Origin of the sequence: Shewanella sp. ECSMB14102 (assembly GCF_000813075.1) — a bacterium.
GTDB lineage: Bacteria > Pseudomonadota > Gammaproteobacteria > Enterobacterales > Shewanellaceae > Shewanella > Shewanella indica.
The window spans coordinates 1-55,469 of record NZ_JWGX01000026.1 but is presented as its reverse complement, the minus strand read 5'-3'; the positions used below and the strand labels follow the sequence as shown (position 1 = coordinate 55,469).

59 protein-coding genes (1 of these 59 running past the window's edge) are annotated in these 55,469 nt (G+C 52.8%); 21 read left to right on the top strand and 38 right to left on the bottom strand.

Annotated features, from left to right (window positions below; genetic code table 11):
- A protein-coding gene (locus RC73_RS09845; RefSeq protein WP_039034472.1) for a DUF481 domain-containing protein crosses the window boundary here: on the top strand, positions 1-639 show its 3' portion. The gene continues 105 nt to the left of window position 1, outside the view; the window shows 639 of its 744 coding nt (coding positions 106-744); its start codon lies off the left edge, out of view; the stop codon is at positions 637-639.
- Positions 640-665: 26 nt separating this feature from the next.
- Here RC73_RS09845 and RC73_RS20745 read toward each other — a convergent pair whose 3' ends face one another.
- The 9 genes from RC73_RS20745 to zapE all read right to left on the bottom strand — a co-directional run bounded on the left by RC73_RS20745 (position 666) and on the right by zapE (position 9,063).
- The gene (locus RC73_RS20745; RefSeq protein WP_052248118.1) at positions 666-1,232 is read right to left on the bottom strand and encodes a hypothetical protein; all 567 of its coding nucleotides are present in this window, start codon (positions 1,230-1,232) and stop codon (positions 666-668) included.
- A 9-nt stretch (positions 1,233-1,241) separates the two neighbouring features.
- Positions 1,242-1,979: a 23S rRNA (guanosine(2251)-2'-O)-methyltransferase RlmB gene (gene rlmB / locus RC73_RS09835; RefSeq protein ID WP_039034471.1), complete on the bottom strand. Its 738-nt coding sequence runs from the start codon at positions 1,977-1,979 to the stop codon at positions 1,242-1,244.
- On the bottom strand, positions 1,980-4,394 hold the full coding sequence (rnr, locus tag RC73_RS09830) for a ribonuclease R (RefSeq protein WP_039034470.1): 2,415 nt from the start codon (positions 4,392-4,394) through the stop codon (positions 1,980-1,982). It abuts the gene before it with no gap.
- A gap of 45 nt (positions 4,395-4,439) precedes the next feature.
- On the bottom strand, positions 4,440-5,060 hold the full coding sequence (locus tag RC73_RS09825) for a tetratricopeptide repeat protein (protein ID WP_039034469.1): 621 nt from the start codon (positions 5,058-5,060) through the stop codon (positions 4,440-4,442).
- A gap of 113 nt (positions 5,061-5,173) precedes the next feature.
- The gene (locus RC73_RS09820; RefSeq protein WP_039034468.1) at positions 5,174-6,469 is read right to left on the bottom strand and encodes an adenylosuccinate synthase; all 1,296 of its coding nucleotides are present in this window, start codon (positions 6,467-6,469) and stop codon (positions 5,174-5,176) included.
- A 65-nt stretch (positions 6,470-6,534) separates the two neighbouring features.
- Positions 6,535-6,723: a DUF2065 domain-containing protein gene (locus RC73_RS09815; protein ID WP_039034467.1), complete on the bottom strand. Its 189-nt coding sequence runs from the start codon at positions 6,721-6,723 to the stop codon at positions 6,535-6,537.
- 112 nt (positions 6,724-6,835) lie between these two features.
- Entirely contained in the window at positions 6,836-7,228 is a 393-nt protein-coding gene (gene rpsI, locus RC73_RS09810; protein WP_025009335.1) for a 30S ribosomal protein S9, read from the bottom strand.
- A 14-nt stretch (positions 7,229-7,242) separates the two neighbouring features.
- Positions 7,243-7,671 carry a 50S ribosomal protein L13 gene (gene rplM, locus RC73_RS09805; RefSeq protein ID WP_025009334.1) on the bottom strand — a complete coding sequence of 143 codons (429 nt, stop codon included), beginning with the start codon at positions 7,669-7,671 and terminating at the stop codon, positions 7,243-7,245.
- 297 nt (positions 7,672-7,968) lie between these two features.
- Complete coding sequence (zapE, locus tag RC73_RS09800) at positions 7,969-9,063, bottom strand: cell division protein ZapE (RefSeq protein WP_039034466.1); 1,095 nt, start codon at positions 9,061-9,063, stop codon at positions 7,969-7,971.
- A 215-nt stretch (positions 9,064-9,278) separates the two neighbouring features.
- Here zapE and RC73_RS09795 point away from each other — a divergent pair, with 215 nt between their 5' ends.
- From RC73_RS09795 to degS, 3 genes are all read left to right on the top strand, one after another.
- Positions 9,279-9,632 carry a ZapG family protein gene (locus tag RC73_RS09795; RefSeq protein WP_052248117.1) on the top strand — a complete coding sequence of 118 codons (354 nt, stop codon included), beginning with the start codon at positions 9,279-9,281 and terminating at the stop codon, positions 9,630-9,632.
- A gap of 144 nt (positions 9,633-9,776) precedes the next feature.
- Positions 9,777-11,132: a Do family serine endopeptidase DegQ gene (gene degQ / locus RC73_RS09790; protein WP_039034465.1), complete on the top strand. Its 1,356-nt coding sequence runs from the start codon at positions 9,777-9,779 to the stop codon at positions 11,130-11,132.
- A 149-nt stretch (positions 11,133-11,281) separates the two neighbouring features.
- Positions 11,282-12,364, top strand: a complete 1,083-nt coding sequence (gene degS / locus RC73_RS09785) for an outer membrane-stress sensor serine endopeptidase DegS (protein ID WP_039034464.1) — start codon at positions 11,282-11,284, stop codon at positions 12,362-12,364.
- A 76-nt stretch (positions 12,365-12,440) separates the two neighbouring features.
- On the opposite strand, the gene rraB is transcribed toward degS, so the two are convergent.
- From rraB to RC73_RS20090, 6 genes are all read right to left on the bottom strand, one after another.
- Positions 12,441-12,830 (bottom strand): ribonuclease E inhibitor RraB, encoded by a 390-nt coding sequence (gene rraB / locus RC73_RS09780; protein ID WP_025009331.1) that lies wholly within the window; start codon positions 12,828-12,830, stop codon positions 12,441-12,443.
- A 31-nt stretch (positions 12,831-12,861) separates the two neighbouring features.
- The gene (locus tag RC73_RS09775) at positions 12,862-13,605 is read right to left on the bottom strand and encodes a 1-acylglycerol-3-phosphate O-acyltransferase (RefSeq protein WP_039034463.1); all 744 of its coding nucleotides are present in this window, start codon (positions 13,603-13,605) and stop codon (positions 12,862-12,864) included.
- A 149-nt stretch (positions 13,606-13,754) separates the two neighbouring features.
- Positions 13,755-14,516 (bottom strand): metal ABC transporter permease, encoded by a 762-nt coding sequence (locus RC73_RS09770; RefSeq protein ID WP_152608431.1) that lies wholly within the window; start codon positions 14,514-14,516, stop codon positions 13,755-13,757.
- Positions 14,517-14,518: 2 nt separating this feature from the next.
- On the bottom strand, positions 14,519-15,427 hold the full coding sequence (locus tag RC73_RS09765) for a metal ABC transporter solute-binding protein, Zn/Mn family (RefSeq protein WP_039034462.1): 909 nt from the start codon (positions 15,425-15,427) through the stop codon (positions 14,519-14,521).
- A complete protein-coding gene (locus RC73_RS09760; RefSeq protein ID WP_039034461.1) occupies positions 15,411-16,610 on the bottom strand; it encodes a hypothetical protein in 1,200 nt (399 codons plus the stop codon). Before RC73_RS09760 ends, RC73_RS09765 begins: the two co-directional genes overlap by 17 nt.
- An 81-nt stretch (positions 16,611-16,691) precedes the next feature.
- Positions 16,692-16,991: a hypothetical protein gene (locus RC73_RS20090; RefSeq protein ID WP_082014291.1), complete on the bottom strand. Its 300-nt coding sequence runs from the start codon at positions 16,989-16,991 to the stop codon at positions 16,692-16,694.
- Positions 16,992-17,227: 236 nt separating this feature from the next.
- On the opposite strand from RC73_RS20090, the gene RC73_RS21375 reads away from it, so the two are divergent.
- Positions 17,228-17,353 (top strand): hypothetical protein, encoded by a 126-nt coding sequence (locus tag RC73_RS21375; RefSeq protein ID WP_039034459.1) that lies wholly within the window; start codon positions 17,228-17,230, stop codon positions 17,351-17,353.
- Between the two features lie 4 nt (positions 17,354-17,357).
- Here RC73_RS21375 and RC73_RS09745 read toward each other — a convergent pair whose 3' ends face one another.
- Positions 17,358-17,693: a hypothetical protein gene (locus RC73_RS09745; protein ID WP_039034458.1), complete on the bottom strand. Its 336-nt coding sequence runs from the start codon at positions 17,691-17,693 to the stop codon at positions 17,358-17,360.
- 181 nt (positions 17,694-17,874) lie between these two features.
- On the opposite strand from RC73_RS09745, the gene RC73_RS09740 reads away from it, so the two are divergent.
- Positions 17,875-19,494, top strand: coding sequence for a mechanosensitive ion channel family protein (locus RC73_RS09740; protein ID WP_039034457.1), 1,620 nt, complete (start codon positions 17,875-17,877; stop codon positions 19,492-19,494).
- Between the two features lie 57 nt (positions 19,495-19,551).
- Here RC73_RS09740 and RC73_RS09735 read toward each other — a convergent pair whose 3' ends face one another.
- Together RC73_RS09735 and RC73_RS09730 are read right to left on the bottom strand one after the other, a co-directional pair.
- Positions 19,552-21,258, bottom strand: a complete 1,707-nt coding sequence (locus tag RC73_RS09735; RefSeq protein ID WP_039034456.1) for a formate--tetrahydrofolate ligase — start codon at positions 21,256-21,258, stop codon at positions 19,552-19,554.
- A gap of 233 nt (positions 21,259-21,491) precedes the next feature.
- A complete protein-coding gene (locus RC73_RS09730) occupies positions 21,492-22,325 on the bottom strand; it encodes a MaoC/PaaZ C-terminal domain-containing protein (protein WP_039034504.1) in 834 nt (277 codons plus the stop codon).
- Between the two features lie 198 nt (positions 22,326-22,523).
- Between RC73_RS09730 and RC73_RS09725 the strand changes: the two genes are divergently transcribed.
- Positions 22,524-23,318: a methyltransferase domain-containing protein gene (locus tag RC73_RS09725; protein ID WP_039034503.1), complete on the top strand. Its 795-nt coding sequence runs from the start codon at positions 22,524-22,526 to the stop codon at positions 23,316-23,318.
- On the opposite strand, the gene RC73_RS09720 is transcribed toward RC73_RS09725, so the two are convergent.
- Positions 23,279-23,914: a chemotaxis protein CheD gene (locus RC73_RS09720; protein WP_039034455.1), complete on the bottom strand. Its 636-nt coding sequence runs from the start codon at positions 23,912-23,914 to the stop codon at positions 23,279-23,281. The two genes, RC73_RS09725 and RC73_RS09720, sit on opposite strands and share 40 nt — an antisense overlap.
- 45 nt (positions 23,915-23,959) lie before the next feature.
- Positions 23,960-24,847, bottom strand: coding sequence for a TraB/GumN family protein (locus RC73_RS09715; protein WP_039034454.1), 888 nt, complete (start codon positions 24,845-24,847; stop codon positions 23,960-23,962).
- 47 nt (positions 24,848-24,894) lie between these two features.
- Between RC73_RS09715 and RC73_RS09710 the strand changes: the two genes are divergently transcribed.
- The gene (locus RC73_RS09710) at positions 24,895-25,206 is read left to right on the top strand and encodes a hypothetical protein (RefSeq protein ID WP_039034453.1); all 312 of its coding nucleotides are present in this window, start codon (positions 24,895-24,897) and stop codon (positions 25,204-25,206) included.
- A gap of 118 nt (positions 25,207-25,324) precedes the next feature.
- Entirely contained in the window at positions 25,325-27,058 is a 1,734-nt protein-coding gene (locus RC73_RS09705) for a GGDEF domain-containing protein (RefSeq protein ID WP_039034452.1), read from the top strand.
- Here RC73_RS09705 and RC73_RS09700 read toward each other — a convergent pair.
- The gene (locus RC73_RS09700) at positions 27,055-27,579 is read right to left on the bottom strand and encodes a DUF3016 domain-containing protein (protein WP_039034451.1); all 525 of its coding nucleotides are present in this window, start codon (positions 27,577-27,579) and stop codon (positions 27,055-27,057) included. The two genes, RC73_RS09705 and RC73_RS09700, sit on opposite strands and share 4 nt — an antisense overlap.
- A 278-nt stretch (positions 27,580-27,857) precedes the next feature.
- Between RC73_RS09700 and RC73_RS09695 the strand changes: the two genes are divergently transcribed.
- Positions 27,858-28,163 (top strand): hypothetical protein, encoded by a 306-nt coding sequence (locus RC73_RS09695; protein WP_039034450.1) that lies wholly within the window; start codon positions 27,858-27,860, stop codon positions 28,161-28,163.
- A 6-nt stretch (positions 28,164-28,169) separates the two neighbouring features.
- Here RC73_RS09695 and RC73_RS09690 read toward each other — a convergent pair whose 3' ends face one another.
- Positions 28,170-28,679: a DUF4240 domain-containing protein gene (locus RC73_RS09690; protein ID WP_039034449.1), complete on the bottom strand. Its 510-nt coding sequence runs from the start codon at positions 28,677-28,679 to the stop codon at positions 28,170-28,172.
- Positions 28,680-28,798: 119 nt separating this feature from the next.
- Between RC73_RS09690 and RC73_RS09685 the strand changes: the two genes are divergently transcribed.
- The 3 genes from RC73_RS09685 (at position 28,799) to RC73_RS09675 (ending at position 30,599) form a co-directional block, all read left to right on the top strand.
- On the top strand, positions 28,799-29,194 hold the full coding sequence (locus tag RC73_RS09685; protein ID WP_039034448.1) for a hypothetical protein: 396 nt from the start codon (positions 28,799-28,801) through the stop codon (positions 29,192-29,194).
- Between the two features lie 173 nt (positions 29,195-29,367).
- The gene (locus RC73_RS09680; RefSeq protein ID WP_039034447.1) at positions 29,368-29,640 is read left to right on the top strand and encodes an HU family DNA-binding protein; all 273 of its coding nucleotides are present in this window, start codon (positions 29,368-29,370) and stop codon (positions 29,638-29,640) included.
- Positions 29,641-29,906: 266 nt separating this feature from the next.
- The gene (locus RC73_RS09675; RefSeq protein ID WP_039034446.1) at positions 29,907-30,599 is read left to right on the top strand and encodes a TorF family putative porin; all 693 of its coding nucleotides are present in this window, start codon (positions 29,907-29,909) and stop codon (positions 30,597-30,599) included.
- 41 nt (positions 30,600-30,640) lie between these two features.
- On the opposite strand, the gene rimK is transcribed toward RC73_RS09675, so the two are convergent.
- The 4 genes from rimK to RC73_RS09655 all read right to left on the bottom strand — a co-directional run bounded on the left by rimK (position 30,641) and on the right by RC73_RS09655 (position 35,931).
- Positions 30,641-31,546: a 30S ribosomal protein S6--L-glutamate ligase gene (rimK, locus tag RC73_RS09670; RefSeq protein WP_039034445.1), complete on the bottom strand. Its 906-nt coding sequence runs from the start codon at positions 31,544-31,546 to the stop codon at positions 30,641-30,643.
- Between the two features lie 84 nt (positions 31,547-31,630).
- Positions 31,631-33,358, bottom strand: coding sequence for a putative bifunctional diguanylate cyclase/phosphodiesterase (locus RC73_RS09665; protein ID WP_039034502.1), 1,728 nt, complete (start codon positions 33,356-33,358; stop codon positions 31,631-31,633).
- Positions 33,359-33,370: 12 nt separating this feature from the next.
- Positions 33,371-33,802, bottom strand: a complete 432-nt coding sequence (locus RC73_RS09660) for a response regulator (protein WP_039034444.1) — start codon at positions 33,800-33,802, stop codon at positions 33,371-33,373.
- Complete coding sequence (locus RC73_RS09655; RefSeq protein WP_039034501.1) at positions 33,799-35,931, bottom strand: CHASE domain-containing protein; 2,133 nt, start codon at positions 35,929-35,931, stop codon at positions 33,799-33,801. The genes RC73_RS09660 and RC73_RS09655 overlap by 4 nt, the downstream gene beginning before the upstream one ends.
- 304 nt (positions 35,932-36,235) lie before the next feature.
- Between RC73_RS09655 and RC73_RS09650 the strand changes: the two genes are divergently transcribed.
- Complete coding sequence (locus RC73_RS09650) at positions 36,236-36,418, top strand: PA3496 family putative envelope integrity protein (protein WP_039034443.1); 183 nt, start codon at positions 36,236-36,238, stop codon at positions 36,416-36,418.
- 35 nt (positions 36,419-36,453) lie between these two features.
- Here the strand turns inward: RC73_RS09650 and RC73_RS09645 are convergent, their stop codons facing one another.
- Positions 36,454-37,419, bottom strand: a complete 966-nt coding sequence (locus RC73_RS09645) for a PDC sensor domain-containing protein (RefSeq protein WP_039034442.1) — start codon at positions 37,417-37,419, stop codon at positions 36,454-36,456.
- A 222-nt stretch (positions 37,420-37,641) separates the two neighbouring features.
- On the opposite strand from RC73_RS09645, the gene RC73_RS09640 reads away from it, so the two are divergent.
- Positions 37,642-38,994 (top strand): flavohemoglobin expression-modulating QEGLA motif protein, encoded by a 1,353-nt coding sequence (locus tag RC73_RS09640; RefSeq protein WP_039034441.1) that lies wholly within the window; start codon positions 37,642-37,644, stop codon positions 38,992-38,994.
- 56 nt (positions 38,995-39,050) lie between these two features.
- On the opposite strand, the gene RC73_RS09635 is transcribed toward RC73_RS09640, so the two are convergent.
- Together RC73_RS09635 and RC73_RS09630 are read right to left on the bottom strand one after the other, a co-directional pair.
- Complete coding sequence (locus RC73_RS09635; protein WP_039034440.1) at positions 39,051-40,418, bottom strand: alanine/glycine:cation symporter family protein; 1,368 nt, start codon at positions 40,416-40,418, stop codon at positions 39,051-39,053.
- A 114-nt stretch (positions 40,419-40,532) separates the two neighbouring features.
- Positions 40,533-41,495: a LysR family transcriptional regulator gene (locus tag RC73_RS09630; RefSeq protein ID WP_039034439.1), complete on the bottom strand. Its 963-nt coding sequence runs from the start codon at positions 41,493-41,495 to the stop codon at positions 40,533-40,535.
- A gap of 92 nt (positions 41,496-41,587) precedes the next feature.
- On the opposite strand from RC73_RS09630, the gene RC73_RS09625 reads away from it, so the two are divergent.
- Positions 41,588-42,529 carry a sodium-dependent bicarbonate transport family permease gene (locus RC73_RS09625; RefSeq protein ID WP_039034438.1) on the top strand — a complete coding sequence of 314 codons (942 nt, stop codon included), beginning with the start codon at positions 41,588-41,590 and terminating at the stop codon, positions 42,527-42,529.
- Here the strand turns inward: RC73_RS09625 and RC73_RS09620 are convergent.
- Positions 42,517-42,891 carry an SRPBCC family protein gene (locus RC73_RS09620; protein ID WP_235369995.1) on the bottom strand — a complete coding sequence of 125 codons (375 nt, stop codon included), beginning with the start codon at positions 42,889-42,891 and terminating at the stop codon, positions 42,517-42,519. The two genes, RC73_RS09625 and RC73_RS09620, sit on opposite strands and share 13 nt — an antisense overlap.
- 36 nt (positions 42,892-42,927) lie before the next feature.
- Positions 42,928-43,089, bottom strand: a complete 162-nt coding sequence (locus RC73_RS21145; RefSeq protein ID WP_235369993.1) for a hypothetical protein — start codon at positions 43,087-43,089, stop codon at positions 42,928-42,930.
- A 239-nt stretch (positions 43,090-43,328) separates the two neighbouring features.
- Between RC73_RS21145 and RC73_RS09615 the strand changes: the two genes are divergently transcribed.
- Positions 43,329-43,730 (top strand): hypothetical protein, encoded by a 402-nt coding sequence (locus RC73_RS09615; protein ID WP_039034437.1) that lies wholly within the window; start codon positions 43,329-43,331, stop codon positions 43,728-43,730.
- Positions 43,731-43,792: 62 nt separating this feature from the next.
- The gene (locus RC73_RS09610) at positions 43,793-44,032 is read left to right on the top strand and encodes a hypothetical protein (RefSeq protein ID WP_039034436.1); all 240 of its coding nucleotides are present in this window, start codon (positions 43,793-43,795) and stop codon (positions 44,030-44,032) included.
- A 69-nt stretch (positions 44,033-44,101) separates the two neighbouring features.
- On the opposite strand, the gene RC73_RS09605 is transcribed toward RC73_RS09610, so the two are convergent.
- The 6 genes from RC73_RS09605 to RC73_RS09580 form a co-directional block, all read right to left on the bottom strand.
- Positions 44,102-44,587: a hypothetical protein gene (locus RC73_RS09605; protein ID WP_039034435.1), complete on the bottom strand. Its 486-nt coding sequence runs from the start codon at positions 44,585-44,587 to the stop codon at positions 44,102-44,104.
- A gap of 113 nt (positions 44,588-44,700) precedes the next feature.
- A complete protein-coding gene (locus tag RC73_RS09600; protein WP_039034434.1) occupies positions 44,701-46,155 on the bottom strand; it encodes an MBL fold metallo-hydrolase RNA specificity domain-containing protein in 1,455 nt (484 codons plus the stop codon).
- A gap of 426 nt (positions 46,156-46,581) precedes the next feature.
- Positions 46,582-47,823 carry an organoarsenical effux MFS transporter ArsJ gene (gene arsJ / locus RC73_RS09595; RefSeq protein WP_039034433.1) on the bottom strand — a complete coding sequence of 414 codons (1,242 nt, stop codon included), beginning with the start codon at positions 47,821-47,823 and terminating at the stop codon, positions 46,582-46,584.
- Positions 47,824-47,834: 11 nt separating this feature from the next.
- Positions 47,835-48,848 (bottom strand): ArsJ-associated glyceraldehyde-3-phosphate dehydrogenase, encoded by a 1,014-nt coding sequence (locus RC73_RS09590; RefSeq protein ID WP_039034432.1) that lies wholly within the window; start codon positions 48,846-48,848, stop codon positions 47,835-47,837.
- Between the two features lie 13 nt (positions 48,849-48,861).
- Complete coding sequence (gene arsB, locus RC73_RS09585) at positions 48,862-49,884, bottom strand: ACR3 family arsenite efflux transporter (protein WP_039034431.1); 1,023 nt, start codon at positions 49,882-49,884, stop codon at positions 48,862-48,864.
- A gap of 65 nt (positions 49,885-49,949) precedes the next feature.
- On the bottom strand, positions 49,950-50,285 hold the full coding sequence (locus RC73_RS09580) for an ArsR/SmtB family transcription factor (protein ID WP_039034430.1): 336 nt from the start codon (positions 50,283-50,285) through the stop codon (positions 49,950-49,952).
- A gap of 778 nt (positions 50,286-51,063) precedes the next feature.
- Here RC73_RS09580 and putP point away from each other — a divergent pair.
- The 3 genes from putP (at position 51,064) to RC73_RS09560 (ending at position 55,102) form a co-directional block, all read left to right on the top strand.
- The gene (gene putP / locus RC73_RS09570; RefSeq protein ID WP_039034428.1) at positions 51,064-52,560 is read left to right on the top strand and encodes a sodium/proline symporter PutP; all 1,497 of its coding nucleotides are present in this window, start codon (positions 51,064-51,066) and stop codon (positions 52,558-52,560) included.
- Between the two features lie 105 nt (positions 52,561-52,665).
- Entirely contained in the window at positions 52,666-53,808 is a 1,143-nt protein-coding gene (gene proB, locus RC73_RS09565) for a glutamate 5-kinase (RefSeq protein WP_039034427.1), read from the top strand.
- Between the two features lie 46 nt (positions 53,809-53,854).
- Entirely contained in the window at positions 53,855-55,102 is a 1,248-nt protein-coding gene (locus RC73_RS09560) for a glutamate-5-semialdehyde dehydrogenase (protein ID WP_039034426.1), read from the top strand.
- 171 nt (positions 55,103-55,273) lie between these two features.
- On the opposite strand, the gene RC73_RS21140 is transcribed toward RC73_RS09560, so the two are convergent.
- The coding region (locus RC73_RS21140) for a hypothetical protein (protein ID WP_039034425.1) at positions 55,274-55,469 on the bottom strand (196 nt) is incomplete at its 5' end.

The following is a 55,469-nucleotide window of genomic DNA, read 5'->3' as shown; positions in this document are numbered from 1 at the left end:
ATTGAGGCCGGCTTTCAGCTCAACACTGGTAACACAGACTCAAGCAGTTTCAATGGTCGCACCAAGTTGGTTTACGACACGGAAAACGCCAAACAGGAAGGAACCCTCAAGGCCTATTTCGCCTCTGACTCTGAAAAAACCACTGCCGAGAAGTACAATCTGCAACTGCAGTCCAACTACAAACTCAACGGCGGCTATATCTTCGGCCGCGGCGAATTTATCTGGGACAAGTTCGGTTCTTACACAGAAATTTATACCGCGTCCAGTGGTTATGGTTTCGATGCCATCAGTACCCGTCGTACCAAGTTGAGCTTCGAAGTCGGCCCGGGTTACCGATACAACATGCCCAAGGAAACCGATGCCGCTCCGGACCCTGTGGCCGAAAAGGATGTGATCCTGCGAACCGCGGCCAAGTTCGAGCAGAAAATCCACGAATACACCAGTTTCACTGCCGACCTGACCGCCGAGGTGGGCGAAAACAACAACACCCTGGCGCTGGACATGGGCTATAAAAATACCCTGTTTCAGGACTGGGCCTTCAAAATAGGCTTTAACGTCAAATATACAGAAGTGGTGCCGGAAGGCAGTAGACAGACAGATACCATCACCACCTTCAACCTGCTCTATACCTTTCAGTAACTCCCTCGCTTGAAGAGCTCTTTCAACTAAAGAGCTCCAAGAAAACACTCCAGGATTAACGCTGAACGCTTGTCACCGCGCTCAAGCGCCTGCAGATAGCGATAGATGGCGGTTTCATGCCGCTCCAATAGACGAAAGGCAGCGCCGTACTCAGAGTTGATCTCGGCATCATCCGCCCACTTGGCATATTTTTGCTGGTAAGGTTCAACCCAGAGGCTTAGCGCCGCAAGCAGCTCATGCCAGGGAAGCTTAAGCCAACTGTCCACTTCTTTCTGCGCTTGCATGCGCACTTGCTCCAACAATGCCTCGTCCAGACTCGTCAGTTCAGGCAGCAGTTTCAGCAAAGCCTTGGCAGTATATTGCTCCACCTTGAACAGTAGAGAAAACACGGCTTGGCTTTCAGTTAAGTGGATTTCTGTTAACTGACTTGCTGTTAACTGGCTCTCGGTTACCTGAGAATGATAATCCTGGCCGAGGCGCTCGAAGAACGCCATGCCATAGATTTCACCCAGATAGCCTTGTTGCAGTTGTCTGGGATACGGGCCGGTACAGCCGTGCAGCTCACCGCCCGTATCCCAAAGAGAGCTAGTCACGCTCGGCAGTTAGAGGCGCTGACGCACGGCTTCGAACAGACAGATGCCGGTCGCCACCGACACGTTCAGACTGGAAACACTGCCCGCCATAGGAATAGAGATCAGGGTGTCGCAGCTTTCACGGCTCAGGCGTCTCAGTCCCTTGCCTTCGGCGCCCATAGCAATGGCCAGAGCTCCCTTGAGGTCTGCCTGAAACAGGGTGCTGTCGGCCTCGCCTGCAGTGCCGGCAATCCACACACCCCGTTCCTGCAAACGCTTCATGGTACGCGCCAGGTTGGTCACTTGAAACAGCGGCACTGTCTCGGCCGCGCCGCAAGCCACCTTGCTGACGGTCGGCGTCAGTCCCACGGAGTTGTCTTTAGGCACTATGACGCCGTGAACCCCAGCCGCATCGGCATTTCGCAGACAGGCCCCCAGATTGTGGGGATCTGTGACGCCATCCAGGATCAGTAAAAATGGCGAGTCTGTGTTGTCCAGCAGGGCTTCCAGATCGTTTTCGGTCAAGACCTTGGCCGGACGTACCCGGATGATGATCCCTTGATGCTGAGAGCTTTCGGCCTTGTCATCCAGTGTTTTGCGGGATGCCTGCTGGGGGCGAATGCCCCACTGAGCCGCCATCTCCAACAAGGGCTTGATCCTGTCATCCTGACGACCACTGAGCAGCCACATTTCCAATACCCGCTCCGGAGCGTGTTTCAGCAAAGACTCGACCGCGTGAATGCCAAACACCAGTTCCTGTTTTTTCATTTACTTCTTTCTCTTGACTCGTTTGGCTGCCTTGGGCTTTTTCGCCCCGGCGTTGCCGGCAGCCTTGGTTGATTTGCTCTTGGCGGATGCGCCTGTGGACTTAGACTTGGCGCTCCCTTTACCTGCCGGTTTCTGTGCCTTGGCCGAGCGGCGGGCTCCTTCAATATTGACCCTTTCCCGAGCGGTCAGCGGCTTACTCTTGCTGCGGCCTTTGCGGCGCTGGCTGCGGCCCTCTTCGTCCACCATCAGCAAGTCTATCTGTCTGTCGTCCAGATTGACCGAGGCGACTTTAACTGTCACAGGATCGCCAATCTGGTAGATCTGCCCTGAGTGCTCACCTATCAGGCGCTGGCGCATGGGATCATACTGGAAGTAGTCGCTGCCCAGGGTAGAGATATGCACCAAGCCGTCGATAAACAGCGCATTGAGGCGCACAAATAGCCCGAAGCTGGTGACGGAAGCCACCACCGCATCGAAGGTGTCACCCACATGGTCCTGCATAAACTCACACTTGAGCCAGTCGGAGACGTCACGGGTGGCTTCATCGGCGCGGCGCTCAGTGTTGGAACACTCTTCGCCAAGCTGATCCAGCTCATCGAGCTGATAGTGATAGCCACCGTCCGGGGTCCACTTGTCGCTCGCTTCGCCACGCTCTTTGGCGAGCAGGTAACGGATCACCCTGTGCAACACCAAGTCAGGATAACGGCGAATGGGCGAAGTAAAGTGAGCATACTCCTCCAACGCCAGACCAAAGTGGCCTTCATTGTCCGGTGTGTAAGTCGCCTGGCGCATGGAGCGCAGCAACATCACCTGAATAAGTTCGGCATCGGCGCGACCCTGTACTTTTTCCATCAGCGCCTGGTAGTCACTGGGTTCGGGTTCGAGACCGCCGCCCATGGAGAGCCCCCGCTCAGCCAGAAACTCCTTGAACTGAGTCAGCTTCTGCTCGGATGGCGCTTCATGCACCCGATAAAGGACTTCACCCTTGTGCTTTTTAACAAACTTGGCCGCCGCCACGTTGGCGAGGATCATACACTCTTCAATGATCTTGTGCGCCTGGTTACGGGCTCTGGGCACTATCTTGTCTATCTTGCGCTGCTCATTGAAGATGAACTGGGTTTCCAGCGTCTCAAAGGCGATGGCGCCACGGTTGGCCCGCTGGCTATCGAGCGCCAGATACAATTCCTGCAACACCTTGAGATGCGGCAGTAAAGGCTTATGCTCTTCCAGGCCTTCTTCGCCTTCCAGCATGGCCGCCACCTGGGTATAGGTGAAGCGGGCGTGGGAATGCATCACCGCCGGATAGAACTTGTAGCCGGATAACTTACCCGCCGCCGATACTGTCATCTCGGCCACCATACAGAGGCGGTCGACTCCCGGATTCAGGGAGCACAGGCCGTTGGAGAGCTTTTCCGGCAACATGGGGATCACCTGTGACGGGAAGTACACAGAGTTGCCTCGGGCACGGGCTTCTTGATCCAGTGCCGATTGAGTACGTACATAATAGCTGACATCGGCAATGGCCACCCACAGGCGCCAACCGCCGCCGCGCTTGCACTCGGCATAGACGGCATCGTCAAAGTCGCGGGCATCTTCACCGTCTATGGTGACCAAGGGCAGTTGTCGCAGGTCAACCCGACCTAACTTATCTTGTTCCTGCACTTCATCGGGGATCTTGTTCAGTTTCTTCTCGATGGCGGCAGACCAGGTATGGGGCAGATCATAGTTGCGCAGGGCAATCTCTATCTCCATTCCCGGAGCCATCTCTTTACCCAGCACCTCGACCACCTTACCGGCGGCTTTGACATAGCGCCCCGGCCTGCGAGTAAGCTCTACCACCACCACATCACCCTGACGGGCACCGTTGCGATCGGCGTTGTCTATCAATATTTCCTGGGTAATACGCTTATCATTGGCGATAACAAAGGCCATGCCGCAATCGACATGGAAACGCCCCACCAAGGCGGCGGTTCGCTCGGCGACCAGGCGCACTATGCGGGCTTCGCGGCGTCCCTTGCGATCAACCCCGGCCTTCTGCGCCAACACCTTGTCGCCATGGAAGTACCTGAGCATATCGCCATGGTTGATAAACAGGTCATCGCCGCCTTCGTCGGGACGGAAGAAGCCATAGCCATCTCTGTGGCCCAGCACTGTGCCCTGGATCAAGTCCATCCGCTCCGGCAGGCCATAACACTGGCCGCGGGTAAATACCAGCTGACCATCGCGCTCCATGGCACGCAGCCGACGCCGCAGCGCCTCGAGTTGTTCTTCGTCAGAGATGTTGAGGGCCGTGGCGATCCGCTCACGATTCAGGGGAGAGGTCTGCGAGCGCAGATATTCCAATATAAATTCCCGGCTGGGAATGGGGTTGTCGTACTTATCTTGTTCTCGCTCAAAATGAGGATCTTTTATCATTCAATTTCCAATTTCTTCGTTGTCGCATCCAATGCGACAAGCTAATTAACGGCTTTGCAGATGTTCATTTTTGGCCTTCTCCACCTGACTGGCGGGCATTTTAGCCGCTAACAGCTGCAATAATCTTTTGGCGTCTTGCTGGGTCTGTTCATCGCTGAACACCTGGTTGTAGAGCCAGTGATACCCCAAGACATAATCCCTTGGGCTGCCATACCCCTTGGCAAACAGCTCGACCAGCATCATCCTGGCCGGCAAGTCACCGTTGGCGGCAGCGGGTAACAGGTACTGTACCGAACGTTCTTTGTCCTGAAGTACAAACTTGCCATCTTTATAATACTCGGCAATGCGCACCATGGCTTCGGCACTGCCCTGCTCGGCGGCATCCCTGAGCAGCGATATTCCTCTGGGTGGATTGGCCTTAACGCAGATGCCGAAATTAAGCATTTCACCCCAGAGGTACTGGTACAACGGCTGCTTGAGCACTTCGGCGCGCGCCTCAATATCCTGCACCAGCTGACAGTCATCGGCTTTGACCCGGGTCAGGTATTGCTTGCTGCGAATAAGCTCCAGCAGTTCTTCCTGGCTGTAGATATCCACGGCCTTGGTTTCTACGGCCAACACATTGGCACTGGTTACTAACAAGAGTAATAGGGCTATACGCAACATAAGCTGTCCTGATGACAAATAGACTGTCTTTTCATCGGCAGTATAACCCAATTCTTAAGGGCAAACAGTGTAAGCCCCATAAACGAAAAAGGCCGCTTAGGCGGCCTTTTTACTTAACTGAATGGATTCACCAGAATCATGGTCTCATTCCGGTCTGGCCCGGTTGAGATGATATCGACAGGTGTTTCCAGCAGTTCTTCAATCCGCTTGATATAATTGATTGCTGCCTGTGGCAGTTGCTCCAGTGAAGTGGCACCAAAGGTGTTTTCACTCCAGCCTGGCATGGTTTCATACACAGGAGTAACGTGCTCATAGCCTTCTGCTGCCAGCGGAGTCACATTGGACACAGTACCGTCTGGATGCTGATAGCCTACGCAGAGCTTCACTTCTTTCAAGCCGTCCAAAACGTCGAGCTTGGTCAGGCAGAAACCACTGATGCTGTTGATCTGAACCGCGCGGCGCATAGCCACTATGTCCAACCAACCCGGACGACGCTTACGACCGGTTGTCGCACCAAATTCCTGGCCCTTGGTTCCCAAGTGATCGCCGATTTCACATTCCAGTTCAGTCGGGAATGGGCCGGCACCCACACGGGTGGTATAAGCCTTGATGATGCCGCAGACATAGTCCAGATGACGAGGGCCGAATCCAGAACCAGTTGCCACACCACCCGCGGTAGTGTTGGAAGAGGTTACAAATGGATAAGTACCGTGGTCGATATCCAGCAATGTGCCCTGAGCGCCTTCAAACAGTATGTTGTCGCCATTCTTGCGGGCTTGATCCAGCAATTCGGTGACATCCACACACAGACCTTTCAAATAGTCTGCCAGAGCCAACGCTTCATCCAGAGTCTGCTGGTAATCAACGGCTTCGCACTTATAGTACTCTGTCAGCATAAAGTTGTGATAGGCCATCACTTCTTTCAGCTTCTCGGCAAATAGCTGCGGATTGAAGAGATCCCCTACGCGCAGACCGCGACGGGAAATTTTATCTTCATAAGCCGGGCCTATGCCGCGTCCTGTAGTACCGATAGCCTTATTACCACGCGCTTTTTCGCGAGCGATATCCAGCGCACAGTGGAAAGGAAGGATCAGAGGACAAGCTTCAGAGATAAGTAGGCGTTCCTCTACCGGAATACCTTTATCTTTCAGCATGCCGATCTCTTTCATCAGAGCATCGGGCGCCAAAACCACGCCGTTGCCGATAATGCACTTGACGTTATCGCGCAGAATGCCTGAGGGGATCAGATGAAGAACGGTTTTTTCACCATCGATAACCAGAGTATGACCAGCGTTGTGGCCACCTTGGTAACGGACTACGAATTTTGCCTGTTCGGTCAGAAGGTCGACAATCTTACCTTTTCCCTCGTCACCCCATTGAGTGCCGAGAACAACTACATTTTTGCCCATTGTTTGCTGCAAGGTTGCGGTTAAAGCAGGATTCTAACAGATATTGGCATGGAAGGGGCAAGTATTTATGAAAAAATAATCAATATGACGATTCCTGCAACAACCAGGACGCCGCCCAGGCGTTGCATGATGGCGGTCGGTTGGGAAGCCACTTCCAGCAGATAACGACGCCAGCGGTTGGGGAACAATAAGGGCCCAAGGCCTTCAAGTATCAATACCAAACCCAAGGCTATCAACAACAATTGCCAACTCATGATTTTCTCCCTTTATGCCGCAAGTGCCCAAAGTATACAGGGCTGTCAGAGATAAATCTCAACCATAAAAAAACCCAGCATACGCTGGGTTTTTGGTATCTCGAAAGCGATATTAACGCTTGGAGAACTGTGGCTTACGACGTGCTTTACGCAGACCCACTTTCTTACGTTCAACCTTACGAGCATCGCGGGTTACATAACCAGCAGAACGTAAAGTAGGACGCAGAGCTTCGTCCAGCTCCATCAGAGCACGGGTGATACCGTGACGGATAGCGCCAGCTTGGCCAGTGATACCACCGCCCTTAACAGTTACATAGATGTCCAGTTTTTCAGTCATTTCAACCAGCTCAAGCGGTTGACGAACAACCATACGAGCGGTTTCACGACCAAAGTAAACATCCAGAGGACGTTGGTTAACAACGATGTTGCCACTACCTGCTTTAGCGAATACGCGAGCAGTTGAAGTTTTGCGACGGCCAGTGCCGTAGTACTGAGTTGCAGCCATTTGCTTAATCCCGTTTAGATATCAAGAACTTGAGGTTGTTGTGCAGCGTGGTTGTGCTCTGCGCCAGCGTAAACTTTCAGCTTACGGAACATGGCGCGACCCAGGGGGCCTTTTGGCAACATACCCTTGACTGCTTTCTCGATGATCATTTCTGGCTTGTGAGCTTGCAGCTTCTCGAAGCTGATTTGCTTGATGCCACCTGGGAAGCCTGAGTGCGAGTAGTACGTCTTGCCTGCAGCCTTGTTACCGGTCACAGTTACTTTCTCGGCGTTGATCACGATGATGTAATCACCGGTATCTACGTGAGGAGTGTACTCAGCCTTGTGCTTGCCACGCAGACGCAGAGCGATTTCAGTGGCGATACGACCCAGGGTCTTACCTTCGGCATCAACAACGTACCAGTCACGAGCTACAGTTTCTGGCTTAGCAGTAAAAGTCTTCATTATTACAAAAACCCAAAGTTAAATTCTGTCACATGCTACCTGCGGATGCAGATAACACAAAAATGCCTTTCTCTGCCCCTTCGAGCAAAGAAACTGGCTTTAAATCCGCCCAATCGGCGGAGTAACGTGGGCAGGTGGCGGATTATAGTCAAAGCTGAACTAAAAATCACCTGCTTTTTAATATCTCGCCTTAAAAGACGATCTTTTTCAAGCTGTTAGCACTTTGCCGCCATCCAAGGCTTATTGAGTATGGCTATTTGATTGAATTTCCCGCATCTAAGCGGATTTTCCCTTTAGCTATGGCAGATGTTCCAGCGCCAGGTAATCCCGGGACTGCATCTCAATCAGGCGGGAGCGGCAACGGCGAAATTCAAAACTCAGTTGCCCATCAGTGTAAATCTGCTCGAGCGGCACCTCGGCTGAGATGATAAGTTTCACATGCCGCTCGTAGAACTCATCCACCAGCGCCAGGAACCGGCGGGCGATATCATCCCCTGTCTGCTGGGCGCCCATCTGTTCCAGGCCGCTGAGCAGCACAGTGTGAAACAGTTGCGCCAGTTCCATATAGTCCCGCTGACTGCGCGGTCCATCACACAGGGCTCTAAAGTCGGCCAGCAAAACACCTTGGGCTTGTTTGCGGATCACTATGCTGCGTCCATCTATTTCCAGCGGCGATTCAGAGACTTCCGACTCGGGCGCCAGTTGGGTGAAATAACGTTGCAGGTTGGATTCGGCCGTTTCATCGAGTGGATGATGGTAGATCTCAGCCTGCTCCAGAGTTCGCAGTCTGTAGTCGATTCCTGAATCGACATTCAGCACCTGGCAGTTGGCCTTGATCTCGGCGATAGCCGGTAAAAATCTGGCCCGCTGCAAACCGTTTTTATAAAGATCATCCGGTACTATGTTGGAGGTGGCCACCAAGACCACGCCCTCCTTGAACAGGGCTTCGAACAGAGTGCCCAGTAACATGGCATCCGTGATGTCCGAAACAAAGAACTCATCGAAACAGATCACTCTATATTTCGCTGCCATCTGTTTGGCTATCACCAATAGAGGATCCCTGGTTCCCTTGAGCGCGTCCAGCTCCTGATGAATTCTGTGCATAAAGCGATGAAAATGCGCCCTTAGTTTCTGCTCACCCGGCAGGGCATCAAAAAAGGTGTCCATGAGGTAGGTCTTGCCGCGCCCAACACCGCCCCAGAGGTAAAGCCCCTGAACCTTGCTGTTTTTTTCCCGGCTGAACCAATTGCGCCATCCGGACTTTTGCGGCCTTTGCAGCTCATCATAAACACGCTGCAATGCCTTTACCGCTTGCTCCTGCGCCGGGTCATGGCTGAAATCTTCACGGGTGAGATCTTGTTGGTAATGCTGCCAAGGGGTTAACTGCGACACTTGAATTCTTCTCTTTTAACCTTATTTGATGGGTACTAGGGAAGATGCGAACAAGTCCCACAAGGACTGGTTCGCATCTTCCCTAGCCCAACTCAAGCAACAGAGTCGGGGCGGCAAATGGTATCATGAGACCCACTCTCGGGGTATATTTTGCCTTTTATCCCTATGGGATCGGGCAAAAACTTAAGACACAAAGACAAACTTAAGGAGTCGATATGGAATGGCCACTGGTGTTTGCGGCTTTCATTCTGGGGTTAATACTGGGTTATATCGGCAAGACCTTGGTCAGCCGCGGACTCAGCAAGAGTAGTAAAAGTGTGGCTATTGAACGCAGCAAGATGGAGTTGAGCCAACACAAACAGGAAGTCAGTGATCATCTGGCTGAACAAAGAGCACTGCTGGGACAACTGACAGAGCAAATCAATCGCCTTAATCAGCACTGGAATCAGGGCAGCCAAAGATTAGCCAAAGAGGAGCAGCTGGCCCCTTTGCCATTTATGCAAACCAGTATCAGTGACCTTGATGACAAGAGTGACGCCGTACTCTCGCCGGAAAGCATTAAAAATTAATCTTTATTAATGAAGGATGAACTTTTTAAACAAGATTAAAGTCGGATTAATTACCGAACGCTCGTAAAAGAGCCTTTAAGATTCAGCCACCTTGGTGGCAAACAGTACATGGTTATTTGATCCCGTATTAGGAGCAATGCATAGATGAAGACCAAGTTATCTCTTGTTTCCGCCGCCCTGCTTGGAGCCACACTGACACTGGCTCCTGTGGTTTCCCAGGCCGCTCTACCTCAAGCTGTTGCCGGCCAAACCATGCCGAGCCTGGCCCCCATGTTGGAGCAAACTACTCCAGCAGTTGTCTCTGTCGCCGTTTCCGGCACTCAGGTTTCCCGCCAACGGGTACCGGATATCTTCCGCTACTTCTTTGGCCCCAATGCCCCTCAGGAGCAAGTACAGGAGCGCCCCTTCCGCGGCCTGGGCTCCGGTGTCATCATAGATGCCGATAAGGGCTACATAGTCACCAACAACCATGTGATTGATGGCGCCGATGATATTCAAATAGGTCTACACGACGGCCGTGAAATAAAGGCCAAGTTGATAGGTAAAGATAAAGACGCCGATATCGCTCTGCTGCAGATTGAAGCCGACAACCTCACGGCAATCAAGTCCGCCGACTCGGATGACTTAAGAGTCGGTGACTTTGCCGTAGCCATAGGTAACCCCTTCGGTCTTGGGCAAACCGTCACCTCAGGTATCGTCAGTGCTCTGGGGCGCACCGGCCTTGGCATAGAGATGCTGGAAAACTTTATTCAAACCGATGCCGCCATCAACAGCGGTAACTCAGGCGGCGCCTTGGTTAACCTGCGCGGCGAGCTTATCGGTATCAATACCGCTATTGTGGCTCCCGGCGGCGGTAACGTAGGTATCGGTTTCGCGATACCGGCCAACATGGTTCACAGCCTGGTGGATCAGATAATCGAACACGGCGAAGTGCGCCGCGGCGTGCTGGGGGTTATGGGTCGTGATCTGGATAATGAACTGGCTCAAGGCTTCGGTCTCGAGACCCAGCACGGTGGCTTTGTCAGCGAAGTAATGGAAGGCAGCGCCGCCGACAAGGCAGGCATCAAGGCCGGTGATATTATCGTCAGCATCAATGGGCGCAAGATCAAGAGCTTCCAAGAACTGCGGGCCAAGATTGGCACCATGGGTGCCGGTAGTAAAATAGAGCTTGGCCTGATACGTGATGGTGATGACAAGACAGTCAAAGTTACCCTGGGCGAAGCCAGCCAAGTGAAAGAAACTGCGGCGGGTGCTGTTCATCCGATGTTGGCCGGTGCCACACTGGAGAACAGCAAGAAAGGTATCGAAATCACCGATATCGCCCAGAACTCTCCAGCGGCCATGAGTGGCTTACAAAAAGGTGACCTGATTATTGGGGTTAACCGCACCAAGACCACCACCCTAAAAGCGCTGAAAGAGGAGCTTAAAGAGCAGCAAGGCGCGGTGGCGCTGAAGATAGTCAGGGGCAATAGCAACCTGTATCTGATCCTCAGAGGTTAACAACCATCCTGAAAAAGCGGGGTGCTCCCCGCTTTTTTTATTTCCGGCGCCCAATTCAGGGCAAAATTAACTTCCCGAGCCTTGACTATTGTTCGCAATAGCAAGAAACATGCTAATCTAACGAGCCTTTTTTAATATTCAGCAATGTCATCACAATGAAAGAAACCCTGATCTATATCTGCAAAGCAGTGGTCTTTGGCCTGGTAATGGCGGCAGTCTTTCTGCTGGTCAGCCGTTTTATGGGCGAAGGCAATCTTGGTGGCAACCTGTTGCAGTTCAGGGGAAACAGTGGTGCAGAGCTGTCCTTTGCCAAAGCGGTACGCCGCGCCGCGCCTGCAGTGGTGAACATCTACAGCCTGAGCATCAACCAAAGCCGCCCCCTTAACGGCGGTTCGCTGCAGGGCTTGGGCTCAGGCGTTATCATGCGCAAAGAAGGCTACATTCTCACCAACTATCATGTAGTCAAGAAGGCCGATGAGATTGTAGTGGCATTACAGGACGGCCGAAAATTCGGTGCCGAAGTGGTCGGTCAGGATCCGGAAACCGACCTGGCCGTGCTGGAGATCCAAGGCGAAAATCTGCCCGTGGTGCCGCTTAACCTCAACAGTCCTCCTCAGGTGGGCGATGTGGTGCTGGCCATAGGTAACCCCTATAACCTGGGACAAACCATCACTCAGGGGATCATCAGTGCCACCGGCCGTAATGGCCTGAGTACAGGCTACCTGGACTTTCTGCAAACCGACGCCGCCATCAACGCCGGTAACTCGGGCGGCGCCTTGATTGATACCCATGGGGGACTCATAGGCATTAATACTGCCGCCTTCCAGATAGGTGGTGAAGGGGGGGGCCATGGCATCAACTTCGCCATTCCCATCAAGCTGGCCTACGCCGTCATGGGCAAACTGATCAAGGATGGCCGGGTTATTCGCGGTGCCTTGGGGATCTCGGGTGAAGACGTCAGCCCGGTTGTGGCACAAATACTCAACTTGCCGGATCTTCGCGGCGTAGTTGTGACCGGCATAGAACCTAATGGCCCGGCAGCGCTGGCTGGCTTGAGACCCAGAGATGTAATCACTCAGTATCAGGGTGAAGACGTTACCCGCATCTATATGCTGATGGACAGGATTGCCGAGACCCCCCCCGGTACCAAGGTCACCCTGCAGGTGATCCGCGCCGGTAAACAGATAGAACTTCCGGTTGTCATTGGCGAAAAGCCGGTAGACTACAACTGAAAATCAATCTGCCGGTAAAGGTGGCAGAAACAAAAACACCGGGTCAAGAACCCGGTGTTTTTATTGGTAACAGGACTTAGTCCTGCTCTTCGTCGTCTTCATCTTCCAGCTCGTCACCTATGTAATAGGTGCCCCAGCCGTCATAGTCGACCTTGTGCTTGACCGCAAGCTGCAGCAATTGCTCACAGGCCTTATCCAGAAGCTCGGCTTCCAGTTGATGATAGGCTATAGCGTCAAAGCAGAAAATCAGACTACCGTCATCCAGTTCCACCTCTTCAGCATCGTTAACCTCAAAGCCCAATTTAAAGGCATCGACTGCGGCTTTTTCCAGACGGTCAAAGTTAGTGGACGAAAAATGGTGCTCTATGGTGTATTCAGCATCGGCCTCAGAACCGTCATCCAGCAAGGACTGAATAATGTCACGGTTTTCCTGCTTCTGTGCCTGCAACAGACGTTCAATGGACATGCTTGTCTCCGAAAAAATAGGTCAGAGGGTATTATACGATATCCGCGGGCACAGTTTTACCCATAAGTGCTGCCGCCTCGGCATTCAGTTGTTTGAGCTTACTGGCCATGGTGGCATGGATCTTATCGGACAACTCTTTGACATTAGCCTTACTCAAGCCTTGGGTTGCCACCGGCTCCATCATCTCAATAATCACCACACCATTGTTCCAGCGGTTGAGCTTAATATGGCATTGATTGGAAGCCAGCACAGGCACCATAGGCACCCCGGCGGCTATAGCGGTATGAAATGCTCCAGCCTTAAAGGGCAACAGGCCGCGACCGCGACTACGGGTACCCTCAGGAAAGATCCACACAGAAAGGCATTTCTCTTTGATCTTGCGCGCCGTTTCGGCCATGGTTTCAAAGGCGCGGGCACGGTTCTTGCGATCGATGAGAATATTACCCGAAAGCCAATAAAGCTGACCAAATAGCGGCATCCACAACAGACTTTTCTTCCCCAGGCTGACAGTGCCCTTGGGAACCGCAGCAGTATGGGTAAACATATCGAAATTATTTTGGTGATTCGCCAGGAAGATACAGGGCTCACCCGGTTTGGTTTTGCCTGCTCGCACTATAACTTTAACACCCAATATGGGCGCTACCGCCGAAAAAAGTCGGGCAAACAGGTGTACATTATCTCTGTGTCTCGGGCGTAAAATGCAAAAAATGCCACCAAAAACAAAGGCCAGCAACAAGAGCACTGCCAGCAGCAGAGAACGGACTATCAACAGCATAAATTTACTCCGCTTATGCAACGGCGGACAGTATAGCTACAGGCCTGCTGCGGCTCAATCTTTTGTTTACATCTGTGCGCTGATTTTTAACAGCAAAAAAAATGCGGCCGCCGGGCCGCATTTTGAGGCTTGTTCTCAGTTTCCTGAACTCAGTGACGATCGCTGAAACTTAACAGTATACGAAACAGCAGAGCGCTCAGTGCCAGAGTTGCCACTATAGCGGCCCCACTAGGCAGGTCATAACTCGCCGAGGCCCACAGACCGGCGACATAACCCAATACTCCGACCAGATAGGCCCAGCCAAGTGCGAAACGGCCGCTGTATTTATTCAACGCCAGTGCCGGCAGAATCAAGGTGCTGAACACCAGATAGACACCCACCAGCTCCACAGACAGGGTTATCACCAGGGCAAACAGGGGATAAAACACGGCGCCATTGAGCAAAGACGGGCGCCACAGCAATAGCCCCAACACCAGAGCATAAACCAGAGCCGGCAAGATCAGTTGTGGCCAGTTGACCCAAAGGATCTGCCCCGACATCAGTTGCTTGAGCAGCTCGGCACCATGGGGGTCGTTGGAGAGCAACAACATGGCAGCCACTGCAGCCAACACATAGAAGCAGCCGATCATGGCCTCCAGTTCAGAGGCCATTTTACGTGACAACCAGGCTATGATTCCGGCCCCGGCCAGGGCAAACAATGCCGGCATCCATACATGAGAATAAGGGATCTCCTCCAAATCATGATTAAGATGCGCCACTATCGCCCCCAGTGCCGCGACTTGGGCAATCGCCAGATCGATAAAGATGATCCCGCGCTTCAACACCTGGCGCCCCAATACCACATGGGTTGAGAGCACCAGCAGGCCGGCCGCAAAGGCCGGCAGAAGTATGCTGAACAGTCCGCTGTCCATAATCAATTCACACTCTTGAGCAGCGAGATGGCGCTGTCATACAGACTGAAAAGATCCTGGCTCTGGGCGTTACCACCGACCGACATGGGCAATACCAATACCGGCAGCTTGGCTCTTTCACCCAACCAGTTGGCGCCACGTTCATCCTGATAGGATGCCACTACCACGGCACTGACATCCCCTTGCCCTGCCCGTTCAAGCAGCGAAGCCAAATGTGAACTACTGGGAGGCAACCCGGGCTTGGGCTCAAGATCCGCGACCTGAGAAACTCCCAACCAGTTGAACAGATAGCGGAAACTGGTGTGATAGGCGATAACCTTCTTGCCCTTGAGTGATGCCGCTTCGGCTTCCCAGTTGGGAATAGCCTGCTGCCAACGCTCGCTGAATGCCTTGAGCGCAGCCTCATAGTCGGCTTTTCCTTGAGGATCCAGGGCCACCAGCTTGGCGCTCAGCGCCTTGGCGATATCCAGCATCCGATAAGGGTCAAAGTGCAGATGCGGATTCCCCTTGGCGTGCACATCCCCCATACTGCGGTCGACCGAATCCAGCTTATCCAGGGTCTCAACCTGATCGGCTGCAAAAAACAGCCCCTGATCCGTAGAGCGCACCTTGGCGTTGGAAGATTTCATCTGCAGCATAGGCAACCAACCGATTTCCAGATCCGCACCGGCGCAGACCGCCAGATCAGCCTGGCGCATCTTGGCGATTAAACTGGGCCGCGCCTGCACCTGGTGAGGATCCTGCAAGGCGGTTGTGGCCGAATAGATGTCCGCATCCGGCGCCAAGCTCTTGGCCAACGCGGCATATTCAGGTTCACAGGCAAAAATATTCAGGCTGGCCTGAGCCTGCCAACTGGCCACCAGAGTCAAAGCGGCCGTGGCCAGGCCGACAAATTTAGAATTGATGCGCACCGTGGGCCCCCAGAGTCATAACGTATTGCAGAGTGATAACATTGTCGTCTTCGATACCGTCGAAACTAGTGCCACGCTGATTGGTGTACTGCAGTCTTACGGTAGAGAAGTGGCTGTGATGCCAAGCCAAGCTGACCTCGGTTTCTTTCAGCTTCTGACCGTGGAAATGATCGTCATGGGCGTGCTGGGTATCCAGCTCACCGTAACGGATCCCGGTAGACCAGCTGGGGCTCCATTGGTAGACACCGCTCAGATACCAGCCCTGATGGTAATCTTTCGGCTCCGCATGAACGTGTTCATCCTCATGATGCTCATGCTCGGCCTCGGCAACGAAATCCGCCACCCGGAAATACTCACCACTCACAGTCAGATGCTGATACTTGTAGTTGCCGTTGGGCGCCCACTTGTAAACAAAGTCGGCAATATAGGTATTTTCCCCCGTATAAGCAGCACCATGACTGTGACCTTCGTGGTCGTGATCATGCACCTCTTCCTCACCCGCGTGCTCTTCAAAAGGGGTCAGGCGGCCATTTTCATTGCGCAGATATGACAACCCCAGCTGCCATGAGCTGTCTGCCCCTATATCACCGCCTATCTTGGTGTAAGCGGTGTAGACACCCACATCCTCGAACTCGCGTTCACCGTGTTCATCCTCGGCACGCATCTTGTCACCTTTGAAGGCCTCCAGCCCCATGACCCAGTAAAGATCAGTCGGCGCCACATAGTTCAAGCGGATACCATCATCGAAGTAGTGATTGCCCAAGAATGCACGGTAAGCCGCCGGTCGGTCGGTAAAGGCGTCTGTGTGGGGATGCTGGTTATTGAGATAGCCCACGTCAGACAGGAAACGACCGGCACGCACCGCAAACCCTGCCGGCATCGCCAAAGTTTGAATAAAAGCCTCTTCCAGCTCCACTTCGGTATCACCATCATGGTTTTCTATGATGGTGGTGACTTTTCCATAGAACATATCGTCAATATTGGCGCTGAGCGCCAGTTCGGTTTCCCCCAGACCAAAACCTTCCTGACGCTCGGCCAAGGGACGATCCGCCGTTTGATAATAGCCATCCAAAACCGCACTGATCGCCGGATTGGTCAGCGTAGGGTCCTGGGCCATTGCACAGGTGGAAGCCAAGCCACAGGCCAAGGCCAGAGGCGAAATACGAGTTGAAAAAACAGTCATTTTAGCTCCTGAAATACAGCAGTCATCGCACCGCAATTCCATGCGGTCGATAGCAAAATTTAAATAGAGGTTTCTTTAAATTCAGGCTGTGACAGGGGGAGCACGACTGTTGAACAGGCGAACGTGGGGCGCCTGCCAGGAAGGAGCCGTAAGATTGACTCTGATATAGGATTGTTTGACAGCATCCAGATGCAGCCCAGTGCCGGGCATGACCTTATTCAGCTGATGCTGATGAAAACAGAGAGTACAGTGGGTCTTATGACCCTCTTGGAGATGGGAGATGCTGTGGGCCGAAGCAGCCACAGACAAGAGCACCAATATGGCAGCAAGCCATATGGCAATAGTGCTTCTTGTGCGAACAGCGATATCCAAACCTAACATCCCCCAGATAGATCCGGCGCTAGTGTAAGCCAGCCTGCCCCGAGGTTGCAACAAGGTTAACAGGGCGAAGCTGAAACTAAAAGTTACAAGATATGTAACGGCGCAGAGGTTTCGGCGCAAATCACAGGCCGGGCGGAGATTAAGTTCTGCTTAAGCTCTGCCGGTTAAGGTTTACCCTATACTCTTTGTGCTCGCACGGACCCGTCCATGAGAGCAGCCTAACCAAAGGAAAAGCTATGTTGGCATTTCTCAAAAATAACCTGGGGATTATCCTGTTTGCCATTCTGTTTTGCGGCGCTATTTTGGGCGGCATCTATTACGTAGAAACCTCCCTGGCCAATCAGGTACAGGTGATAGAATAAGCCGTTAGCGGTACTTCTGCCGCTGCGCCGAATCATCCTCTTCAACTTTAACCGGCGCTTCAACCGTGTGCAGATGATCCATCAGGTGGCTGATCAGCAAGACGATCAGCCCAAGGATTGCGACAGGTATCCCGAAGTGTCTGGTCTCTGGTACCAACCAGGCACAAATAGCCGCAGCCCCCCCCAGATAAAAACCCGCCAGTTTCAATTTCAATAACCAAGGCGTCTTTCCAAGCCAGGCCTCGCAATGAGGACACTGGATCTGCGCAGAAAAGCCGCTGCCCCGCTGCTGGGCTATCTGAGAAACATTAAAGGTTTTATTGCAATTGGAGCATAACACTCGGGCGTTCTCCGGCGAGTTCAACAAAGGGGCGCTATTCTAGCAAAGCTGGCGTCCGCCTTATATCTCCCATGTGCGAAAAACCACAAATCCATGCGCTTTTTAGGCACCATGGAAATTTTCGTGTCATATTTATTAACTCCAACACCTCAGAAAAACAGATAAAAATCGGACTAAAAACATGGTTAGATCTCTCTTGCTCCTGTTGTGTTTAACTCTTTCCTGGCAATCCTTTGCATCTGAACCTGAACGGCTCGCCACCGAGCAGTTCACTTTGATACAGCAAACTATAAGACAAAATATCCAACAGCTTCGCACTGCCAAGGGCGAACTCAAGGCAGTGACTGAGTTTAGGATCAAGGCACTGACTCTGGCACAGCGAAATAAACTCAAAGAGAGCATAGATGCCATTGGCGACAAGAATGCAGCCCCTCAGGCCCTGATGAACGTTCTGCCGCACCTGCAAACGCAGCGGCAACTCCTGCAGCAGATGGTGCAATATCTCGACAAGGAGATAGTGTCGCTGCAGGGCAAGCTCGGCAAAGGGGAAGATCAACAGCTGATGCTTGAGATCTCCCGCCGCAGCCTGGAAAAGGATGAAATTCAAAAAGGCTTGCTGGAACTGCTCAATTGGTCAGAACAACTGGGGCAGGATGTCAGCCAGGCGAAAGAATCACTCAAGCAACGTCTTATCGTCAGAGCCGGGTTGCTGGAGAGCCTGGTGAGCTATAACCAGCAGCAATTGGCCGTGCAAATGGCCGAAAATGCGCTGGCGGGCAAAGATGTCAGCAGCGAGCAGAGCAAGACCTTGACCCTGCTGAAAGAGCGACTGGAAAACAACAGCAGCAGCCTGAGCGCAGTGATAAGCATGCTGGATAAGTTGGATGTGGATACCAGCGATCTGAAAAAGACCCTGTTTGCCATCTCGGGGGATATCACCCAGGATGTACTCAATATCGATGTTGTCTCCAGCCTGGCGGGACAATGGTTTGAAATCGCCAAGGCGCAGTTGGTTGAAGGCGGGCCGGATATACTGTTCAAGATATTTATCTTTTTGTTTATCTTGCTACTTACCGTCTTGCTGGCCAAACTGACCAAGCGAATCGTTGCCAAGGCGGTCAGTAACTCCAAGCTCAAGTTCAGCAAGCTGCTGCAAGACTTCTTCACCTCGCTTTCGGGCAAGGTCATCTTCACTTTGGGCTTGTTGATCGCCTTGTCACAGCTGGGATTCGAACTCGGGCCTCTACTGGCTGGTTTCGGTATTGCCGGGGTGATTATCGGTTTTGCGCTGCAAGATACCCTATCCAACTTCGCCTCAGGAATGATGATCCTCATCTATCGCCCCTTCGATGTGGGAGATCTGATCCATGCCGCCGGAGTCACAGGCCGAGTCAGCCATATGAGCCTGGTTTCAACGACCATCAAGACCCTGGACAACCAACGACTGATTGTTCCCAACAACAAAATTTGGGGCGATACCATTAACAATATCACCGCCGAGCATCACAGACGGGTAGATATGACCTTCGGCATCAGTTACAGCGACAATATCGAACAGGCCGAAGCCGTGCTGGAGCAACTGGTACAAGAGCATCCCAAGGTACTGAAACACCCTGAGCCCACGGTTAAACTGCACCTATTGGGTGAATCCTCGGTGGACTTTGTGGTGCGCCCCTGGGTCAGGCCGGAAGATTATTGGGAGGTTTACTGGGACATTACCCGGGCAGTGAAGATGCGCTTCGACGAGGAAGGGATCAGCATTCCATTCCCGCAGCGGGACGTACACTTCTATCGCGGTTAAATCGGCGCGGCAGTCTCCAATACAACAAAGGGCGCATCTGCGCCCTTTGTTGTCGAATTAAAGCCCTATCACTTCACCCTGCTCATTAATATCGATATGCAGATAGCCGGGGTTCAAACCCAGCCCAGGCATTGTCATCACCTTGCCCACCAAAGCGGTGACAAAACCGGCTCCGGCATTGAGCCTAAGCTCAGTAATAGGCAAAGTAAAACCGCTGGGCGCCCCCTTGAGTTTGGGATCGTGGCTGATAGACATAGGCGTCTTAGCCATACACACAGGCAACTTGTCTGCGCCAAGGCGCTGGATCTCGGCCAGTTGCTCACGGGCCTTGGCCGACAACTCAACCCCGGCAGCGCCATAACCAAGCTCGGCCAGAGTTGCCAGACTGGCCTCGAGTCCAAGCGAAGGGTCATAGAGAGGCTTGAAGCCATCGCCCTTGCCTATGGCTGCCAATACCGACTCGGCCAGGGCCTTGGCGCCATCGGCACCGAGGGCAAAAGCCTCACTGAGTTCACAAGCATCGGCACCCTCGGCGAGGCAGGCCTGCCTCAACCACTCAAGCTCCTGCTCGGTATCTTCGGGAAAACGGTTGATAGCCACCACCACAGGTGTGCCGTAACGGCGCACATTGGCCAGGTGCCAGGCCAGATTGACAAAGCCCTGCTCCAGAGCCTGCTGGTTAGGCCGGCTTACTGCCTCGCCCTTGAGTCCTGCGTTACTCTTAAGTGCTCTCAAGGTCGCCACCAAGACGGTGCAATCAGGCTGACGTCCGGAAACAGGTGCCTTAATATTACAAAACTTTTCAAAGCCCATATCCGAGCCAAAGCCGCCTTCAGTGACCACATAATCGCTGAGTTTCAGCGCCATCTCATCGGCAATAATAGAGGAGTTGCCGTGGGCGATATTGGCAAAGGGTCCGGTGTGGATAAGACAAGGGGCACCGTTGAGAGTCTGCATCAGTGTCGGCTCCAACGCCTGACGCAAAATAGCGCACATGGCACCGGCAACCCCGAGCCGCTCGGCGGTAATCGCCTGTCCAGCAGTGTCGAGCGCCAGCAACACCTGACCAACACGGCGGCGCATATCGGCAAGATCGCGACTCAGGGCCAAAATCGCCATCAGCTCCGAGGCGGCGGTGATATCAAAGCCAGACTCATGCTCCGGGCCATTGTTATTTCCCAGCCCTATCTGAATCTGCCGTAAGCTACGATCATTGTGATCCATCACCCTGTGCCAAAAGAGCTTTTCCGGATCGATATTGAGCGCATCCAAGCCACTGCGACGGCTAAATTCTGCTGCCCCGAGGCGCTGCTCATGATGCAACCTGGCATCCAGCGCAGCGGCGGCCAGGTTATGGGCGCTGGTAATGGCGTGAATGTCCCCGGTAAGATGCAGATTCAGTTCTTCCATCGGCACTATCTGGGCATAACCACCGCCGGCAGCCCCCCCTTTGACGCCAAAGACCGGCCCCATACTGGGCTGGCGCAAACAGGCGCAGACCTTGTGCTCGAGCGCATGCAGGGCCTGGGTCAAACCTATGCTGGTCACCGTCTTGCCTTCACCGTGTGACGTAGGCGTTATCGCAGTCACCAGAATCAGCTTACCGGGCAGATAGTCATAGACTCGTTCGAGCAAGGACAGCGGGATTTTTGCCTTGTGGTCGCCGTAACAGCTGAACTCACCGGGACGCAACCCCAGCTCAGTAGCGATATGCTCAATGGGACGCCTCGGCGTCATTCTAGAGATCTCTATGTCCTTCAACATTCAGTAAAACTCCCACAAGGGCCAAAGCAAATAGATCAAAGGACCCGCATACTAGGCCATTCCGGCTTCAAGCTAAAGTCGAAGCGCTCTTTATTCAGCAATACCTTAATCTGAGTCAAGAAATCTCTGGCCGGAATTGGCCGAAAAACAGTTTCCGAACGGAAGGAAAATAGCGAGCGCAGGAATAATAGAGCCAAACAGAGGCCAAGGTCGGAAACCTAGGCCCCGACAGCTCAGAGCAGGGAGAGCTCACCACAAAGGTGTGGCCTACGCCCCTTTTGATCCCTGAGTTCAAACTTATAGCCCTGCTCCATGGGCTCGGCGCAGAAGCAGACACTGGCCGGCATAAACAGCGGCAACTTGAACGCCACGTCAATGACACAGGGTTTATTGCCCAGCTCAGGCATCAACTGAGCCACGCAGCGGGCCTTGGACCACATGCCGTGAGCCAGCACCCGGTCGAAACCAAAACGCTTGGAAAGCAGGGGATGCAGATGGATCAGGTTATAGTCACCCGAGGCTCTGGCATAACGCCGCCCCAAATCGTCACCCAACTCCCAGACACTGGGGTTTTCCCACAGAATATCCCCGGCTTTGGGTGGCCTTGCCCTGCGCCCCGGCTTATCTATGCGATACAGATAAGTCGATAGGGATTCCCACACCAGCTCTCCGGCCACAGTCACCCTGGAGATAAGGTCAAACTCCAGCCCGGAATCTGTCTCTCGGCTATCAGTGAGGCGACAGTCGATATCGAAACGCTCATCCACAGTAACACTGCGAAACTGACTGATACGATTACGCAGGTGGATCATTCCCAGCAGAGGAAAAGTGATAGCGTCATGGGTAAAGATCACCGCATGCAACCTGAAGGCCATCACGTACAGATAGGTAGGCGGCAGAGTTTTGCCATCAAACTCGAAGCCACACACCTGAGCGTAGTCGGCCACCTTGCCGGGCTCCAAAGCCACGCCGGGAGTATTAACGCTGATACGAGGTAAAGGCTGGTTGTCCCAGCCAGGCTTTCGCCCGAAAAAAATCTTGCGATACAGCGAAAACAACGAAGGCATTGTTCGCAGTTCGACACTGAATTCCATAACCAAAAAGCCCACCTTGAGTATTCCAAGCCGAGCATTATCCCTCATCCCTGCCGTTTTCGGAGCTATCTATGATTTTGCGATCTGTCCGCCATAAGCGCTTGGCTCTGATGCCAAGGGCTGCGGCTTGTGAGACACTATATGCCTTCAAGTCATTCAGAACCCTCCAAAGTGCAAGATCAGAACTTTGACAAGCTGGCGCAAAAGTTCGCCAACAATATTTATGGAACCCCTAAAGGACAGATCAGAGCCGCGGTGCTCTGGCGCGATCTGCAGGAACAGTTACCCTACTTTGCCGGCCGTAAACTCAGAGTACTGGATGCCGGTGGCGGTTTCGGTTTTTTCAGTCAGAAACTGGCGGCTATGGGGCATGAGGTGGTGCTGTGCGATATCTCATCGGCCATGCTGGAACAAGCCCGGGAACAGATAGCCGCCTCGGCCGCCCCCTTGGATATTCAACTGCTGCACTGCGCTATTCAGGAGCTGAACGTAACGGAACTGGGCCAGTTCGACCTTATTCTCTGCCATGCGGTTGCCGAATGGTTGCATGATGCCAAAAGTACGCTGGCGGGCTTGCTGTCACTTTTGAAAGATGACGGCCTGTTTTCACTGATGTTTTTCAATAAGGAAGCGATGCGCTTTCACGCCCTGGTGTCAGGTAATCTCGACTATGTGGCTGCCGATCTGCAAACCCGCAAAAGAGTCCGCCTCAGCCCGAAACATCCGCTGCAAATAGCTGACGTACAAGCTTGGTTTAAGGAGTGGCAACTGGAGTTGAGGTGTGAATCCGGGGTCAGAGTCATCCATGACTATCTTAAAAAGAGCTTGCCGGATAATTTCGACTTCCAGCAACTACTTGAGATGGAGCTGAAATACTCACGCCAGCAACCCTATCTGTCTCTGGGCCGTTACGTGCATTTCATTGCTCACAAGGCATCCGGGCCGAATAACTCGATCGAGGGTTGATCTTTGCTATCCACTATCTGATCCAGATAACGGTTCTCTTCCGGCACCAGCTGCGCCAGACGTTCGGGATCCATGTGCTTGAGCAAGACCTTGCCGCTGTTGGGGTGAAACATCACCTTGCGCGGCCAAGGGCCGCCCAAATCCTCCGCCTGCACAGGGATCTGCTCAAGTTTGAGATAACGCAGTACAAAATCTATGTTGGACCGGCCGACATTCAGCACACTGTTTTGGCCCATTCTGGCACCGCCAAAAATCTTGGCCTGTAATCTATGTCGCTGACCGCCGACACAGAGTATGGCGTTGACCAACTGCTCCATGGCCCAGTTGCCGTAACGACAGCTGTAACTGGTCAGTTGCTGCCAATCTTCGTGAAGTTTACGCTCGGGTAACAGAAAGTGATTCAAGCCACCTATGCCGAGTACGGGATCCCAGATACAAGCCGCCACACAGGAACCCAAACGGGTAAAAATGTACTCATCGGCACCTGTAATATAAAAACCGCCGGGGTCGACCCTGGCAACCACCTTGCCAAAACGTTGATCCCACTGGCGAACTGTTCCTTCAAACCCCTTGTACGCATCGCTAATGCCTTGCATCTCAACTCCCTGTGTTCAAGCACAGCAAGTATAGACCTCAGCGCCTCAGTTTGCCTCGCCGGGCGGTATATCACAGCTTTGCTGCCAGCAGTTACGACTGTCGACTCCGGCTTTATGCAGATACTCGAGTAGGCTCCTTTTGCCGGCCAGATGCCCGGCACCGACGGCCACAAATAGTGGCGCCTGATTGGAACCCATCAGACTCAACAGACGCTCGGCCATGCCTTGGTTACGCTGCCACAGCAGTTTTTCCAGCAATACGTTTTCTCCTTCGGTGGACAGCTGATGCAGCATCAATTCGGCCAAAGCTTTTTCATTCCCGCTGCGCCAGGCCGTGATCAGCGCCTGGATCTCCCTATCTTCACCGCGAATGCTCTCCCTAACCATATTCCACTGGTACTCCAGCGCCAGCGAGTCCAGCAGTGCCAACTGCATTTCTGTACTTTCCAGCTCTAACACAGGTTTGCCACCTACCCCATCCAACAGATACTGCTCAACACCCAGGCTGGGTTGATAACCCAGCTCCACGAAGCGTTGCATACTGATCTGTACCGACTGCAACCAGGGGGACATCATAGCCAATTGCCGACATAAAGGTTTACCGCCACAGTATCCCTGCAGCAGCGTCTGAGTTTCCTCATCCGGTGTTGCAGCCTTCAAGCCATACTGCTGCAGCAATTGCTGCGCCGCAGGATCGCGAATATCAGCTTCCAGTACCAGAGCACCGGCATTGTGATAGGCCTGCTCTATCTGGTTTGGCAGTGGATAAAAATCAGCCTTGCCGACATGCACTGAGCCCATGAGAAAAGCCGTCTTACCGGCAAACTCCAACTGGTAGAAGGGTGGTGTATCACCATCTTTTGCTTGGGCCCAACCACTTAAAAGTAAGCCACATCCGAAGAAGAACCACAGCAGTCGACTTGTTGCGCGCATCCCTGTTCCTTATAATTTCAGCCAAAGTTCATCAGTTAGAGGCTGTTATGCCATACACCAAGGTCATTGAGCAACTGAAAGCCAATCTGCAGACCGCTTACCGCCAGGCTGTCGATGCCGATAATCGTCTGGATCAGCTGCAACAAGCCGGTCATGGAAAGTTTTCTGCCGTATTCACTCAAGAGCAAGGCTTTACCACATGCAGTAACCGCTTCCTCCCCTATGTACAGGAGTTGGCACAGGCGGTAGCGGATCTTGAAGCCGAAACGGCACCCACCCCGGAACAGCTGGAAGCCCTACTGCCGAAACTGGCAGTCTTGTTGCAAACGCTGCAACAATTTAAACAGCAGAGTAAATAGCAAGAGTTCAATCAGTTGAATCAATAATATGAGCCGGGCCAAGCCCGGCCTTGTCATCTTAGTGTCACTTGCAACACCTAGACTCTATCCGATTTGGGGCCTTGTAAGGTATTGCAGTTTGATGGCCATAGACAGAATAGCTGAACTCGGAAGTGTGTTGGATAACGAGGATGTCACCGCACTGTTTCAGCCGATTATCAACATAGACAGCAACAGTATTCATGGTTTTGAAGCCTTAAGCCGCGGCCCCATAGGCAGCAGCGTTCACTCTCCATTTCATCTGTTCAGTGCTGCCGAACGCCTGGGGCGCCTCTCCGAGCTGGAAACCTTGTGTCGCCGGGTATCCATAGCCCAATTTCAGCAAAAACAACTGCCTGGCAAGCTTTTTATCAATATCTCACCCAAGGCGCTGCTGGATCCAACCCATCCCAAGGGGCAAACACTCAAGCTCTTGCAACAGTTCGGCATAGCGCCATCCAATGTGGTCATAGAGCTGTCGGAACAATACCCTGCCGATGACATAGATCAGCTCAAAGCCTGCCTTAATCACTATCGCAATCAGGGGTTTTTGACCGCTCTCGACGACTTGGGTGCCGGTTATTCTGGCCTGCGTCTCTGGTCAGAACTGTCCCCCGACTATGTCAAAATTGATCGCCACTTTATTCACCAAATAGACAAGTTTCCGGTAAAACAGGAGTTTGTCCGCTCCATCATAGAGCTTTGCCAAAGCCTGACCTGTAAAGTCATCGCCGAGGGTATAGAGACTGAAGCCGAGCTGACGATACTGCGCCAGCTCGGGATCACTTATTGTCAGGGCTTCTTACTCGGCAGACCCGAGGCGCAGCCGGATAGACAACTGCAAACCCGCTATCTCACCATTCGTCAGCAGGAGCAACCTAGATACAACGAGGCGGCGGAGAGCCTGTGCCATCAGGCACAAACCTGCCCCTCCGAGACTGAGCTCAAGCAGTTGAGCGAACGCTTTCTCTCCCAGCCGGAGCTTCAGTGCATTGTGGTGCTGGAGCAGAAACACCCCTTGGGACTGGTCTATCGCCATCGGCTGATGGAGCTATTTTCCCGTCCCTATGGCCGCGCCTTGCATGAACACCAGGCGGTGACTGAACTCATGGACAGAGACGTGCTTCTGGTCGATGCGGCCACACCTCTGTCATTGGTAAGCCAAAAACTTACCGCCAAGCCTGGCTCCGAAATAGCGCAGGAATTCATTATCCTGCGTCAAGGTGAGTTTATCGGTCTTGGTCACACCCGCGAGCTGCTGCAGCGCATTACTGAACATAGAATACAGATGGCGCGCCACGCCAACCCGTTAACTGAATTGCCCGGGAATGTACCCATTCAGGAAGAGCTGCAACGGCTACGGAAACTACGACAGCATTTCTATCTGGCCTATTTTGATCTATGCCATTTCAAGCCTTATAACGACATCTATGGCTTCAGTCGTGGTGATGAAGTGATAAGGGCCGTAGCCGACCTGCTCAGACAATATGGTAAAGCGCAGTTTATCGGCCACGTGGGTGGCGATGATTTTGTGATGATAGGCACAGAGCCAAAACTACTCGGGGTTTGCCAGCAGATATTGGCCGAGTTTGAGCAGAGTAAAAGGCAATTCTTCAGTGATGAACATTGGCAAAGACAGCGCTTATTTGCCAAGGACAGACAAGAGCAGGAATGCTTTCAACCGCTATTGCGCCTCAGCGTCGGAATACTGCCACCGCCATTGAGTCTGGATGCCAACGAACATGAATTATCCCGCCTGTGTGCGCTGGCGAAAAAGCAGGCCAAGCACACCCCCCAAGGGCTGTGCTTGCTGGATATGCCGAAAACGGCTTAGAGTTTTGGCTTGAGTGTTTTCTGGAACCAGTCTTTCAGCATTCTTTCTTCATAGCGGAAGCTGTCGCTGTTGATTCTGTCCACATGGTCGAGAAACTGCATATCGGTCAGCTTTTCATCGCCGGCAATGACTACCTGATCGCCTTCCAACAAGCGATAACTGAAGCTTATTTTTGGTGGATAAACGTTCTTGACTACACGTATATCGTTGGCAGTAGCACCAAAGGTAGGCCGCACATCACCGGCCAAATCCACGTCTGTGACCGTCAGCTCCAGCTTTTGGTTGTCTTTTAGAGAAGATGAAACGTCTTTATCCAGAGTCTTGGTCAAGGTATCGAACAGACGTTTTTCATAACGGGATTGCAGCTCGCTGGCAGACTTGATATCCCGAAAATCCTTAGGTGACTGCCACTCAATTTTGACCTTACCCGACTCGGTAACCGGGTTTTCATCGACCTTGTCGGCCGCCAGCACCGAGCCAGAGGCCAGGGCACTTACAAGTAACAGATGTCTGATTTTCATCTCAGCCTCCTTTGGGAGCGATTGTCAGTATGCTTTTGCTTCAAACTCAGAGTATAAAATTTAACCTGAATCCGGGCTTAACGCAAAACTAATATGCGAATAGTGTCGTGCTATAAGTAGCTATTTTAATGTGATATTTTTCGTAATACATCATCCAGGAAGATTAACTTGAGTATCAATTTGTAGCCGCAGCAACAAACTTTCAAACAATGCGGCTTGAGTCAGCCCCGCTGAAGTAATCTAATAGACCGAAAAACCGAGCCATTACAGGAGCACCAGTGAAACTCTCACCGCCTTTGCTAATTACCTTGGGACTCTTTACCGCTCTGGGAATTGTTCTCATTGCCATCAATCAGGATGCTAAACCCAAGGGGCCGGAAACCTGGAGTGCCTTCATTTATACCCATGGTTTCGATTCGGGGCGTTATCTCAAAGAGGACGATTTTGGCGACTATGCCAGCTGTAAAGCGTTCGCCATCGAGAAGTCCCAGGCCGCAGAAGGGGCTCCTTGGGAGTGCGGCAGCTACTGCCGCTTTGACTCCCGCCGCCAGGGCTTTCAGTGCGAGCAGATGCGTAACGACTAAGTCTGCTTAGAAGGGGAAACGGGCGCTGAGCTTGGGGTACTGTTTACGCAGTGCCTTGGGCTGGTCGTTGAAACGCTTGCCCTTGGGCTGACTCAGCCCCGAAGGCACAAACGGTAACTCTTTGCCGGTACGGGTCTCGTATAGCTGGCCGGCCAGCAGATCTATCTCCTCAACAAAAGGATAGGCGTAACCATTCAATTGCGGCCAAACTTCCAGCTCTCCCAGCGAATCCGCTGCATTGCAGGCCGCCTGATAACGCTCCTTTCCCAGAGTCACCAGGAAGTTCCGGAACTCGGCGAAACCATAATCTGAATCAACTCCGGCAATGATGTAAGCTGCGCCCCAAAGATCCCAGCTGTAACTCAACCTGAGCAGCCTGGCAAAGTGCTTATCAAACTCTGCCAGCTCATCATCGCCCAGGCTTTGCAGTTTTTCGGTCAAACGCGCCTGGAGTTCCTGTTGTTCCTGATCGGGATAGTCGCGGCTGACCAGCTCCCAGAACTGCTCTTCTGTCATTGAGTGTTATCCTGCCAAAAATGTCGGCGCTCATTTTACCGGAAAATGCGATTAAAATCCGGCTGGACTCACCCCAGGGCTTTCCATAGACTTAGGCCCATTTCTCACAGGAGTCATTTATGTCCATTTCAAGACCAATACCATTGGTACTGCTTTGCATCCTCTATCTGGTACTGGCCGGGGTAGCACTGTGGCGCACCATCAGCACAGGTGCAGTAGATCTGTTTACCTTGGGAGTCATCCCAGTATTGGTAGGCATAATGTTACGTACAAGTTGGTCGCTGTGGGCACTGCGTATCTATCTCTTTATCCAGACTCTGGGACTACTGGCATTGGCCGCTACTGCATTGATGGCACTGCAGATAACGCCTGAAGATGTCAAACTTGAGCTGGCTGGACGCAATATCCCCTTGCTGCCGCTGGCGGCTGTGTTGTTGGCCTTGCTGGCATTCCAGTATTGGGTAGCTTTTTCCACCAACACAAAACGCTTCTTGCAACAGGAAAAATCTGACTAGATCGCACTGAATTTAAGGAAATCAGCGACCGGCTCACAATTTTGTATAATTTTGGTTAAAAAATAGCGAATAAAGCCCAAGAAGCCCGCTGAAAGGCCTTTTCAAGCCAAAAACCTTATGGCATGTTAGATGGGCAATAATAATTCAATCGACGGAAAGAAGAGACGCTCCAGATGAACAAAACTGAACTAATCGCAAAAATGGCAGAACATGCAAACCTGTCCAAGGCAGAAGCTGCCCGCGCCCTCAAGTCGTTCGAAGTAGCAGTGACTGATGCCATGAAAGAAGGATCTAAAATCTCCATCGTAGGCTTTGGTTCTTTCGAAACCTCAACCCGCGCGGCCCGCACAGGTCGTAATCCGCAAACCGGCAAAGAGATCCAGATCCCTGCAGCCACTATTCCCAAGTTTAAAGCCGGTAAGGCACTGCGTGACAGCGTCAACTAAACTGCTTTTCACGGATGAAAGCGCCTCATATTGAGGCGTTTTTTTATTGTCTGTAGTTCCCAACATTCCACTGCACAAAAAAAGGGCAAAACGCCCTAACTAAAGGCAACAATCTGTTAACTGAGTTTCAGAATAAAAGCTAACTTTCTGTATTTCATATTCATTTAAACTTGGCACAAGATTCGCTCATCCCACAAAGACAATAACGAGTGTCTGCGCCGGTCAAGCTTGCCCGGTTCCGGAACCCAACCATCGAGGGGATGAGAATGAAACACACCAAGTTTTCAATGTCAGTTATTGCAGGTCTGTTGTTGCTGGCCGGCGAAGTCCAGGCGACTGTATCAGGGAATATCGGCGTCGCCTCCAACTATCTGTGGCGCGGGGTTACCCAAACAAATGACTCTGTCGCCGTTCAAGGCGGTATAGACTACAGCCACGACTCTGGCTTTTACCTGGGCACCTGGGCCTCTAATGTCGACTTTGGTGATGACACCAGTTACGAGCTCGATTTTTACGGCGGTTACTCCGGCAGCATAGGCGAAGACTTTGGCTATGACATCGGCTATCTCTACTATGGTTATCCTGATGCCAAGGGTGATATCGACTTTGGCGAACTGGCGTTGACCCTCAGTTGGAAGTGGTTTGAGCTGGGTTATGCCAAGGTGGTCAATGCCGGTGATGATGTAGCCAAAGCGCCGCTGGATAACAAGGATTTGAGCTATATCCACGCGGGTTTCAGCTATCCCATCACGGAAACCGTGACGCTGACGGCACACTATGGTTATTCAGACGGCGATGTGGTGCAGAGCTGGTTCCAGGTTTCCGACTACGCCGACTACCATTTGGCCATCAGCAAGGACACAGGCATAGGCTCTGTCTCCTTTATGGTAGCCGATACGGATCTGCCGGACGACGATGCCAAGATAGTGCTCAGCTATGTCTATGAGTTCGAATTCTAAGGAAGGTGCGAACTCCTATATGGGGAAAGCCCGAGGCGCAATCAGGCGATGACAGTTCGATTGTGTTTACGGGCAGCAACCATTTTTTCGATATGCTCCACTATCGGCTCTGCCACCTTGATGCCTGTAGTCAGTTCTATGCCTTCAATACCCGGAGCCGAATTGACTTCAAGCACCAAAGCGCCGCGCTCAGAGCGAAGAATATCCACCCCGGCCACAGCCAGCCCCATCGCCTTGACTGCATCTATGGCGCTCTTGCGCTCCTGGGGGGTAATCTTGATTTTCTCGGCGCTGCCACCCAAATGCAGATTGGAGCGAAAATCTCCTTCCGGCCCCTGGCGTTTCATGGCCGCAACCACCTTGTCGCCCACCACGAAGCAGCGGATATCACTGCCGTTGGCTTCTTTGATATATTCCTGTACCAGAATGTTGGCCTTAAGCCCCAGAAAGGCTTCAATAACGCTCTCGGCGGCCTTCTTGGTTTCGGCCAGCACCACGCCTATTCCTTGGGTGCCTTCCAAAAGTTTAATCACCAGCGGCGCACCACCCACCATGGCGATAAGATCCGGAATATCGTCCGGCTTGCTGGCAAAGCCGGTGACCGGCATACCTACCCCTTTGCGAGAGAGCAACTGCAGTGCCCGCAGCTTATCCCTTGAGCGGGCAATGGAGATAGAATCATTGGCGGCGTACACCCCCATCATCTCGAACTGGCGCACCAGGGCACAGCCATAAAAAGTCACACTGGCATGGATCCTCGGGATAATGGCATCAAAACCGCTGAGTTCTTCACCTTCAAGATGAATACTGGGTTGCACCGAGTTGATGTTCATATAACAGTTGAGTGGATTGATCACCAAGGCCTGATGACCGCGTCCCTCACAGGCTTCCACCAGCCTGCGGGTAGAATAAAGCTCGGGAAATTGAGAGAGGATACCGATTTTCATGTTTGGAAGACCCGGTAAAGAGAGTTATGGCCCAGCAAAAAGAGCAGGCATCTTTGACCATACTTTGCCAATAGGCAAGCAAAATCAAACATTCCCCTCGGCCAGCAAAGGTAAAATATGCTGCACTTCAAAATCCGTGGGCCGAATCGGCCGACAGTAAAGATATCCCTGCAGCAGATTGCAGCCTCGTTCACGACAAAACTGCGCCTGCGCCTCTGTCTCTATACCCTCAGCCACAGACACCACGTTAAAACCGTTGGCAAAATTAATCAAGGCAGACAACAGACGTTTACCACGTTCATCCTGCTCGACCGAAGCCACAAAACTCTTGTCGATTTTAAGTACATTGATAGGAAAATATTTGATGTGCTCGAGAGATGAAAAGCCGGTGCCAAAGTCATCCAAAGACAACACTACCCCCAAGGCAGCAATCCGCTCCAACACCTTGGCCAGCTCCAGCGGTTCTTCAATCAGGGCATTTTCGGTGAGTTCCAGCTCCAGTTGCGACGCCGGCAACCCGGTTTGCTGCAATACCCTGACTATGGTCTGATACAGGGTTTCGCGAATAATCTGCGACGGTGACAGGTTTACCGCCACTGATAACCGCTTGCCTACAGGAGCCAACATCGTCAGCCACTCAACGGTTTGCGCGCATGCCTGTACCAACACCCACTCACCTATCTCATCCACCAGGCCTATCTCTTCTGCTATAGGCAGAAAACTGTCAGGCGACAGCAGACCATCCTCAGGATGTTGCCAGCGCAGCAGCGCCTCCACTCCCAAAAGCTCGCCGGAAATTGCATCGAATTTCCCCTGATAAAAGACCCTGAATTCATCCCGCTCCAGCGCAGTTCTCAGCCCCATTTCGATACGGTTACGAAACCTCACCTCCCTGGCCAACTCTTCAGAATAAAACTGGATCTGATTGCGGCCAATTTTTTTGGCGCGATACATGGCTATATCGGCACACTTGAGCAGCTCAGAACTATCACAGACAGAATCACTGTACACTGCAATGCCAATGCTGGCGCCGATCAGCACCTCATGCTCTCCAAGCGGGAAAGGCTCTTCAAAGGCCTGCTGTAGCCTATTGGCCACCGCCATCGGAAAGTAACGATTCTCGGACTCTGTCACCAACACCACAAATTCATCGCCGCCTAGACGGGCAATCAGATCTCCTTCCCTGAGCGCCGCGCTTAGACGGTTGGCCACTTCCACCAATAGGATATCCCCCACCTGGTGCCCTAAGGTGTCGTTGATACCTTTGAAATCATCCAGATCCAAGAGGATCACCGCCAGCATGTCCTGATGGCGCTTGACCTGACTCAAGGTACGATTGAGGCAGAGTTCAAAACCGTAGCGATTGACCAGCTTGGTCAGGGAATCATGTTCAGCCAGCTCTTTGAGCTTCTCGTGGCTTTGGCGCAGTGCCAACGCCATCGAGGCCCGCTGTTTGGCATTGCGGATTGCACGGGTCAAGCGGCTGGTATTCACTTCATCCTTGAGCAGAAAATCCTGCGCCCCAAGTTCGATACAGCGCTGTGCCAGCTTATCGTCTTCATAACGGGAAATCATCACTACCGCGGTCTGCTCTCCGGCAGATTCATTGAGACGGCTCAATACTTCCAGACCATTAGCATCGGGCAACATATAGTCGAGCAGTATGCCATCGAAATGTTGTTGGCAGGCGAACTCCAAGCCACTCTGGGCACAGTTGGCCTCCATCACCTTGAACGCCAGTGACGATTGTTCCAGGGCGCGGATGATAGCGGCTCTGTCTATCTCATCATCATCGATCAACAGCAGATTCATGCTTTCCATCCCTCAGGCTTCCGGCAATTCGACAATACGCCAATAACTTTCCAGCATATTGAAAATATTATAAAAACCATCACTTATTTCATGCTTGACCATATAACCTGCCACATGATGCTTATAAGCCTCGACCTTGTCTTCATCGGCACTTGAAGTAGTCAGCACAAAAACCACAGAGAGAGACAGCACAGGGTCGTTGCGGATATGGCCGAGAAACTCCAAGCCATTCATCCTTGGCATATTGAGATCCAACAAGATCAGATAGGGGTGGTGCACCCGGCCATCATTCAGCATCTCCAAGGCCTCCAAACCATCTTTGGCTCTGACCAAGGGATTCAGTAGCCTAAGCTGCCGCATTGCTCGTTGTACCGCCATGTAATCGACATCATCGTCGTCAACCAACAGAATAGTGACTTCCTTATATCCGGCAGTTTGGCTCATGACTCCTCCTTGAAGTGGACCGGCCAAGTGAAATAAAAGCTGCAACCGCGCCCTTCCGATTTCACCCAGATCTTGCCGCCCATGTTTTCCACCGACTTTTTCACCAAAGAGAGCCCCAGACCACTGCCTTCAACTTCACCTCTTGGTTTAAGTGTTTGGAATATGGCGAAAATTTTATGATGAAACTTGACCGCTATCCCAGGGCCGTCATCCATAACACAAAAACAATAGTAGTCTCCCTGACGCTCGCTGCTGACGCTGAGTACCCCCTCTTCTTTATCGTGATGTTTGATGGCGTTGCTGAACAGGTTTCTAAATACCAACTCCAGCGGCACCCTGGCCGTGGTCAGCACAGGCATTTCAGACAAGATAACCAGCTTGAACCCAGTTGGCGGAGCCACCAGGCTGAAGGTATCCTGCAGCAACTGTTTGCTGTCCACCTCTGTCAACTCGGTATCCACCCTGCCTATGCGCGAGAAGGTCAACAAGCCATCCAGAAGCCGAACCATTCGCTGGACCCGGCTCTTGATCAGTCGCAAATACTTTTGTACCTGTTCGCTGCTGTTGTCACTGAGATCTTCTGCTAGCCACTCGGATAACTGCTCTATGCCCCGCAGCGGCGATTTGAGGTCGTGAGAAGCTATGTAGGCAAAACTGTCCAGCTCACGGTTTATTTTCTCCAGCGCTTCCGTGTGGCGGGCTTTTTCCGCTTCAATCCGTTTGCGATCCGAGACATCATTGATAGTGGCCAGAATCGACTGGCCATTAGTAAAATGAATTGGGGTCAACCCCACTTCAACCGCCACCAGAGAGCCATCTTTGGCGCGGCCAAACAGGTCATCACGCTGGGACATATTCTTGGCAATCGGCTGCTGCAGGTAGCCCCCCATGTGTTGATTGTGCGACTTATGCAGGCTCTCCGGCAGCAGTATATTCACGCTGCGGCCCAGCAGCTCATCCCGGGCATAACCGAACAGTTGCTCAGTATGGGCATTCACCAGAGTGATGAGTCCATGACCGTCGACCATGATCAGCGCCGACGGCGAGGCCTCGATAACCAAGCGGAAGCGCTTTTCATTGGCCAGGATCTCATTGGCCAGCAAGCCTTCCTGATACCTGGCCCTGGCGTTACTGAGCAGAAAATAGAGCAACACCATGATAAATAGCACGCCTATGCCCAACATCAGCTTGCTTTGCAGCTTCTCGGTTTCGGTGACAAAACTCTTGTCGGCACCGATTTGCAGCAACCATTGATGACCGCCGACCTTGAGTGGCAGTACTTGGTTATAGGTTTTGGTAACCTGGCCTTCCTCCTCAGTGCTGTACAGCAGCGAAGTGTCAGAGGGGGTGTCGCCATCGAAGATCTCTAGATTCAGACTGGGAAACTTGTCGGCCAAAATGCCTTGCATCAGGTTGTTCATTCGAAAGGCAGCATAAACCACACCTTTAGCGGCCTTGGGGCCGACAGAGGTGTCATCATAAAGTGCTAAGTACATCAAGAAGCCGGCCTGAATATCCTGCTGAGTTTCCTGTACCAGGGTAATTTTGCCGGATATTGCCGCCTCCCCGGTGTTGATGGCTCTGTCTATCGCTTCTCGGCGAGTCGGTTCGGAATACATGTCATAACCAAATGCCCGCCTGTTACGCCAATCGAAGGGTTCCAGATAGATAATGGCCTGGTAGGCATCACGCTTACCGACTGGGTACACCCGGTATTCTTCAAAACCTTCAGCGCGGATAGCTGCCTCATGAGCAGTCAACTGCTCCGGGGGTACAATAACGCTATAGCCTATTCCCTGGATCCCGGGATAAAAACTCTCCATCTTGGCGTTGGTCACATATTCGTGCCACTCCTCACGGGTCACACCATCGGATGCCATAAACAGGCCCACGCCACCCCGCAGTACCTGCTCATAGGTCAACAGACGATCTCTTATGGCATCTTTGACCAACATGGCCTGATACTCAAAGCGCTCACGTCCACGCTGCTCCGCATATTGATTAAACAGATACCAACCCAGGCAAGTAAAAAGGAGTGCAACCAGGATAATCACCCAAACCGAGGCCGGAGTGGAAAAGCCGAAGCGTTTTACAGAGGTGGATGATGCGGTGAGACGATCGTCCGGGATCATAAACAGCCGAGTCCTTAGCCAATTAAGCGAATGCCATGGGGTTAATTCTGGTCGGGTTCATGAAAAAAACAAGTCAAAAACAGCACAAAATCCCCAAGATTTAGGTTCTTGGAAAATATCGTCAAAATGTTGTCTCGATCTCACATTCAACAGAAGCTCAATGCTAGATTTCAGTTTAACCAAAACTAATATTGACTAGAGGGACGGACAGAATCATTTGCTTTGTTAGACAAAAATTTTTGCTTTTCAGCCAATGCTTTTTTGGCTAGAAAATCCTTGGATAAACCATGAGGAATTCGTGATGGCCCATATTGTTGAACTCGTGCCCAACGATGCTGAAATTGAAGCGATGACCACCCCAAAAAACCGCCAGGCCGAGAAGGCGCTGCAACACAAACGCCAGATAAAACGCCGTTTGGAGGATTATCTGGAACGCCTGGAACTCAGACGAGCCATGGGGCTCGATGATGACGATATGTTTTAGCCTTCAGAAATAGGAGGATGTCAGCAACATCCTCCTTATCCTTGCCGCCCCCGCAAAGACTGGGTTTGGCTAAGCAGGGCTTCGGCCTTGGCACCCAACCAGACGTATAGCCCCAAGGCCACCAACAAGCCAACCACCGCCAACATCATCAAAATCGCTCCCTGAATATACTCCACCTGTCCGAGTGATGCCTTGAACATGGTCAGCAAGGCCTCGATGGAGATGGCGATCAATATGGTGGAAACAAAGCGGGTAATGGTGCGCCGGGTGGAACTGTGGCGGAAGATGTCTTTGTGCATCAACACTTCTTCTTCCAGTATGGTCTTACCGAGATCGAATATCGCCAACGCCAGGGTGATATAGATGATGATCCCAAACGGCTTGAGCGAATCATGAGCCAACTGCGGCCCCTGCGCCAATAAATGCCAGATATCCCTGGCCGAAATCAACACCAATACCCCGACTATGATGAATAGCCCTGTCACCAGAGTGAGATAAACCGCCTTGAACAGCGGCGTCACCTTGCGTCTTAAACTGTCGCCCATCATAAACTCAATCAGCCGGGTCAGGTTGATATCTACCACCACAAAGCCACGACTGGCATCCAAACGACTCACGCCCAGGGACGCCGATAAACATAACTGCCCGGACGCATTGGAAAGATAAGGCGAAGTTATCTGTACCCCACTCTTATCACTGGTATTGAGAAAATAGGGGCGCTGGCTGCGATCCGGATGTTCCCCCACCGCCAGCAGTTTGATCTTTTGCTGGATAAGGGCCAGGTTCGGACTCACCTGCTGGCCATTTTCATCCAGCAAATACATCAATTCCACAAAGGGATAACAGGCCGACACTTCAGAAAACACCTTAATGGCCCGCCCTGTGTCATCAAAGAGCTGAGCATCGGCCATTCCGGTCAAAATCGACTGCAATAGTTCATCGATTAGCGGCTGATACTCATGAAAACGTTCAATCACACTCAAGTAACTCATATTTGCCATAAGGGCTCCTGAAAGTTCGCCTATACAACCTCAAATAAGCAGCTTGAGTGCCAATATTACAAAATGATGAATATCAATTAATTAGCTTAAATTATGTACGCCGACTATGCTCAATAACCAAGCAACTGCACCAAGATCTGGCAAGGATAAATTCTGTTGCCAGACAGCGCGTTATCCAAGATGATAGCCGCCAATAACCTGTGTCTTCCGAGGAGACCATTGATGCCAGACACAAGTACCTATAAAGAGGATCTGCGGCGCCTCTCGGACGAGCTTATCCGGTTGCAGAAACCGATAAAAATCCTCGATGCCATCAAGTGGCCGAGGGAGGTGGAAGCCCGATTTCTCGAGAATAACGGTAAACAATTACCCGCGATAGACGCCGAGTTTTACCAGCGTCTGCCACTGCCTTTTGACCCGGATAAGACTCGTCAAGAGTTAACCGAACTGCGTTTGCAGACCCGCAAGCGTCTGGGAAGATACGACAAGCTTGGCAAGATATTGGTGGCTAATATCGAGCAGTATCTTCAGGTTATCGACATGCTGCAACATAGAGGTAAGGCCGACTTCGGTGAGTTCAGCCGTCGCCTCTACGGCAGCGCCAACCATAAGCTCCACGGCGACAGACACAACCTCAGACAGCTCGGCGATCGTTTGAGTTACATCTTCTCGCTGCCGGCAGCGCTGCGCAGCAATCGCCATCACCCCAAAGAAATCGCCGCGCCGGAGGCGGTGAATATACTCGGTCGCCGCCTGAAAGATTATTTCCACAGCGACGATATTCGGGTACGCCTCAGTGACGGCATAGTCTCGGATGCCGCCGTGGGTGGCGATACTGTCAAACTCAACAGCAAGGCACTATTCAGCCAATCGGATCTCGATGTTTATGAGGTACATGAGGGCTGGGTACATGTGGGCACAACCCTCAATGGCCGGGCTCAACCCTGGGCCACCTGGCTCAGTGTCGGCTCCCCCAGGGTAGCCGCAGCCCAGGAAGGGTTGGCGGTATTGATGGAAACCATCACCCTGAGCTCCAACCCAGGGCGGGCCAGGCGTATCAGCGACAGGATCACTGCGGTCGATATGGCCGAGCAAGGTGCCGACTTCATAGAAGTATTCAACTATTTCTGCGGCCAGAATCTCAGTAAACGAGACAGTTACCGGGTGACTCAGCGGGTATTTCGCGGTGGTATGGTGCAAGGTGGCAGTTATTTCACCAAGGATATCTCCTATGTGCGCGGCTATGTGGAAAACATTAACTTTATCCGCTCCGCCATCACCGCCGGGATCCCGGAGATCATCCCCATGTTGTTTGTCGGTAAGCTGGCCATTGAAGATATCCCTGTACTTTATCAGGCTCATAGAGAGGGGCTTATTGCCGCCCCCAAGTATCTACCGCCCATGTTTGATAACTTCAGTGGCCTCTATGCCTGGTTTGGTTTCGCCTCCGGGATGGCCGGGATAGACCTCAAAGGCGTTCAGCGGCACTTCAGTCATCTATTCAAGCAGTTACCCAATGCCGAACCCATGTTTGAACTGCAGGAAGACACTGAGTTTGACAGCAACGCCGACTGATAAAGAAACAGGGCAACTCGAGTTGCCCTGTTTTGGGTTCAGGACCAATTGGAACACTATTTTTGCAACTCGGCCTGACGCTGCTTGATGAAATATTCCCGAGTCAGCGCGAAAACCACAGGACTGAGTAGCGCCAGGGCTATCAGGTTGGGGATAGCCATCATGGCATTGAGGGTATCGGCCACCAGCCAGATAAAGTCCAAAGACGCAACAGCCCCTACCGGCACCATCAGAGTCCAGACCAAGCGAAACGGCACTATGGCGCGAATGCCGAACAGATACTGAACGCACTTTTCACTGTAAAAACTCCAGCCGAGAATAGTGGTAAAGGCGAAAATTGCCAAAGCCACCGCCACTATGTAATGCCCTATGGGCAAGGCATGGCTGAAAGCATAGGAGGTCAAGGCTGCGCCGGTTTCCCCCGAGGTCCAGGCGCCGGAAACGATAATCGCCAAACCTGTGATGGAGCAGACCACTATGGTATCAATAAAGGTACCCAGCATGGCTACCAGACCTTGAGCCACTGGGTTATTGGTCTGGGCTGCCGCATGGGCAATAGGTGCACTGCCAAGACCGGCTTCATTGGAAAATACCCCTCGGGCGACCCCGAAACGTATAGCAGCCCAAACTGCCGCCCCGGCGAAGCCACCCTGGGCCGCCACTGGGCTAAAGGCGCTCTCGAATACCAACTCCAGTGCCGCCGGGATCTGATCGAAATAGACCACAATCACAGCCAAGCCTGCTGTGATATAAAACACAGTCATCAAGGGCACCAACTTACCGGCCACATCGGCAATCCGTTTGATACCGCCCATCAGGACTGCACCCACCAGGATCATCATGACCAGGCCAGTTGCCCAGGCTGGAACACCAAAGTTGCTGTCCAAGGCGTCAGCCACCGAATTGGCCTGTACTGTATTGCCGATACCAAAACCGGCAAAGCCACCAAATAAAGCAAATAGCGTTCCCAACCAGGCCCATTTCTGGCCGAGGCCATTCTTGATGTAGTACATGGGGCCACCTATGTGGTTGCCGCTGTCATCGACCTCGCGATACTTGACCGCCAACACGGCTTCTGAAAACTTGGTAGCCATCCCCACCAGCGCGGTGCACCACATCCAAAACAATGCCCCCGGGCCGCCAAGAAAAATTGCCGTCGCCACTCCGGCGATATTCCCTGTTCCTATGGTGGCCGACAGTGACGTCATCAGCGCATTGAAGGGGCTGATCTCCCCTTTCATATTGGTGTCTTTATCCGGGATCCGCCCGGACCAGAGTAAACGGAAGCCTCTCCCCAGCTTGAGAAGTTGCATAAAGCGCAAACCTATGGACAGAAACAGTCCTACCCCCAGGATCATCACCAGCATGGGCACACCCCAAACCAGGCTGTTAAGCTGGCTAACCCACTCCATTATCGTTTCCATTCCAACCTCGTGTAGTTATTGTTATCGCTGCAGTTTCCACCTGTTATGGCAAAACAGCATAAGGAATACCCAGGTTACAACGAAATATTAACAATTGGAAACCCGAGGTCAAACTCAGTCGGCGCTCAACCCCAGGTTGGCCGGCAGCTGGGCTATATCACCGGCCACCCATTCAGCCTCTATACACTGCTGCAGATGCTCAGCCATAAAGTACACCAATTGCCGCGCCGCATAAGGCATGCGCCTGTCTTTACGACTCACCAGATACCAGTTGCTCTCCAACGGGAAGCCCTTCACGTTCAGAATAGCCGGGCGCTCACGCCCTTCCTCCAGGGTATGGGCCGAAATAACAGATAACCCCAGCCCAGAAGCGACCCCCAGACGAATGGCCTCATTACTCTCGATCTGCATACAGTCGCCCAGTTCCATCCCCTGACCGCTGAGCCAGGACTCAAACATTAACCGAGTAGCCGAACCAGGCTCACGGATGAGAAAGCGCTCGCGACTGAGCTGCTCAAACTTGAGTTCACTCTGCCCGGCGGCCCAATGGTCTCTAGGGGCAATCAACTGCAGAGGGTTACGGATGATCCGCGCCGATTGCACAGTATCGCCCCTGGGGGGATGGCTGAAGAGATAAAGATCATCTTCCAGATGCTCAAAGCGATTCAGTACATGGGCACGGTTGCCTATGTTCAGTGTGACTCGGACGCCGGGGAAATGGCGATAGAAGGCGCCGAGGATCCGCGGCACCACATACTTAGCCGTGGTCACCAGGCCGATATTGATGTGGCCGCTCTGCCCTTCCCGCACCTTGGCCAGCATACCGTTGAAGTCTTCCAAACGAGTCATCACATCCACGGCGGCACGATACAGCTCCTGGCCCACCTGGGTCGGCCGCAGTCCTCCCGGGCCGGTTTCCAGTAATGGCTCCCCCACCAGCTCGGCCAGTTTTTTCAATTGCAGCGATACGGTCGGCTGAGTCAGATAAAGGTGTCTGGCAGCGGCTGAAATATTCTGCCGCCGGACCACTTCGATATACACCTGCAACAAGCGCAGGCTGAGATGACGAAGATCCATAGATAATTATCTATATATATGTAGTGAATAATTTATTTTCCAATATAGCGCCGGGCGAGCACAATCTCCAGCCGTCTAACAAGGAGAACCCCATGCCTGATGTTGTTATTGCCTTTTTCGGCCTAGGCCTGTTGGCCGGTCTGCTCAAATCAGATCTCAGAGTCCCCGAATCCACCTACGAAACCCTTTCCATCCTGTTAATGCTAACCCTGGGCCTCAAGGGTGGCATGGCACTGCACGGCCACACAGATCAGCTGTCCTTTATCGAGCTGGGGTTGGTGATAGGCCTGGGACTGGCTATCCCGCTGGCGCTGTATCCCATATTGAAAAAAGTGGTCCGCCTATCCCAGAGCGATGCCATCAGTATTGCCGCCCACTACGGTTCGGTCAGTGCCGGGACCTTTGCTGTTGTCTACGCCATGACGGAGCAGCTGGGCTGGCCACTCAAACCCGAAACCACTCTCTATCTGGTACTGCTGGAGCTGCCATCCATCATAGTCATGTTGTGGCTCTATCGACGCCTGAACCGGAATAAAACGGGAGGCAGTGGCAATATTCTGCTGGAAGCGCTTACCAGTCGTGGGGTGATATTGTTGGGGGGCGGCGTGCTTATCGGATGGGGCTACGGCGCTGAGGGCTTGGCCTCTTTGAGCCCTGTGCTGATGCAGGGATTCAAGACCTTGCTGGCGCTGTTCTTGCTGGAGATGGGCTTGTGTACCGCCAGGGTGTGTGCTCCGCTGCCCTTGAGTCACTGGCGCCTGTTGGTATTTGCCGCCGTTACGCCTTTTGTCCTTGCCTGGGTGGGCATCATTACAGGTCACGCCCTGGGGCTGCCCGCCGGTTCGGCACTGGTACTGGCCGGCCTCTGCGCCAGCGCCTCTTATATTGCGGCACCGGCAGCGATCCGCGCGGCCATTCCATCGGCCAATATCGGCGTGGCCATGTTGGCCTCGCTGGGGGTTACTTTCCCGATTAACCTGCTGATAGGGCTTAATCTTTACCGTCAATGGGTCGCCTGGATTTACGGGCTCTGAATTTGTTCTTGTGGCGCGGGTGCAGACTCGAGTAACAGCTTAAGATTACTGAGCCCGCGCAATAGATCCGTGGCGATCATGGTTTCAAAATCGACAAACAGAAACATCAGATTCATCGGATAATCCAGATGCCCCTTAAAGCCCCAACTGAGGTTGGTTCTATTACCTTCATAGGGCTCAAATAACATGTAGGCGGGTTCAGTGGCCTCGAAGGGAGTCAGGAATCTGAGCTCATAATCTATGCGTTTGTTAGTTTCCATGGCAACTATCTCTTGCTCACCTTGACCCACCTCTGGGTTATCACTCTCCCAAGCTGAGACAAAGCCAACAGTGCCGTCAATGCCGCGATAACTGCGCTTCATCGCCGGATCCATCTTAGCCCAGACGCTGAAATTATCTTAATTCTTCAGATACTTCACATAGTCATAGACCTCGGCCACCGGACGATTTATCACCACATTGGTGGTCACCTGATAGTCGCTTTTGACAAACAGAGCGGCAATCAGCGGCACAGCCACTATCAGTGCCAGCAGGATAAACAGTGTCTTAATAAAACGCATAAGGATTCTCCAAACAAGTTTTCTTCCGACAACAATTACTTGTCTGAGTATATCCTGCAAACAGCTTAAAAAGTAACCAAGCTGTTAAATATTGAAAAAAGTGGTTTTACCGCTATTAGAGCTAGCAAATCTTGGCAGAGAAGCGAGCCAGGCCACAAATCATCCACTGGTGGTTTGTTGTAAAAATGTTTTTAGGTTACAGTCACCTGTAAACATGGACGTCTAACCAAAGGACTGTAATGGGACTGATCCTGGCGCCACTGCTTATTATCTGGCTGGCAATATTGACTGTGGCGGGTTACCAGGCCACTTTATACTTCAAAGAAACTTTCAGCCTCAGCGGCCTATTGGCATTTTCCAGTGTCAGTTTGCTCTGCGGAGCCCTCTATTTCCTGCTCCATTTCCGGCGCTATCAGGACGCTGAAACCTTAAATGTTTTCGAGATCAGTCTGGAACTCTTATTCAACCCCATCAGCGGGGGCATTTGCGTATTGGCACTGTTACTGATCTGGCTGGTGCCCATGGGGGTTTGCAAGCCTCTACTGCTGGCACTGGTGCTTGGCCTGGCTATCGCCACCCTGGCAGGGGTCGCTTATGAAGAGACCTTTATGACAAAACAAGGGATTCAACGCACTTACTGAAGAGGATATAGTGCAAGCTAAGATTTTCGGCCAATAAGGCCACAGCAATCCAAGGAGAGAGAATGATCCAACTCAGCAATAAAGAAACCGGCGCCTTTATCGGCCATATCTCCGAACAACAGCTGCAGTTTCTGATCGACAACCTGGTAGAAGAGCATGATGCCGACCAGGACTACTGGCTGAACCGCACTCAACTAGAAACCTTTAAAGCCATAGAGGCCGATGCCGAACTCATCAATCTATTGGAAGCCGCAATGGGCGAAGCCGATGAGCTGGAGATCCTCTGGCAGCGCCAAGGCTAAAGCCAAGTTTGCGCCAACAATAAAATCGCTCCTTTATTAAGGGGCGTTTTTATTTTTTGTTAATAATAGTTAACCAATAATAGCCTTCAGGAGCACCCCTAAAATAACTCCTAGTAGACTCATGGTTCCGGCTATCCACCAGCGAGCCTCCTTTTTATGGGCAATTTCACTTGAATGAAGGTTAATGGCAGTAGTTACCAATGTTGATATATCAGAGTTGCTCAAAGGGTTCCTCGAAATGCGTTCTTTCTTTTCAGAACATAACCCTCTAAACTCTTCTCTTGATATTTTTTCTTCTTTATCAATATCATATAATTTTTGATAGTTCCTACGCCAAACAAGGGATGCCTTAGTTCTAGTTTGATCTATACGAAAAAACTCAGGATGTTGTTCAAATATCCTTTTCCAATATTCTCCCTGACTTTCATCACCAGATATACGATCAGCCCAACCAGAAAACTCCAACTTGTAAAACTTATATGTTCCCATAACCTGTATTGCGGCTATGACATCAGCTAGACGATTTTTATTATCAATGTACGGAGTATTACTCATATTACTTTACTTCGTCCCATTAAAGGTTAATTCTCTTTTGATTCAACGTCATAGTGCTCAGTCTACTATAGGGAACAAACCGATAAGTTAAGTTTATGACTTCTCACTAAAATTTAGCCCACAACCCAGCTCAGTTCGGGTAAACGGCTGAGATCCAGCTTGTCGCCTTCGGTCGCTATGGCCGAGGCCTGGGGTCTGGGCTTGGGCTGCACGCCATCGGCATGTTCCAGCACACTCAGGAGTTGCCGCTGGGCATCCGGCTCACCGTGAACCAGAATGAGTGGCGGCGCCCCTTCAAACTCACGGTACCAGCGCAGCAATTCGGCCTGATCCGCATGGGCCGACAACCCGCCGACAGTGTGAATTCTGGCGGCGACATTCACCGAATTACCGTTGATGGTGAGCTCACTGGCACCATCGACCAACAGCCGCCCCGGGGTTCCCAGCGCCTGAAAACCACAGATGATAATGTCGCACTCGGGCCGCCACAGGTTGTGCTCCAGATGACAGCGGATACGACCGCCGTTACACATGCCGCTGCCGGCAATAATAATAAGCCCCTGATGTACGTCGTTGAGTTCCATCGACTCTTCGGTACTTTGAATAAACTCTATCCCAGACAGCAGCGGGTGCTGCCCGGGGTGCTGATGCACGAAGCGCTTGAAGTCCTCGTCCATCAAGGGATAGTTATTGATATACACCTTGGTGGCCTCTATCGCCATGGGGCTGTCGAGGCAGATTTTCCAGCGTGACAGATCCCATTCCCCGGCATAGAGGTGAAACAGATACAAAAGCTCCTGCGCCCGGCCAACCGAGAAAGCAGGGATCAGGATATTGCCACGGCTCTCACTGATGGCTGTCGCGAAGATCCCCTTGAGTTCTTCCAGGGTCGCCTCCCAACTACGGTGTAACCTGTCGCCATAGGTGCTTTCCATCAACACCAGATCGGCCTGTTGGATCAGCGTAGGATCTTTGAGGATCGGCATACCGGCGCGGCCGAGATCGCCACTGAACACCAGTTTTTTCTGGGTGTTGCCATCATTGATCCACAGCTCCAGTAGCGCCGACCCCAGAATATGGCCGGCATCACTCAAACACAGGGTCACACCGGGAATGGGATCCAGCTTGGTGCCATAGTCCAGTGGAATAAAACGGGTCAGTGCCAGTTCGACATCTTCTTCGGTGAACAGTGGCTCTATCGGTTCGAGATCTTGCCTGGCGCGTTTGCGGTTCTGCCGCTCGGCATCACGCTGCTGCAGCATGGCCGCGTCCTTGAGCATGATGGCGCACAGATCCATGGTGGCTTTATGGGTGTAGATAGGGCCGCTAAAACCCTGCTTCACCAGCAGGGGTAGCCGCCCAGAATGGTCGATATGGGCGTGGCTCAACACCACTGCAGTCAGGGATTCAGGAGCAAAGGGAAAGGCTTCATGGTTACGCAGTTCATCCTGCCGCCCTCCCTGAATAAGACCACAATCCAACAACAAACTTGCATCGTTGACCCGCAACAGATGGCAGGAACCTGTGACTTCCTGGGTGGCACCCCAAAACTGCAAGCTCATGGACATAACACTTCCCTCTTTGAAACAATTCGGCCAATGATGCTACGGATAATCTTCCCAACGCTATTAAGCCAGGATCTCGGGAAAACTCTGCCGCACCTTCCTAAGGAAGGTGCGAATAAGTCCTCGTGGCACTCTGGCTTGCACAGCAATTGGCGTTCAAGGCATCTGACTGAAGGCATGCCGGGGCCTGTCGAAGTCGGATAACGCAGAGAGCCGGTTGCTGTGAAAGCCCCGAAGGGCGTTGCTTACAAACCTGTCTGCTATGTTGTGCTTCTTGTAAAGGACTAGCCATTTGCTGCGAACCACGCCTTGCATACAGGCCTGTAAGCCAACGCAGAGCACGCATGGGACTTGTTCGCACCTTCCCTAAGCCTATGCCCTTATGGGAAAAAGTGACACTCCCTTATAGTCTAATTTTGCAATGGATCATTACGCCTCATGCTCTTGGGGCAGACCGCGGGAGATAATCAGAGTCAGCAGTAACATGGCGCTGGAAACCCAGAGGCAAGCCTCCAGCCCCCACCACTGAAACAGCGCACCGGAAAGCACTGTGCCCAGCAAGCGCCCGGCGGCGTTAGCCATATAGTAGAACCCCACATCCAGGGATACCCCATCCTCGCGGGCATAACTGACAATCAGAAAACTGTGCAGCGAAGAGTTCACCGCAAACAAGGCGCCGAATAGCAACAGGCCGCCGATCAGCCAGACATGCGAGTATTGACTGCCAAGCCCAAGGGCGATAAGCGCTGGCACCAGAGTGAGCAAGCCGCACCATAAGAGCGCCGCCGCCCGTCCCGGCAAGGCCGAGCCTTTATGCTTGCCAACTGTCTTGCCGTCGGCCTTGGCGGTCAGCCTGGGCGCCAGAGCCTGCACCAAGCCGTAGGCGATAATCCAGCCGGCCAGAAAGCCCCCCACTTGCCAGTGATCCCAGCCAAATTGGCTGGCCAGATACACGGGCAAGGCCACCACAAACCAAACATCCCTGGCGGCAAACAGAAACAGCCTGGCCGCAGAGAGAATATTCACCGCCCGGCTCTTGGAAAACAGCTCACTGAACTTGGGCTTATTCTTGGCCTGGCCCAGTTCTGCCTTGAGAAACAGCAGCGAGCTCAGCCACACCAAGGTCAAAACAGCGGCCATGGCGGCAATGGCACCGGCAAACCCCAACAGGCTCAGCAGCGCACCGCCGAGGAAGAAACCTATCCCTTTGAGGGCGTTCTTGGAGCCGGTCAACAGCGCCACATAGCGATACAGGGTCTGTCCCGCCTGGGCCGCATCCTTGGGTACCAGGGTCTTGATGGCACTCTTGGCACTCATCTTGTTGAGATCTTTGGCAATCCCCGACAGAGCCTGGGCTGCCATCACCCAGGGAATGGTCAGCCAGGCTTGAGGCACCAACAACATAGCCAGCGCCACTATCTGCAGCCCAAGGCCGATATTCATGGTGCGGTTGAGCCCCAAACGGGCGCCGAGCCAGCCGCCCAACAGATTGGTGACCACACCGAAAAACTCATAGAAGATAAACAGCATGGCAATGGCCAGCGCACCGTAACCCAACTGATAGAAATAGAGCACCACCAGCATGCGTAGCGCGCCATCTGTCAGGGTAAAGGCCCAGTAGTTGCCGGTGATCAACAGATATTGGCGCAACGCCGGACTCATTTCAGCCATGGTGTTGTCCTTCAGGCATCCCGGTCCAAACGGCCCACCATCAGCGCCAACTCGGCGGTGCGATTGGCATAGCCCCATTCGTTGTCATACCAACAGTAGAGTTTGAGCTGAGTGCCGTTGATCACCATGGTGGACAGCCCATCCACTATGCAGGAGCGGGGATCTGTCTTGTAGTCCACCGACACCAGCGGCCGCGACTCGAAGCCGAGAATGCCCTTGAGCTCAGTCTCGGCCGCCTGTTGCAGCAAGTCGTTGACCTGCTGCTCTGTCACTGTTTGCTCCAGTTCAAACACACAGTCGGTCAGCGAGGCGTTGGCCAGCGGCACCCTGACCGCATGGCCGTTGAGGCGGCCTTTCAGCTCAGGGAAAATATGGGTAATAGCGGTGGCACTGCCTGTGGTGGTCGGGATCAGGCTCTGACCACAGGCACGGGCACGGCGCAGATCCTTATGGGGCGCATCCAATATAGTCTGGGTGTTGGTGATGTCGTGAATTGTGGTCATGGAGCCATGACGAATACCGAAGTTCTCATGGATGACCTTGACCACAGGCGCCAGACAATTGGTGGTACAGGATGCGGCTGTCACTATCGGATGCCTGGCCGGGTCGTAACTCTGATGATTCACCCCCATCACCAGGTTGGCGACGCCTTCCTCTTTAACCGGCGCTGTCACCACCACCCGTTTCACCCCTTGATCAAGATAGGCTTGCAACAGCGCCTTGGTTTTCATCTTCCCCGAGGCCTCGATCACCAGATCGCATTGAGACCAATCACTGTCTGCAATGGCCTGATTGCGACTGGTCGCTATCCGCCGCCCGGCTATGACTATGGCGTTGTCCTCATGCTCGACTGGGTGCGACCAACGGCCATGAACCGAGTCAAACTCCAACAGGTGCGCCAGGGTGGCGGCATCACCCGCCGGGTCGTTGATCTGCACAAATTCGAGTTCCGGCCAATCCCAGGCAGCCCTCAAGGCCAGCCGCCCCATACGGCCAAAGCCGTTAATTCCCACCTTTATTGTCATCTCAGTTCTCCTTTTATTTGTTGGCCGCAAGCCAATTACCGCGGCGGCGATTGGCAAATGCCACCAGAGACAGCATCACAGGCACTTCCACCAGAACCCCAACGACTGTGGCCAGTGCCGCTCCCGAATGCATACCAAAGAGGGAGATAGCCACGGCAACCGCCAGTTCGAAAAAGTTGGAAGTGCCTATCATACAAGCCGGAGCGGCTATGTTGTGGGGCAGGCGCAAACGCTTCGCCAGCCACCAGGCCAGCAGGAAAATACCGTAAGTTTGCAGTAACAGCGGGATGGCGATCAGCACAATATTTTGCGGCTGGGCCACTATGGTTTCGGCCTGCAGAGCAAACAGTAGCACTACCGTCAGCAGCAGTCCCAATATCGACCAGGGTTTGAGCCTGGACAGCAAGGCCGTGATCGCCCCTGGTCGGCTATTGAAGTGTTTGCGGGTCAATACCCCGGCTAACAAAGGCAGCAACACATACAGCGCCACAGACAGAATCAAGGTTTCCCATGGCACCTGTATATCGCTCACCCCCAGCAGCAGCGCCGACAGGGGTGCGAAGGCAAAAATCATGATCACATCATTGACCGATACCTGCACCAGAGTGTAGTTGGCATCGCCGCGGGTCAGTTGACTCCAGACAAACACCATAGCGGTACAAGGAGCGACTCCGAGGAGGATCATCCCGGCGATATACTCCTGCGCCGTTTGCGGCTCTACCCAAGGGGCAAACAGAAAACGGAAAAAGAGCCAGCCAAGCAGCGCCATGGTAAAAGGCTTCAGCAACCAGTTGATCACCAGCGTCAGCAGCAATCCCTTGGGATTTCGGCCAACATCCTTGATAGCGGAAAAATCGATTTGCACCATCATGGGATAGATCATCACCCAGATAAGTATGGCGATCACCAGATTGACATGGGCGTATTCCAGCGCCGCAATTGCGGCAAATACACCAGGTGCCAGATAACCCAGCGCTATCCCAGCTAAAATGCACAGCCCTACCCACAGGCTGAGCCAACGTTCAAAAATGCCCATACATCCCCCTCTCCGGTTCCCCGGCGGTTAACTTCCGGCGCTCAAGTGATAGATTTCGGCCTGCTTCAACAGCAAGCTTGCGGCCTCGAGGCCATGGCCTCCAGCCGAGTCAGCTCATCAGCAATAAAGCCAGGGTTGGCCGTCAGTGTGTCCCGCAGCAACTGCTCGCACCAGGGTGCCAGTTCGGGGCTGAGACGATAAAACACCCATTGGCCCCGGCGTCTGTCCTGCAGCAGCCCCTGAGTTCGCAGCTGCGCCAGATGACGGGAAACCTTCGGTTGACTCAAGGCCAGGGCCTCAGTCAACTCGCAGACACAAAGCTCTCCCTGCTGCAGGATCAACAGCAGGCTGCGCAGCCGGGTTTCATCAGCCAAGGCTTTGAAAAAATTCGGTAGTTCCATGATAAATGCCGCTCCTTAAGGCCAATATTCGGCCAGCCATACATCTGCCGTTTCAGTTGCCACTCAATTGAACACCTTCAGCAACCGGCAAGATATATGGATAACCAGATATATGCTAAATCATATATAAAAACGCCTATAGTTCAAGCGCTATTTTGAGGAGTTTATCGAGTTGGAATTGGAGAGCTGGCCCAGTGATTACACGGGTTTGCAGTGGTTCGCTTGGCAGAAGCGGACGCTATCGCAAATTAATTTTAAACTCTAATTATTTCCGGCTTATTTCAGAGCTTGATTACAAAACAGTTATAGCTCAAATCGAGATTTAATCACTTGTCTTATAATTGCATGCAATATATTAAAAATTGATAAGTTTAAGAAAATAAAAGCATAACTACATGATTCTAAATAAACAAAACACCAATCACCCAGTAATAGCCTAGTGATTCACTCAGATATAAACTTGATCATTTTCTGATAAACATGAATAATATCGTTCGAACCAAAACCATTTGAACACTAATCAATTGATTGGTTAGCCTTCAAGTGGTTTTTCGCCAGTCCAACTTTAGCTGAAACTTAAGGAAGGAGAATCACGATGAATGCCAACAGCTCACAGGAGTCTGACAGTCATCTTTCACGCTACCAAATCAGCCTCAGAGATAAAGCCAAGTACCTGATCCAATTAGGGTGTTTCTGGCTCGTACTCTCAACCTACCTGTACCCATTCTGCAAACAAAAACTCAATCAAGCCTTCAGTGGCAATAACGGGCACTAATCTATGGATTATTCGAGTTATATCTCTTTGGCCATCTACTTTGTGGTCATGCTGGCGATAGGCCTGTTTGCCTATCGCAATTCTACCGATGATATTTCGGGCTACATTCTCGGCGGCCGTCAGGTCAGCCCTCAGGTCACGGCGCTGTCGGCAGGTGCTTCCGATATGAGTGGTTGGATGCTGATGGGTCTGCCGGGCGCCATGTTTGTTATCGGCTTCGACACCATCTGGATTGCGCTGGGCCTGCTTATCGGCGCCTGGTTCAACTATCTGCTGGTAGCCCCCAGGCTCAGGGTTTATACCCAGGAAGCCGATGACGCCCTGACACTGCCGGACTTTTTCAGCAAACGCTTCGAGAAGAAAAATGGCTCGGTGCGGATGATTTCTGCCGCGGTGATCATACTCTTCTTTACTCTCTACACCTCTGCCGGCCTGGTCGCCGGGGGCAAACTGTTTGAATCCGCCTTCGGCCTGAGTTACCAACTTGGCCTGGTGATCACTGTCTCAGTGGTGGTGGCCTACACCCTATTGGGGGGCTTTCTGGCCGTCAGTATGACCGACTTTGTGCAGGGCTGTATCATGTTTGTCGCCCTGGTGATGGTGCCTATAGTGGCTTTTCAGGAGTTCAACAATGGCACTGAAATGATGGCGCAGGCCAATCACACCATAGTGCCTCTGTCTGAATCTGTGGAGAAAATGAGCCTGCTGGCGATTGTTTCCAGCATGGCCTGGGGACTGGGCTATTTCGGTCAACCACACATCATAGTGCGCTTTATGGCAATTCGTTCGGTGAAAGATATCAAGACCGCCCGCAACATAGGCATGAGCTGGATGTTGGTGACCATACTCGGCGCCCTGGCCACAGGTCTTATCGGTGTCGCCTATGTCAACAAGTTCCACCCAGGGCTGCAGGATCCGGAAACCATCTTTATTCTGTTCTCGGAAATTCTGTTCCACCCCTTGGTGAGTGGCTTCCTGCTGGCGGCGATTCTGGCGGCCATCATGAGCACTATCTCTTCACAGCTACTGGTATCATCCAGTTCACTGACCGAGGATGTTTACCGCGCCGTGTTCCACAAGGACATAGACGAGAAGAAGCTGGTGAATATAGGCCGTTTCGGGGTATTTGCCGTTGCCGCCGTGGCCACCTTGCTGGCCCTGGATAGCAACAGCAGCATACTGTCACTGGTGAGTAACGCCTGGGCCGGTTTCGGTGCCGCCTTCGGGCCACTGGTGCTGTTCAGTCTGTTCTGGTCGAAGATGACCCACTCGGGCGCCGTTGCCGGTATTCTCACCGGCGCCATCACAGTGCTGCTGTGGATCCTGCTGCCGGTATTGCCCGATGGCAAGACACTCTCCAGCGTGATCTACGAGATAGTTCCCGGCTTTATCATGAGCTCTGCAGCGATAGTGCTGGTCAGTCACTTTGGTCAGGATCCCTCACACTCAGTGCAGGAGACCTTCCACGCTACCCGGGAAAAGCTGCTGCAGGTCAACTAATAACTGGATAGAACAGCTCCCCAATTAGACCCGGTGGCAGACACCGGGTCTGGTTTCAATCCCCACTCCGCTTCGAAGTAACACCTCAATTAGGTTAAGGAAGTTATGAATAAGCAACCAAGGCAACGAATTGTTCTAAAAGTCGGCAGCGCCCTGATTGCCCCTGACAGACAGGGCTGTAGCTCGCGCTATCTGCTGGCCATAGCCCAATTCATTGTGCGCTGCCGCGCCAAAGGCATTCAAACCATACTGGTTTCTTCCGGCTCAATTGCCGCCGGAGCCCACAGGTTTCCACTCAAACCTGGCAGTGAAGTCAATAGCCCAGAGGCCCAGGTGGTACTGAAAAAAGCCATGGCCGCCGCCGGGCAGACTGAGATGATGGCGACCTGGGATAAGTTTTTCGACTTTCCCACGGCGCAAATTCTACTGACCCATGGCGATCTGCGCGACAGAGAGCGCTATCTGTCGATTAGGGAAACCGTGTTTACCCTGCTGGATCACGACATACTGCCGATCCTCAACGAGAACGATACCGTCACCACAGATGCGCTCAAGGTGGGTGACAACGACAACCTGTCGGCCATGGTGGCAGCCGCTGCCGACGCAAATACCTTAGTGATCTGCTCGGATATTGATGGTCTCTACAACAAGAACCCGCATCTGCACAGCGATGCCGAGCTGCTGCCCGAAGTCAATAAAATCGATGCCACCATCTATGCCATGGCCGGCGGCAGTCACAGCGATGTCGGCACCGGCGGCATGCGCACCAAGATAGAAGCAGCAGAAAAGGCCAGCTCCCACGGCATTGATACTTACATAGTCAACGGCTTCAAAGAAGAGAGCTTCAATGCCCTGTTGTCGGGCCGCAATCCCGGCACCCTGTTCCGGGCATCCGAAACCCCGCTGCAGGAGCGAATGCACTGGCTGACCCACACAGTGAGGGCGCAGGGGGAAGTGATAGTCACCTCCGATGAGGTGATGGATAGCGCCAAGGATTGCGCCGAGCTTTCCAGCAATGAAGTACTTGAGGTCAAAGGCAACTTTGCCGCCGGTGATACCATACTGCTGTGCAGCGACGACGGCACCCGTCTGGCCAAGGCTCGCAGCAACTACAGCAGCCGCCTGCTGAGTTTTATTGCCGAGCAGGAAGACCCCGAACTGGCCGACAGCTTCACCGATAGCCTGGGCGGCATAGTCTCGGAAAAAGATATCGCCCTGCTCTGTAAAACGCCGCAACTGGAGAAATAACAGTGGCCCGCCACCAGAGTAGCGCAACGAACAAAGGAGGACCTAAATGAGTCTGATAACCACACTGGCAAGCTCAGCGGCCAAGGCGGCCAGAGAGCTGGCACTCATAGACACCCAAACCAAAAATCAGGTGCTGAAGGCGATGGCCCAAGCGCTTCTCGCTGAAAATGACAATATTCTCAAGGCCAATAAGGAAGATCTCCTTGCTGCCCGCAGTGCAGGCCTCAGCGAAGCCATGCTCGACCGGCTGACCCTGACGCCAGAGCGGATCGCCGCCATGGCCAGCGGCATAGACACCATAGTCAAGCTGGACGATCCCGTGGGTCAGCGCCGCGAGCTTGGCCGCCGCCCCAACGGTATTCAGATAAGCAAGCTCAGAGTGCCGCTCGGGGTGGTCTGTATGATCTATGAGGCGCGCCCCAATGTGACCGCGGATGCCGCAGCGCTGTGTTTCAAATCGGGCAACGCGGTAATACTGCGCGGCGGTAAAGAGGCACTCAACTCCAGCCTGGCGATAGCCAAAGTGCTGCACAAAGTGCTGCAAGAGTTCAAACTGCCAACCGCGCTGGTATCCGTGGTGCCGGATCCCGACCGCGCCCTGATGCTGGAACTGTTACAGCAGCGCGACTATATCGACCTGGTGATCCCAAGAGGCGGCGAAGGCCTGATCAACTTTGTCAGCGACAACTCTAAAATCCCGGTTATCCAGCACTTTAAAGGCGTTTGTCATCTCTATGTCGACAGAGATGCCGATGTGGAAAAGGCGCTCAACCTGCTGCTCAACGGCAAGACCCAGCGTACCGGCGTCTGTAATGCCCTGGAGGGCCTGTTGGTACACAAGGATATCGCCAAAGTCTGGCTGCCTATCGCCGCTCAGGCCTTGGCCGACAAGGGGGTGAAGATCAATGCCGATGAGAAGGCGGCGCCCTTCTTCGACCAGGCCACTGTGCTGACGGAAGAGGAGTTCGGCCAGGAATACCTGAGCTTGGAAATCGCCGTGCGCCAAGTCGACTCACTGGCGGATGCCATGGAGCATATCGCCCGCTTCGGCAGCCACCATACCGAGGTGATCTGCACCGAAAGCCAGCAAGCGGCGCAACAGTTTCAGCAAGGGGTCGATGCCTCTGTGGTGATGGTCAACGCCTCATCGCGCTTCAGCGACGGCAGCGAGCTGGGGCTCGGTGCCGAAATCGGTATCGCCACTACCAAGCTGCATGCCTACGGCCCCATGGGACTGGAGTCATTGACCACGGAGAAATTCCTGGTCAATGGTACAGGTCAAACACGCGACTGAGGAAGGGTTTGGCAATAGCGGGGCTTAATGCCAAACCGCTATTGCCTTATAAACACAAGAGATTGTCCGCTGCATAGCGAGCCCTGCCACTGAGGCTAATATAGCTTCAGGCCTCAATGCAGCCCATCACCTGCGGTGCGCTTTTCGCACAGGCGATCCTGTGACACGGCGTTAATACGTCCATGTAGCCTCGTCGAAAACATCCTTGTTTTCGACGGTCACAGTCCCGCCTATGCCTGGAAAATAGGCGTATGTCTGCAGCTCAAAACAACTCTGTGTGGGAAGAATTGCACCAATTCCCCCTTCGGAGCCGCCGCGGGCGTTGTTGCAAATTGGCGTAGCCGAGACAGGGATGTCGAGGCTCGAA

What these genes read in the sequence shown, in the direction of transcription:
- RC73_RS09610 (WP_039034436.1), top strand. Translation starts at nt 43,793, where the DNA reads ATGATCCAACTCAGCAATAAAGAAACCGGCGCCTTTATCGGCCATATC.
- RC73_RS20090 (WP_082014291.1), bottom strand. Translation starts at nt 16,991, where the DNA reads ATGTTAGGTTTGGATATCGCTGTTCGCACAAGAAGCACTATTGCCATA.
- RC73_RS09650 (WP_039034443.1), top strand. Translation starts at nt 36,236, where the DNA reads ATGGCCCATATTGTTGAACTCGTGCCCAACGATGCTGAAATTGAAGCG.
- proB (WP_039034427.1), top strand. Translation starts at nt 52,666, where the DNA reads ATGAATAAGCAACCAAGGCAACGAATTGTTCTAAAAGTCGGCAGCGCC.
- RC73_RS09825 (WP_039034469.1), bottom strand. Translation starts at nt 5,060, where the DNA reads ATGTTGCGTATAGCCCTATTACTCTTGTTAGTAACCAGTGCCAATGTG.
- RC73_RS09740 (WP_039034457.1), top strand. Translation starts at nt 17,875, where the DNA reads ATGGTTAGATCTCTCTTGCTCCTGTTGTGTTTAACTCTTTCCTGGCAA.
- RC73_RS09640 (WP_039034441.1), top strand. Translation starts at nt 37,642, where the DNA reads ATGCCAGACACAAGTACCTATAAAGAGGATCTGCGGCGCCTCTCGGAC.
- RC73_RS09690 (WP_039034449.1), bottom strand. Translation starts at nt 28,679, where the DNA reads ATGACAGAAGAGCAGTTCTGGGAGCTGGTCAGCCGCGACTATCCCGAT.
- RC73_RS09720 (WP_039034455.1), bottom strand. Translation starts at nt 23,914, where the DNA reads ATGCAAGGCATTAGCGATGCGTACAAGGGGTTTGAAGGAACAGTTCGC.
- rimK (WP_039034445.1), bottom strand. Translation starts at nt 31,546, where the DNA reads ATGAAAATCGGTATCCTCTCTCAATTTCCCGAGCTTTATTCTACCCGC.
- RC73_RS09605 (WP_039034435.1), bottom strand. Translation starts at nt 44,587, where the DNA reads ATGAGTAATACTCCGTACATTGATAATAAAAATCGTCTAGCTGATGTC.
- arsJ (WP_039034433.1), bottom strand. Translation starts at nt 47,823, where the DNA reads ATGGCTGAAATGAGTCCGGCGTTGCGCCAATATCTGTTGATCACCGGC.
- RC73_RS09815 (WP_039034467.1), bottom strand. Translation starts at nt 6,723, where the DNA reads ATGAGTTGGCAATTGTTGTTGATAGCCTTGGGTTTGGTATTGATACTT.
- RC73_RS21375 (WP_039034459.1), top strand. Translation starts at nt 17,228, where the DNA reads ATGTTGGCATTTCTCAAAAATAACCTGGGGATTATCCTGTTTGCCATT.
- RC73_RS09645 (WP_039034442.1), bottom strand. Translation starts at nt 37,419, where the DNA reads ATGGCAAATATGAGTTACTTGAGTGTGATTGAACGTTTTCATGAGTAT.
- RC73_RS09660 (WP_039034444.1), bottom strand. Translation starts at nt 33,802, where the DNA reads ATGAGCCAAACTGCCGGATATAAGGAAGTCACTATTCTGTTGGTTGAC.
- RC73_RS09710 (WP_039034453.1), top strand. Translation starts at nt 24,895, where the DNA reads ATGCCATACACCAAGGTCATTGAGCAACTGAAAGCCAATCTGCAGACC.
- RC73_RS09675 (WP_039034446.1), top strand. Translation starts at nt 29,907, where the DNA reads ATGAAACACACCAAGTTTTCAATGTCAGTTATTGCAGGTCTGTTGTTG.
- RC73_RS09580 (WP_039034430.1), bottom strand. Translation starts at nt 50,285, where the DNA reads ATGGAACTACCGAATTTTTTCAAAGCCTTGGCTGATGAAACCCGGCTG.
- RC73_RS09635 (WP_039034440.1), bottom strand. Translation starts at nt 40,418, where the DNA reads ATGGAAACGATAATGGAGTGGGTTAGCCAGCTTAACAGCCTGGTTTGG.
- RC73_RS09700 (WP_039034451.1), bottom strand. Translation starts at nt 27,579, where the DNA reads ATGAAAATCAGACATCTGTTACTTGTAAGTGCCCTGGCCTCTGGCTCG.
- rlmB (WP_039034471.1), bottom strand. Translation starts at nt 1,979, where the DNA reads ATGAAAAAACAGGAACTGGTGTTTGGCATTCACGCGGTCGAGTCTTTG.
- RC73_RS09625 (WP_039034438.1), top strand. Translation starts at nt 41,588, where the DNA reads ATGCCTGATGTTGTTATTGCCTTTTTCGGCCTAGGCCTGTTGGCCGGT.
- RC73_RS09760 (WP_039034461.1), bottom strand. Translation starts at nt 16,610, where the DNA reads ATGACTGTTTTTTCAACTCGTATTTCGCCTCTGGCCTTGGCCTGTGGC.
- RC73_RS09795 (WP_052248117.1), top strand. Translation starts at nt 9,279, where the DNA reads ATGGAATGGCCACTGGTGTTTGCGGCTTTCATTCTGGGGTTAATACTG.
- RC73_RS09680 (WP_039034447.1), top strand. Translation starts at nt 29,368, where the DNA reads ATGAACAAAACTGAACTAATCGCAAAAATGGCAGAACATGCAAACCTG.
- RC73_RS09715 (WP_039034454.1), bottom strand. Translation starts at nt 24,847, where the DNA reads ATGCGCGCAACAAGTCGACTGCTGTGGTTCTTCTTCGGATGTGGCTTA.
- RC73_RS09820 (WP_039034468.1), bottom strand. Translation starts at nt 6,469, where the DNA reads ATGGGCAAAAATGTAGTTGTTCTCGGCACTCAATGGGGTGACGAGGGA.
- RC73_RS09590 (WP_039034432.1), bottom strand. Translation starts at nt 48,848, where the DNA reads ATGACAATAAAGGTGGGAATTAACGGCTTTGGCCGTATGGGGCGGCTG.
- RC73_RS09615 (WP_039034437.1), top strand. Translation starts at nt 43,329, where the DNA reads ATGGGACTGATCCTGGCGCCACTGCTTATTATCTGGCTGGCAATATTG.
- RC73_RS09600 (WP_039034434.1), bottom strand. Translation starts at nt 46,155, where the DNA reads ATGTCCATGAGCTTGCAGTTTTGGGGTGCCACCCAGGAAGTCACAGGT.
- putP (WP_039034428.1), top strand. Translation starts at nt 51,064, where the DNA reads ATGGATTATTCGAGTTATATCTCTTTGGCCATCTACTTTGTGGTCATG.
- RC73_RS09620 (WP_235369995.1), bottom strand. Translation starts at nt 42,891, where the DNA reads ATGAAGCGCAGTTATCGCGGCATTGACGGCACTGTTGGCTTTGTCTCA.
- RC73_RS09630 (WP_039034439.1), bottom strand. Translation starts at nt 41,495, where the DNA reads ATGGATCTTCGTCATCTCAGCCTGCGCTTGTTGCAGGTGTATATCGAA.
- rraB (WP_025009331.1), bottom strand. Translation starts at nt 12,830, where the DNA reads ATGTCCATTGAACGTCTGTTGCAGGCACAGAAGCAGGAAAACCGTGAC.
- rnr (WP_039034470.1), bottom strand. Translation starts at nt 4,394, where the DNA reads ATGATAAAAGATCCTCATTTTGAGCGAGAACAAGATAAGTACGACAAC.
- arsB (WP_039034431.1), bottom strand. Translation starts at nt 49,884, where the DNA reads ATGGGCATTTTTGAACGTTGGCTCAGCCTGTGGGTAGGGCTGTGCATT.
- RC73_RS21145 (WP_235369993.1), bottom strand. Translation starts at nt 43,089, where the DNA reads ATGCGTTTTATTAAGACACTGTTTATCCTGCTGGCACTGATAGTGGCT.
- RC73_RS09735 (WP_039034456.1), bottom strand. Translation starts at nt 21,258, where the DNA reads ATGTTGAAGGACATAGAGATCTCTAGAATGACGCCGAGGCGTCCCATT.
- rplM (WP_025009334.1), bottom strand. Translation starts at nt 7,671, where the DNA reads ATGAAGACTTTTACTGCTAAGCCAGAAACTGTAGCTCGTGACTGGTAC.
- RC73_RS09685 (WP_039034448.1), top strand. Translation starts at nt 28,799, where the DNA reads ATGTCCATTTCAAGACCAATACCATTGGTACTGCTTTGCATCCTCTAT.
- RC73_RS09770 (WP_152608431.1), bottom strand. Translation starts at nt 14,516, where the DNA reads ATGGACAGCGGACTGTTCAGCATACTTCTGCCGGCCTTTGCGGCCGGC.
- RC73_RS09560 (WP_039034426.1), top strand. Translation starts at nt 53,855, where the DNA reads ATGAGTCTGATAACCACACTGGCAAGCTCAGCGGCCAAGGCGGCCAGA.
- rpsI (WP_025009335.1), bottom strand. Translation starts at nt 7,228, where the DNA reads ATGGCTGCAACTCAGTACTACGGCACTGGCCGTCGCAAAACTTCAACT.
- RC73_RS09730 (WP_039034504.1), bottom strand. Translation starts at nt 22,325, where the DNA reads ATGCCTTCGTTGTTTTCGCTGTATCGCAAGATTTTTTTCGGGCGAAAG.
- RC73_RS09775 (WP_039034463.1), bottom strand. Translation starts at nt 13,605, where the DNA reads ATGCTGTTGATAGTCCGTTCTCTGCTGCTGGCAGTGCTCTTGTTGCTG.
- degQ (WP_039034465.1), top strand. Translation starts at nt 9,777, where the DNA reads ATGAAGACCAAGTTATCTCTTGTTTCCGCCGCCCTGCTTGGAGCCACA.
- RC73_RS09665 (WP_039034502.1), bottom strand. Translation starts at nt 33,358, where the DNA reads ATGAATCTGCTGTTGATCGATGATGATGAGATAGACAGAGCCGCTATC.